This window comes from Microcoleus sp. S36a_B3, from assembly GCF_036700745.1.
Lineage (GTDB): Bacteria > Cyanobacteriota > Cyanobacteriia > Cyanobacteriales > Microcoleaceae > Microcoleus.
On sequence record NZ_JAUBPN010000021.1, the window covers coordinates 1 to 57,671 of the forward strand.

47 protein-coding genes and 1 tRNA gene (1 of these 48 running past the window's edge) are annotated in these 57,671 nt (G+C 45.0%); 17 read left to right on the forward strand and 31 right to left on the reverse strand.

Going from position 1 to position 57,671, the window contains the following annotated elements; translation table 11 throughout:
- Positions 1-230, forward strand: a 230-nt coding sequence (locus tag QUA01_RS20265) for a hypothetical protein (RefSeq protein ID WP_333133203.1), incomplete at its 5' end; no start/stop codon positions are given.
- Positions 231-401: 171 nt separating this feature from the next.
- On the opposite strand, the gene QUA01_RS20270 is transcribed toward QUA01_RS20265, so the two are convergent.
- Positions 402-474, reverse strand: a tRNA-Phe gene (locus tag QUA01_RS20270).
- 133 nt (positions 475-607) lie between these two features.
- Between QUA01_RS20270 and QUA01_RS20275 the strand changes: the two genes are divergently transcribed.
- The gene (locus tag QUA01_RS20275; RefSeq protein ID WP_333092374.1) at positions 608-3,265 is read left to right on the forward strand and encodes a phospholipid carrier-dependent glycosyltransferase; all 2,658 of its coding nucleotides are present in this window, start codon (positions 608-610) and stop codon (positions 3,263-3,265) included.
- A gap of 617 nt (positions 3,266-3,882) precedes the next feature.
- Positions 3,883-4,821 carry a cobalamin-binding protein gene (locus QUA01_RS20280; protein WP_333092373.1) on the forward strand — a complete coding sequence of 313 codons (939 nt, stop codon included), beginning with the start codon at positions 3,883-3,885 and terminating at the stop codon, positions 4,819-4,821.
- A 161-nt stretch (positions 4,822-4,982) separates the two neighbouring features.
- On the opposite strand, the gene QUA01_RS20285 is transcribed toward QUA01_RS20280, so the two are convergent.
- The 10 genes from QUA01_RS20285 to thrS form a co-directional block, all read right to left on the reverse strand.
- Positions 4,983-5,591 (reverse strand): fasciclin domain-containing protein, encoded by a 609-nt coding sequence (locus QUA01_RS20285; protein WP_333092372.1) that lies wholly within the window; start codon positions 5,589-5,591, stop codon positions 4,983-4,985.
- 167 nt (positions 5,592-5,758) lie between these two features.
- Entirely contained in the window at positions 5,759-6,541 is a 783-nt protein-coding gene (locus QUA01_RS20290; protein ID WP_333092371.1) for an MBL fold metallo-hydrolase, read from the reverse strand.
- 216 nt (positions 6,542-6,757) lie between these two features.
- Complete coding sequence (locus QUA01_RS20295; RefSeq protein ID WP_194065618.1) at positions 6,758-7,345, reverse strand: anthranilate synthase component II; 588 nt, start codon at positions 7,343-7,345, stop codon at positions 6,758-6,760.
- Positions 7,346-7,522: 177 nt separating this feature from the next.
- Positions 7,523-8,035 carry a diacylglycerol kinase family protein gene (locus tag QUA01_RS20300; protein ID WP_333092370.1) on the reverse strand — a complete coding sequence of 171 codons (513 nt, stop codon included), beginning with the start codon at positions 8,033-8,035 and terminating at the stop codon, positions 7,523-7,525.
- A gap of 161 nt (positions 8,036-8,196) precedes the next feature.
- A complete protein-coding gene (gene ybeY, locus QUA01_RS20305; RefSeq protein ID WP_333092380.1) occupies positions 8,197-8,733 on the reverse strand; it encodes an rRNA maturation RNase YbeY in 537 nt (178 codons plus the stop codon).
- 209 nt (positions 8,734-8,942) lie between these two features.
- A complete protein-coding gene (locus tag QUA01_RS20310; protein ID WP_194012213.1) occupies positions 8,943-9,164 on the reverse strand; it encodes a DUF3285 domain-containing protein in 222 nt (73 codons plus the stop codon).
- Positions 9,165-9,260: 96 nt separating this feature from the next.
- On the reverse strand, positions 9,261-10,055 hold the full coding sequence (locus tag QUA01_RS20315; RefSeq protein ID WP_333092369.1) for a DUF4058 family protein: 795 nt from the start codon (positions 10,053-10,055) through the stop codon (positions 9,261-9,263).
- A gap of 144 nt (positions 10,056-10,199) precedes the next feature.
- Positions 10,200-10,985, reverse strand: coding sequence for a DUF4058 family protein (locus tag QUA01_RS20320; protein WP_333092368.1), 786 nt, complete (start codon positions 10,983-10,985; stop codon positions 10,200-10,202).
- Between the two features lie 30 nt (positions 10,986-11,015).
- Entirely contained in the window at positions 11,016-11,804 is a 789-nt protein-coding gene (locus tag QUA01_RS20325) for a DUF4058 family protein (protein WP_333092367.1), read from the reverse strand.
- A gap of 109 nt (positions 11,805-11,913) precedes the next feature.
- Positions 11,914-13,743 (reverse strand): threonine--tRNA ligase, encoded by a 1,830-nt coding sequence (thrS, locus tag QUA01_RS20330; protein WP_333092366.1) that lies wholly within the window; start codon positions 13,741-13,743, stop codon positions 11,914-11,916.
- 556 nt (positions 13,744-14,299) lie between these two features.
- Here thrS and QUA01_RS20335 point away from each other — a divergent pair.
- From QUA01_RS20335 to QUA01_RS20345, 3 genes are all read left to right on the forward strand, one after another.
- Complete coding sequence (locus tag QUA01_RS20335; RefSeq protein ID WP_194065611.1) at positions 14,300-14,629, forward strand: DUF2605 domain-containing protein; 330 nt, start codon at positions 14,300-14,302, stop codon at positions 14,627-14,629.
- Positions 14,630-14,787: 158 nt separating this feature from the next.
- On the forward strand, positions 14,788-15,099 hold the full coding sequence (locus tag QUA01_RS20340; protein ID WP_194012206.1) for a DUF2973 domain-containing protein: 312 nt from the start codon (positions 14,788-14,790) through the stop codon (positions 15,097-15,099).
- Between the two features lie 184 nt (positions 15,100-15,283).
- Positions 15,284-17,278 (forward strand): DICT sensory domain-containing protein, encoded by a 1,995-nt coding sequence (locus QUA01_RS20345; RefSeq protein WP_333092364.1) that lies wholly within the window; start codon positions 15,284-15,286, stop codon positions 17,276-17,278.
- Positions 17,279-17,639: 361 nt separating this feature from the next.
- Here QUA01_RS20345 and QUA01_RS20350 read toward each other — a convergent pair whose 3' ends face one another.
- Complete coding sequence (locus QUA01_RS20350; RefSeq protein ID WP_333092363.1) at positions 17,640-23,522, reverse strand: protein kinase domain-containing protein; 5,883 nt, start codon at positions 23,520-23,522, stop codon at positions 17,640-17,642.
- A gap of 1,163 nt (positions 23,523-24,685) precedes the next feature.
- Positions 24,686-24,829 (reverse strand): hypothetical protein, encoded by a 144-nt coding sequence (locus QUA01_RS20355; RefSeq protein ID WP_333092362.1) that lies wholly within the window; start codon positions 24,827-24,829, stop codon positions 24,686-24,688.
- 256 nt (positions 24,830-25,085) lie between these two features.
- Here QUA01_RS20355 and QUA01_RS20360 point away from each other — a divergent pair, with 256 nt between their 5' ends.
- The 6 genes from QUA01_RS20360 (at position 25,086) to QUA01_RS20385 (ending at position 31,502) form a co-directional block, all read left to right on the forward strand.
- A complete protein-coding gene (locus tag QUA01_RS20360; protein WP_333092361.1) occupies positions 25,086-25,586 on the forward strand; it encodes a peptidoglycan-binding domain-containing protein in 501 nt (166 codons plus the stop codon).
- 299 nt (positions 25,587-25,885) lie between these two features.
- Positions 25,886-26,311: a photosystem I reaction center subunit II PsaD gene (locus QUA01_RS20365; protein ID WP_194012030.1), complete on the forward strand. Its 426-nt coding sequence runs from the start codon at positions 25,886-25,888 to the stop codon at positions 26,309-26,311.
- A gap of 377 nt (positions 26,312-26,688) precedes the next feature.
- Positions 26,689-27,552 carry a GNAT family N-acetyltransferase gene (locus QUA01_RS20370; protein ID WP_333092360.1) on the forward strand — a complete coding sequence of 288 codons (864 nt, stop codon included), beginning with the start codon at positions 26,689-26,691 and terminating at the stop codon, positions 27,550-27,552.
- 280 nt (positions 27,553-27,832) lie between these two features.
- Positions 27,833-29,380 carry an anthranilate synthase component I gene (gene trpE / locus QUA01_RS20375; protein ID WP_333092379.1) on the forward strand — a complete coding sequence of 516 codons (1,548 nt, stop codon included), beginning with the start codon at positions 27,833-27,835 and terminating at the stop codon, positions 29,378-29,380.
- Between the two features lie 257 nt (positions 29,381-29,637).
- Positions 29,638-30,522 (forward strand): PhzF family phenazine biosynthesis protein, encoded by an 885-nt coding sequence (locus tag QUA01_RS20380; protein WP_333092358.1) that lies wholly within the window; start codon positions 29,638-29,640, stop codon positions 30,520-30,522.
- A gap of 503 nt (positions 30,523-31,025) precedes the next feature.
- The gene (locus tag QUA01_RS20385) at positions 31,026-31,502 is read left to right on the forward strand and encodes a hypothetical protein (RefSeq protein WP_194065605.1); all 477 of its coding nucleotides are present in this window, start codon (positions 31,026-31,028) and stop codon (positions 31,500-31,502) included.
- 17 nt (positions 31,503-31,519) lie between these two features.
- Here the strand turns inward: QUA01_RS20385 and QUA01_RS20390 are convergent, their stop codons facing one another.
- The 5 genes from QUA01_RS20390 to petH all read right to left on the reverse strand — a co-directional run bounded on the left by QUA01_RS20390 (position 31,520) and on the right by petH (position 36,098).
- Positions 31,520-32,356: a hypothetical protein gene (locus QUA01_RS20390; protein ID WP_228049684.1), complete on the reverse strand. Its 837-nt coding sequence runs from the start codon at positions 32,354-32,356 to the stop codon at positions 31,520-31,522.
- Positions 32,357-32,442: 86 nt separating this feature from the next.
- The gene (locus tag QUA01_RS20395) at positions 32,443-33,759 is read right to left on the reverse strand and encodes a homoserine dehydrogenase (RefSeq protein WP_194065604.1); all 1,317 of its coding nucleotides are present in this window, start codon (positions 33,757-33,759) and stop codon (positions 32,443-32,445) included.
- A 136-nt stretch (positions 33,760-33,895) separates the two neighbouring features.
- Positions 33,896-34,324, reverse strand: a complete 429-nt coding sequence (locus QUA01_RS20400) for a Uma2 family endonuclease (RefSeq protein ID WP_333092355.1) — start codon at positions 34,322-34,324, stop codon at positions 33,896-33,898.
- Positions 34,294-34,626, reverse strand: coding sequence for a Uma2 family endonuclease (locus QUA01_RS20405; protein WP_333092354.1), 333 nt, complete (start codon positions 34,624-34,626; stop codon positions 34,294-34,296). Before QUA01_RS20405 ends, QUA01_RS20400 begins: the two co-directional genes overlap by 31 nt.
- Positions 34,627-34,892: 266 nt before the next feature.
- Positions 34,893-36,098 (reverse strand): ferredoxin--NADP reductase, encoded by a 1,206-nt coding sequence (gene petH / locus QUA01_RS20410; RefSeq protein WP_333092352.1) that lies wholly within the window; start codon positions 36,096-36,098, stop codon positions 34,893-34,895.
- Positions 36,099-37,014: 916 nt separating this feature from the next.
- On the opposite strand from petH, the gene QUA01_RS20415 reads away from it, so the two are divergent.
- Positions 37,015-38,019, forward strand: coding sequence for a phosphoribulokinase (locus tag QUA01_RS20415; protein WP_194065601.1), 1,005 nt, complete (start codon positions 37,015-37,017; stop codon positions 38,017-38,019).
- A gap of 92 nt (positions 38,020-38,111) precedes the next feature.
- Here QUA01_RS20415 and QUA01_RS20420 read toward each other — a convergent pair whose 3' ends face one another.
- The 4 genes from QUA01_RS20420 to QUA01_RS20435 form a co-directional block, all read right to left on the reverse strand.
- The gene (locus tag QUA01_RS20420) at positions 38,112-39,308 is read right to left on the reverse strand and encodes an McrC family protein (RefSeq protein WP_333092349.1); all 1,197 of its coding nucleotides are present in this window, start codon (positions 39,306-39,308) and stop codon (positions 38,112-38,114) included.
- A 7-nt stretch (positions 39,309-39,315) separates the two neighbouring features.
- Complete coding sequence (locus QUA01_RS20425) at positions 39,316-40,953, reverse strand: McrB family protein (RefSeq protein ID WP_333092347.1); 1,638 nt, start codon at positions 40,951-40,953, stop codon at positions 39,316-39,318.
- 198 nt (positions 40,954-41,151) lie between these two features.
- Positions 41,152-41,439, reverse strand: coding sequence for a type II toxin-antitoxin system VapC family toxin (locus QUA01_RS20430; RefSeq protein WP_333092346.1), 288 nt, complete (start codon positions 41,437-41,439; stop codon positions 41,152-41,154).
- A 112-nt stretch (positions 41,440-41,551) separates the two neighbouring features.
- Positions 41,552-41,779 carry a hypothetical protein gene (locus QUA01_RS20435; protein ID WP_194065598.1) on the reverse strand — a complete coding sequence of 76 codons (228 nt, stop codon included), beginning with the start codon at positions 41,777-41,779 and terminating at the stop codon, positions 41,552-41,554.
- A gap of 204 nt (positions 41,780-41,983) precedes the next feature.
- On the opposite strand from QUA01_RS20435, the gene QUA01_RS20440 reads away from it, so the two are divergent.
- Complete coding sequence (locus tag QUA01_RS20440; RefSeq protein WP_333092345.1) at positions 41,984-43,636, forward strand: FAD-dependent oxidoreductase; 1,653 nt, start codon at positions 41,984-41,986, stop codon at positions 43,634-43,636.
- A gap of 69 nt (positions 43,637-43,705) precedes the next feature.
- On the opposite strand, the gene QUA01_RS20445 is transcribed toward QUA01_RS20440, so the two are convergent.
- On the reverse strand, positions 43,706-44,080 hold the full coding sequence (locus QUA01_RS20445) for a type II toxin-antitoxin system RelE/ParE family toxin (RefSeq protein ID WP_333092344.1): 375 nt from the start codon (positions 44,078-44,080) through the stop codon (positions 43,706-43,708).
- Entirely contained in the window at positions 44,073-44,408 is a 336-nt protein-coding gene (locus tag QUA01_RS20450) for a hypothetical protein (RefSeq protein WP_228049682.1), read from the reverse strand. The genes QUA01_RS20445 and QUA01_RS20450 overlap by 8 nt, the downstream gene beginning before the upstream one ends.
- Before the next feature lie 160 nt (positions 44,409-44,568).
- Here QUA01_RS20450 and QUA01_RS20455 point away from each other — a divergent pair, with 160 nt between their 5' ends.
- Together QUA01_RS20455 and QUA01_RS20460 are read left to right on the forward strand one after the other, a co-directional pair.
- Positions 44,569-47,295, forward strand: coding sequence for a valine--tRNA ligase (locus QUA01_RS20455; protein WP_333092343.1), 2,727 nt, complete (start codon positions 44,569-44,571; stop codon positions 47,293-47,295).
- A gap of 312 nt (positions 47,296-47,607) precedes the next feature.
- Positions 47,608-48,078: a hypothetical protein gene (locus QUA01_RS20460; RefSeq protein WP_333092342.1), complete on the forward strand. Its 471-nt coding sequence runs from the start codon at positions 47,608-47,610 to the stop codon at positions 48,076-48,078.
- Between the two features lie 46 nt (positions 48,079-48,124).
- On the opposite strand, the gene crtB is transcribed toward QUA01_RS20460, so the two are convergent.
- The 7 genes from crtB to QUA01_RS20495 all read right to left on the reverse strand — a co-directional run bounded on the left by crtB (position 48,125) and on the right by QUA01_RS20495 (position 55,419).
- Positions 48,125-49,054: a 15-cis-phytoene synthase CrtB gene (crtB, locus tag QUA01_RS20465; protein ID WP_194065592.1), complete on the reverse strand. Its 930-nt coding sequence runs from the start codon at positions 49,052-49,054 to the stop codon at positions 48,125-48,127.
- Positions 49,055-49,262: 208 nt separating this feature from the next.
- On the reverse strand, positions 49,263-50,636 hold the full coding sequence (pds, locus tag QUA01_RS20470; RefSeq protein ID WP_333092341.1) for a 15-cis-phytoene desaturase: 1,374 nt from the start codon (positions 50,634-50,636) through the stop codon (positions 49,263-49,265).
- A 250-nt stretch (positions 50,637-50,886) separates the two neighbouring features.
- Complete coding sequence (locus tag QUA01_RS20475) at positions 50,887-52,095, reverse strand: hypothetical protein (protein ID WP_333092340.1); 1,209 nt, start codon at positions 52,093-52,095, stop codon at positions 50,887-50,889.
- 188 nt (positions 52,096-52,283) lie between these two features.
- A complete protein-coding gene (locus QUA01_RS20480) occupies positions 52,284-53,372 on the reverse strand; it encodes an SPFH domain-containing protein (RefSeq protein ID WP_333092339.1) in 1,089 nt (362 codons plus the stop codon).
- Positions 53,373-53,522: 150 nt separating this feature from the next.
- Positions 53,523-53,645, reverse strand: a complete 123-nt coding sequence (locus QUA01_RS20485) for a hypothetical protein (protein ID WP_333092337.1) — start codon at positions 53,643-53,645, stop codon at positions 53,523-53,525.
- 168 nt (positions 53,646-53,813) lie between these two features.
- The gene (locus QUA01_RS20490) at positions 53,814-53,990 is read right to left on the reverse strand and encodes a hypothetical protein (RefSeq protein WP_333092336.1); all 177 of its coding nucleotides are present in this window, start codon (positions 53,988-53,990) and stop codon (positions 53,814-53,816) included.
- A 178-nt stretch (positions 53,991-54,168) separates the two neighbouring features.
- Positions 54,169-55,419, reverse strand: coding sequence for an FAD-dependent oxidoreductase (locus QUA01_RS20495; RefSeq protein WP_333092335.1), 1,251 nt, complete (start codon positions 55,417-55,419; stop codon positions 54,169-54,171).
- A 271-nt stretch (positions 55,420-55,690) separates the two neighbouring features.
- Between QUA01_RS20495 and dnaK the strand changes: the two genes are divergently transcribed.
- A protein-coding gene (gene dnaK / locus QUA01_RS20500) for a molecular chaperone DnaK (RefSeq protein WP_333092333.1) crosses the window boundary here: on the forward strand, positions 55,691-57,671 show its 5' portion. The gene runs 140 nt beyond the window's last position; only the first 1,981 of its 2,121 coding nucleotides appear in the window; it begins with the start codon at positions 55,691-55,693; its stop codon lies beyond the right edge, outside the window.

Genomic DNA, 57,671 nt, shown 5'->3' on the forward strand with positions numbered 1-57,671 from the left:
GGTTATTGGTTATTGGTTATTGGTTATTGGTTATTGGTTATTGGTTATTGGTTATTGGTTATTGGTTATTGGTTATTTGTTATTGGTTCTTTGTTAACAGTCAACAGTTAACAGTCAACAGTCAACAGTCAACAGTCATTTGGTCATTTGGTCATTTGGAAAAAGGCAGGATGCAGGAGGAAGAAGCAAAAATAGATACAAAGCAGGCCTTTGAGCGATCGCCCTCATAGGTTTAGTTAGATGAATTTATTTAAAATAAAAAAATGCTTTTTACAAAGCCCCAGATGCTCCCTCTTTTTTTGGCTACACTGAAGACGAGCTCAGCGAAAAATGAGTGGAAACAACAAATCTAGGATTGAGTTAAAATCCTAGATACCGTAAATGTATGTTTTAGAAAGCTATGCCAGGAACGAGACTTGAACTCGTGACACGTGGATTTTCAGTCCACTGCTCTACCAACTGAGCTATCCCGGCTTGTTTTTTCGCGCTTTACTATCCTAGCAGACACATACACAATTTAGCAAGCACTTTTCTCAACTAATTTTTAGCTCGCCCGGAACCGCCCGCCTGTAAGCTAAAAGCTGCAACCTAAAATCCAAAAATCGCAATGGCACAGCAACATCGGGCTAGCGGGGGCAACAGTCTGCTTGTCTTGGGGACAATTTGGCTGTTGGGGGCAATTAGCGATCGCCTCTGGTTTGCCTTCGATCGCTCTGTACCCGCGTGGGATCAGGCAGAATACCTCACGAGCACGCTGAATTACTGGCAGGCGCTGCAGCATCCTCAGTGGTTTTCGGGGGATTGGTGGACAAACTTCTGGCTGCTTTCGACAAAAATTCCACCCTTAACGTACATCTTAACGGTACCGTTTTTTAATGTTTTCGGTGCTGGGGGCGATCGGGCAACCCTCGTTCATTTACTATTTAGTGCAATTCTCCTCGCCTCAGTCTACAGTCTGGGCGTCAAATTATTCAACAGACAAGTCGGTTTGTGGGCCGCTGCAATTTGCGTTTTGTTACCAGGACTTTATCGGTTCCGCTTGCAATTTTTGCTCGACTATCCCCTCGCTGCTGCGATTACTTTGGCTTTCTATTGTTTGACAATGTGGAAAGAAGAAGGTTCGGCAGCGGATTTTGTAGCGGATGTAGCGGATAGAAGAAATCAGGAAAAGGGTAAAAAGTTTTACCTGAGTCGATTATCTTTCTTTTGGACGATCGCCTTTGGTATTTCTCTAGGCTTATCAATATTAGTTAAACACACTACTGTATTATTTCTGTTTGCCCCGATTGTGTGGTTGGCTGCTGGTGCTGTGCGGCAAAAAGCTTGGGCAAGATTAGGTCAATTAGCTGGTGCTTTGTTGCTGTCGGTGGCAGTGTTTGGGCCGTGGGCAAAAACTAATTGGCTGTTAATTTTGACCGGGGGAAAACGGGCAACGCTGGATTCTGCGATCGCCGAAGGAGATCCAGCCCTCAATACGATCGACGCTTGGATTTACTACATTCAGCACTTACCCGAACAGCTTTCTTGGCCTTTGTTACTGATTCCCTTAGTTGGATTGATACTTTATTGGTTCCGCAGGCAAAATAGTTCGTCAATCTTTCACCTCAACTCCTGTCGGTGGCTGGCTGTTTTTTGGGTAGGAGCTTATTTAATTAATTCTTTAAATATCAACAAAGACGACAGATATGTGATACCTTATTTGCCAGTATTATCTATTTTTTTAGCCTACTGTTTAACACTGTGGCCTCCGCGTTGGGGGCGACAAATTGGCTGGGGAACAATTGGTTTAGCAACTTTGACGATGCTGCTGCATATGTGGCCGCTGGGCGGTGCTTTTGGACATAGCTTAGTTCAACTTGTTAGCCCCGGTAATTCTAGCTATCCTTACTTGGGGAAAGAGTGGCCGCACCAAGAGGTTATTGCAGAAATTATTGCTGCGGAACCTTATTTGCAATCTACTTTAGGTGTGTTGCCTTCCACGCCGGAAATTAATCAGCACAACTTGAATTATTACGGTGCTTTGGCGAATTTTCAGGTATACGGGCGGCAGGTGGGAACTAATTTAAAAGAAGTACCGCAAGATGTGCGATCGCTTTCTTGGTTTGTCACAAAAACAGGCCCGCAAGGTTCGATTCGAGAAAAAATTAAAAAAGCTCAAAATGCTGCGGTAGATACAATTGAAAAAGGTGAAGATTTTCAGTTAGAAAAAGCTTGGTTTTTGCCTGACAATACTAATCTAAATCTTTACCGCAAGCGACGGCAGCCTGTTGAAATACAGCCGTTGAATGAAGCGCGATCGCAAGTACAATTAGAGCAAGTTACTGTTACGGGAAAAGCGATTCCCGGAGTCGCACTGCCGGTTACTTATATTTGGTCTGGGCCTTGGCAGCAGTTGCAGTCTGGTTTAGTGTTGGTAACGTGGAAACATCGGCTAGCTAGTGATATCCTAGAGTCGGGACAAGCTTTAAGGATTTTACACGATCGCGCGATCGCCCAGGGAACTTTGCATCCGGGAATTCTGGAAGCAGATAAATTTGCTGTAGGGTTTCGAGTTGTCGATCGCACGGCGATGCTAACTCCTGCTAATATTGCACCGGGAAGTTACAACCTGCAAGCTACTTATCTGAACCGAAAAACCGGCGAAACTTATCCGCTCAAGGTGCCATCGGTAACAATTCAAATCGATGCCGAACCGATAAATATGCCTTCCCAAACCATTCCGGGGAACAAAAACGATCAAAAGTTGAAAATAGTCCAGACTCTTCCCGATAACGAGGATAAGCCGGAATTAGATTTAGTGACTCAATTGCGGGCGATGGCAGTTAATTTACCGAAAGGATTAACCAGTTTAGAACCCATATTCGAGCAGATTGGACGCATTAATCAGTACGATCCAACTCAAGATTATACAGTGCAAGCGGAACAAGCACTAGAATATAGGTTGAAGCAAGAACCTAACAATCTAGAATTCGCTTATGCTTTGGCATTTTCTCGGGTATTGCAGCAAAATGTCAAAAGTGCGATCGCAGCCTTAGAAAAAGTTACCAAACTCGATTCTCAAAACCCTTATGCTTATGCTTATCTCGCCTTCGTCCAGCTTTACGGATGGCATCCCCAAGCCGCTCAAAAAGCCTTAAAACCCGCTCTTGCCCTCAACCCCAACCTGCCAGAAATTAGAGTTTTAAACGGTTTAGCCGCTCTAATGCAAGGCAATCTCATCCAAGCGTGGCAAGATTTGCAATTCCTCAAACAGTTGAAAATTTAACAATTATTAGGAATACCCAAAATGTGGTTTTACGCGCTATTTATAGCAGCAAAGTGCGGTGTACTTCGCCCTACTAACTTCCTTCTTCCTTCTTGCTAATGACATCAAATCCGGTAGCATTGGGATGATATATAGCAATCCTAAATGATTGTTGTAGGGACACGGCAGTGCCGTCTCCCGGACACGGCACTGCCGTGTCCCTACAGATGGATTTTGGGGAAATCACATTTATGTTCGCCGCACGTGATAATGATTTAGGATTGCTATATAGCCTTTCAAGCGAAAGATGAGGTACTGTCGGGAATAGGGCATAGGGCATAGGGCATAGTGCATAGGGCATAGTGCATAGGGCATAGGGCATAGGGCATACCTCACTTTTTTGAGAAAGGCTATAGTGCGAGAGTCCCCGCTCGCGAAGTCGATAGCGAGCGGGGACTCTCGCACTATCAATGATTAAAAGATATAATTCCGACGCTATCGGAAACGATATGACCAATAACCAATAACTAACAACCAATAACTAATAACAAATAACCAATAACAATAACCAATAACCAATAACCAATAACCAATAACCAATAACCAATAACCAATAACCAATAACTAATAACTTCCTCATGAATCAACTAAGAATAGTCTCTCTAATTCCCAGTGCCACCGAAATTGTAGCAGCTTTAGGATTAACCGATGCCATTGTCGGCCGTTCTCACGAATGCGACTATCCCGCAGAAATCCAGAATTTACCTGTTTGCACTCAGCCTAAATTCAATCCCGAAGGAACTAGCAGCGAAATTCACAACCGCGTCACAGAATTGTTGCAAAATGCGCTCAGCGTCTATAAAGTAGAAATAGATACTTTAGAAAAATTGCAGCCAACTCACATCATTACTCAAGCTCAATGTGAAGTTTGTGCTTGTTCTCTGACAGAGGTTGAACAAGCAGTCAGCACGCTGGTAAATAGCCAGCCGGAAATTATTTCTTTGCAGCCAAATTTGCTAGCAGAAATCTGGACGGATATTGGGCGAGTTGCTACTGCTTTGGGTGTCGATGCTCAAAGTACGATCGCACTTTTGCAATCCCGCATCGATGCTATTATCTTAAAAACCGAAACATTAACCGTTAAACCCACAGTAGCCTGCATCGAATGGATTGAACCTTTGATGGCTGCGGGAAATTGGATTCCCGAATTAGTAGCAATGGCTGGAGGCGATTCGCTGTTTGGCATTGTCGGGGAACATTCCCCCTGGTTACAATGGGAATCCCTGGTTGAAGCTAATCCCGATGTGATTATTTTTATGCCTTGCGGCTTTGATTTAAATCGCACTTGCACCGAAGCAATGGCGATCGCTCAATACACAGAATGGCAAGATTTGCAAGCAGTCAAAACCGGGAAAGTTTACATAACTGACGGCAATGCTTACTTTAACCGGCCAGGGCCGAGATTAGTGGATTCTTTAGAAATTTTAGCAGAAATTATCCATCCCGAAATCTTCGATTTTAGCTATCGCGGTCAAGGTTGGCAGCCATTTTTGCCAGTACCTGCCGCTACTCATTAACACGCATAAACGGTTCGTAGTGCGGACTTTATTCCGCATTTTTATAGGGGACTAAATTCTGCACTACGAACCAATTTTAGATCGATATAAGATGGTATCGCGGGAGATTAATTGCCCGTTCCCTCAAATTCAGTTACATTAGGATACAAAAAATGCTAATCCTACATCCCATCGGGCGGCATCAAAACCTTGTCAATTACGTGAATAACGCCGTTGCTAGCTTTGATATCAGCTTTCACAACATTAGCGCCGCCGACAGTAACTTTGCCGGGAGCAACTACCACTTTCACAGGCATACCTTCAACAGTTTTAACCTCACCGGACTTCAGGCTAGTAGATAAAACCGCACCAGAAACAACGTGGTAAGTTAAAATCTTAGTAAGTTTGGCTTTGTTAGCTGGTTTCAGCAAATTTTCCAAAGTTCCTTTTGGCAAAGCAGCAAAAGCCGCGTCTGTGGGTGCAAAAACAGTGAAAGGGCCTTTTCCTTTGAGAGTTGTCACCAAACCTGCTGCTCCCAAAGCCTTTGTCAATGTCTTGAATTGAGCGTCACCAGATGCAATAGCGACAATATCCTTAGTGGCGGCCATTGGTGTCGGTGAAGCCATTGGTTTCATGTTTTCTGCAACTTGTTGAGTTGGAGTTGCATTCTTCACATTGGTGTTGGAGTTGATGTGAGCCCAAGCCGGGAAACCAATCAACGCGCTAGCGCCGATTACTCCTGCAAAACCTGTGAGTTGTTTCATCCAGCTAGGTACATTTTGATTTTTCATTACGCTTGTATTTCCTTATGACAATAAAACAGTGAACGTGAATTCTTATGTTAGCCAAATTTCCTCAAAAGATCAGGTTGGGAAAGGCTAAGGTAGAGATAAAATGAGCTGGAATTGTCGATCGCACCAAAACTTCCTTAATATAACGCAAACTTACGGAAAAAGCGTCAACCGCTAAATCGGTAACTCAAAACCTCAATCACCGAACCGGTTTGGGGCAAGTCAGCGGGTTTAATCGAAATCGTGTCATTATTCAATCGGCGCACCGGCGTACCATCCATCAGCGCCAAGAAGTCATCTAGTGGCACCAAATCGCACGCTGCTGCATCGGCGGCTTGGGTTTTGTAATGCGTGGGAATCACCATCTTTGGTTTGAGAATTTGCAAAGTTTGCTTGGCTTCCGCCGGAGTGTAAGATTTCGGCCCTCCGCCCACGGGAATCAGCACCAAATCCGGCCGCCCGATTAAGATTTGTTCTTCAATGCCGATCGCGCCAGCAACTCCACCCAAGTGTAAAATCTTAATACCGGCTTGCTGCCAGAGCCAAGCCACATTGATCCCAAATCGCCTTCCGCCCTCCCGGTCTTTTTCCGTGCGAATCCCTTGAATCCTCAGCCCGTTCGATCGATAAGCCCCAGGCTCGTACAAAAGGCCGGGATTGCCCGAAAATCCGTCCACCGCCCCTTCATCGAGCAATCTGCTGCTAATCAGAATCAAATCAGTGGGTACTTTGGGAGAACGATAGCCAGCCGTACAGCCCAGGGGGCGAAAAGGATTCACCAGCACCCTCGCACCGCCACCGGCGAACAAAAAGCAAGTGTGGCCCAACCACTGAACCGATAAAGAATCAGCAGTTTGAGCTTGATAGCTTTCCCATCCAGATGGTAAACCAGTTGCTATAGCGGCTAGCAAACCCGTCTGTGCGTAACGTATTAATTGTCGCCGTTTCATCTTGTGGTTGCGGTTGTCGGGTGTTGGTCGTCTGTTGTTATACCACAAAACACAGTGAGTCGATTTTCGATTTTCGATTTTAGGTTTTAGATTTATATTGTGTGCGATCGCCCTGACAGCACTACAATATGGATCGCACGCGCGAACCGCAGCGATTTCTTCCTGCTTCCTCCCATCCCTTACATCCGTTACAAAAGAAGCGGACGTACTTGCTTCTTACAGTCTTTCTAAGAAATTTCGCAATAACTGCTTTCCCGAAGCAGTCAAAATACTTTCCGGGTGAAACTGCACCCCTTCAATGTGCGGATATTCCCGATGGCGCACGCCCATAATCGTGCCATCTTCAACCCAAGCCGTAATTTCCAAAACCTCTGGGCAACTCTGCTTTTCAATTACCAAACTGTGATAGCGAGTTGCAACCATCGGCGATTCCACTCCCACAAAAACTCCTACTCCGGCGTGTTCTACCTGAGAAGTTTTGCCGTGCATCAACACTGGTGCAGAAACAATTTTGCCGCCGAATACTTGACCGATACTTTGATGTCCGAGACACACGCCCAAAATTGGCATAGTCGGCCCCAATTCTTTGATTAATTCTAGAGAAATTCCCGCATCTTCCGGCCGCCCCGGCCCCGGAGAAATCACTACGGCTGCTGGCTGCAATTGTCGAATTTCTGCTAAGGAGATTTGGTCGTTGCGATAGACTTGAACTTCGCTGGCCACGGGCAAATCGGCACCTAGTTCTCCTAGATACTGTACCAAATTGTAGGTAAAACTGTCGTAGTTATCGATGACTATAATCACGGGTTAAGTTTGATTTTAGGTTTTAGATTTTAGATCTTAGATTGAGTCGCTGCCTGAATGCAATAGTTTGAAGATTTTAGATAGATGCCGAAGATAAAAATAGCTGCAATATGTACGAATAAAACTAAAAACCTCAAATTGGTCATCTAAAACCTAAGATTTGCCTTACCCAATAAGTTACGGACGGACGATCGCAATTTGCACCACTTCCCACAACGGAGGAAGCAGAAGTGCACCAGCGACTATCGCCGCCGCCATTGCCGATACCAGAACTGCTCCGGCAGCGCAGTCTTTGGCAATTTTGGCTAGTTCGTGGTAAGATTGCCCGACCGTTAAGTCTACCACCGATTCGATCGCCGTATTCAAAAGTTCCATTGCTAAAACTATACCAATGGTGACGCCGATCACAGATATTTCTACAGGTTTCAGTTGCAGATATAGCCCTAGTCCGATCGCCAAAGTGCCTATAAAAGTGTGAATCCGAAAATTTCGCTGAGTTTCAAAAGCATAACTCAACCCGCCCCAAGCGTATCTAAAACTCGTAGCTAAGCTTGATGCAATTTTCCAGGACAGTTCTCGCTTGTATTTCAAGGCTTTTTTCGGTTCGTTGTCTGTCGCACTCGAAGAGTCTTGAGGCACGATCGCAATGTGTGCAATGTTTGATGAAATAGAGGGTCGCTCTAGTGTCATAAATAACCAACTTTAAGTTACAGAGATGAATGAAAGCTAGACTTTTCAAATTTACTTAATCAAGTCTAGTTAACTTTCCTAAGTTTTTACTAAAGTTTTGGTGTAATTTCAGAAAGTTATGTTGGGCTTGATGTGATTGGTTAAGTAACCATCAACTTCAGCTATGCTGTTTGGATCTCAATATCGATCGCCCGTAGCAGTGTTTCTTGTCTGTCTAGCATTTGAGTCAGACTCTCCTCATCCGGGTGATCCCAGCCCAAAAGGTGTAGAAAACCGTGGGCTGCGAGCCAAGCTAATTCGGTTTTCAGCGGATGTCCTTGCTGCTGGGCTTGTCGCTGAGCCGTATCGATCGAGATTACGATATCACCCAAGTATAAGGGTTCAGAGGACTGCATTTCCTCTAGCTGAGGACAGTCTACCTCTAAAGCTGCGAAAGCTAGTACATCCGTCGGTCGATCGAGCTGGCGGTACTGGGCGTTGAGGGCTTGGATATCGGCATCGGCAGTTAAACGCAGGCTGACTTCGTAGCCTGGGGCGGATGGCACATCCGCCTCTTGGTTTTCCAGCCAAACGCTAAACCAATTTTCCCAAGTTTCCGTTGAAATTTCCCCGCTGGCTGCACTTTCAGGGAGGTTGGAACCGTCGGCGGACGATCGGGCTAGCCCATAACAGTCTTCGACGTTCACCTCAATTAGCATTTTCAGCATTTTTTGTCAAGCAATTTATTCAATTTTTGGGCAATTTCACATTGGGCAGGCTAATCGACTTTTTGCTTTTAGCTGGCAGATTACAGGAATCTGTAGAAGATTGCAACGGGTCGATCGCGCGATCGGACAAAAGGGCCCGCTATGGAACCCGCACAGGCGCGTGAGTGTGTGTATCGACGAGGTTTCCAGCGCCCGGTGTTCTAAGAGTTGAAATAGCGATCGAGAAAAGCCAAACCGACGAGTACGCCCAAAAGTCCGGCCGCCGTCAAAGCAAAATGAAACAAAGAAGTCGCGCGCTTGCGAACCATATTCCGCATCGCCAGCTTGACATAACTCGGTGGAGGTGCATTGTTTGTCGGCGCTGTCGGAGTTTCGGCGGCGAGCTCTTCGGAGGCGGGAGTTGTGGAGGGAGGTTGACTCATAACGGTTAGTTTAGAAGGTTAACAGAGGGGCTGCTGAAGACAGACTCGCCACGATGGTAACAAAAATGTAACGTTTTGTGTAGGATTTTTTAGGTCTCAGACGGCAGGAGGCTGGTTTCCCGCAACGCCAGAATCAGCCCAAACAGCATCGGCTTCCGACAGCGGGGGCATTAACTGGGCCGTATAATCGAGAGTAATGTCATAGGCGGCGCGATCGTACACTGTATTCAACAACGCCTGCAAATCTACAATTGGTTCCACATCGCCTTCGCGCAAAGGCAAGGGAAAACAAGGAATCGCATCCTGTAGATTAAAAACGTATAAATCCGCCCTACGTCTTTGATTGCTCCGACTCACCAAAATCCGATAATGAGCTGCAATATCATTGTCCAAAACCGGGAGAGGTTCCCAACCCCGCAACAAATCAATCTCCACAAAATTAGTGCGACTTCCGAATATCTTATCCCGCTTTTCCTCATACATTTCGCGCCCTTTTCCCGGACGTTTATTAGCAGGTGAAAGAACTTCAATCACCGTCACAACTTCCTTAGTTGCCATATCTATCACCTCCAAATACCCTTCTCTCACCTCCTCAGACATCGCCAATCTTATTTTCAAAGGTTCAGTAGTTCGTGTAGCGACAGCCACATTCGATGTAGTTGGATTTGGAGAAACGGGATTGCACAGGATAGAAACATCTGCAGGCATTCCGACTAACAGAGATTGTTCTCCCTTGAGTTCATAAATGCGCTTTTCAATCGCCACTCGATATTTGGGTACAAGTTGCGGAACCAATGACTCCTGAATCATACCAATCAGCAAGTGATGTACTTCTGGCCAAAAATCAGGCCTTTCTAAATAAGGATTCATCCCCGGAAATGGATTAGGCATTGATTTAACTTTTGTTGATTTAACTACTTAGGACTTGTGAAGGGGTAGCCTGAAACCGGGTTTTTGCTCAGAAGACACGTTACAGCCCGCAAAAACCGCAAAAAACCCGGTTTATGAAGATTTTGATGCGTCCAGCCACTGTTATCATCCCCTCAATTCCCTCTCCCGCAACAAAGCATCCGCCCAAGCAGCATCGGCTTCCGACAGTGCGGGAAGGGCTGTGGCGGTGTAATCTATTCTAAAATCATAGGCGGCGCGATCGTAAACCCCATTTAATAACGCTTGTAAATCTACAATTGGTTCCACATCGCCTCCGCGCAAAGGCAAAGGAAAAGCCGGAATTGCATCCGGTAGATTAAACAAATACAAATCAGCCGCGGGGCGACAATCTCCCCGACTCACCAAAATCCGATAACTTCCCTCAATATCATTCCCAAAAACAGGCAAAGGTTGGTAACTTCGCAGCAAGTCAATTTCCACTAAGTGCGATCGACTTCCGAACACCTTATACCGTTTTTCCTCATACATCTCCCGCCCTTTGCCGCGCTTGTTAGTCGGCGAAAGCACTTCTATTACTGTAACTACTTTCTTAGTTTCCTGTTCTATTACCTGCAAATAACTTTCTCTAACTTCCACCGTTGTAGGCACTCTCACTCTCACAGCCGTCACAGGCGGCGACATGACAGCAACATTTCCAGTGCTAGAAGTTGCTGGAATTGGCGATCGCTGCACGGCCACATCGGGAATACCGACCAATAAAGCATCTTCCCCGCTGATTTGATAAATTCTTTGTTCAATGTCCACTAAATACTTAGGCAGCAGTTGCGGAGTCAAAAAATCTGCGATCGCCACTATCAACCGATTGTGAACCGCCCGCCAAAAGTCAGGACTTTCTAAATAGGGATTCATCCCCGGAAATGGATTAGGCATAGTAATATATTGTTGAAATTTTCCACTACATTAACCTCTCAATCCAGTCTCCCGCAACAAACCATCAGCCCAAGCAGCATCGGCTTCCGACAGCGCAGGAACGGGTTCGGCGGTATAATCGATTTCAAAATCATATCCCGCGCGATCGTATACTTGATTAATCAGCGCCTGTAAATCCAAAACAGGCTCTACATCTTCTGGACGTAAAGGCAAGGGAAATGCAGGAATTGGATTGGGAAGGTTGAATAAGTATAAATCTGCGATCGGACGTTGATTGCTGCGACTGACTAAAACACGACAGTCGCTTTCATTGGAATCTCCCAAAACTGGCAAAGGTTCCCCACCTCGCAACAAGTCTATTTCGACTAAATGCGTACTGCTATCAAATATTTTCTTGCGCTTACTGCCATACTTTTCTCGACCTTCCCCTCGGCGTTTATTTGCAGGTGAAAGCACTTCAATAACGGTAACAACTTCCTTTGTTGCCATGTCGATTACTTCTAAATATCCTTCCCGAAATTCTTCCGACACTGGGATTCTAACTTTTAGAGGTTCCACAGTTCGGGAAGCGACAGCAACATGAGATGATACTGGATTTGTTCGATAGCGTTTCTGTTGGATAGAGACATCAGGAATCCCTACCAATAGAGAAGTTTCACCTGGAATTTCATAAATTCGCTTTTCAATAGCGACGCGGTATTTTGGGTGTAATTGCGGAGTTAGTGACTCTTTAATCGCACTAATCAGCAAGTGATGAACTTCTGGCCAAAAGTCAGGATGTTCTAAATAGGGATTCATCCCCGGAAAAGGATTAGGCATAATCGTACCTCCCGTTGATTACTATCATTTTAGCAAACAGATTAGAAAAACGCAGACAATATCAAACTATCATCTGCGTTAATCCGCCTTCATCTGCGGTTAAAAAAAACTAAAAATCGCCGTAACTGCTAATAGCCCTCTGCAACCTCCCAATAACTTCATCAACCGAAATCGCCCCCAACTCCCCAGAAGCACGAGTCCGAATATTCAAACTATTCGACTCAACCTCCTTCGCACCCACAACACTCATCACCGGAATTTTATCCTTCTCAGCATTGCGAATCAACTTGCCCAAACGCTCGCTATTCTCATCAGCTTCAGCCCGAATATTCAGCGCCCGCATCTTCGCCGCAACTTCCTTAGCAAACGGCAAAAACTCCGCGCTCACAGGCAACAAACGCACCTGAACCGGCGCTAACCACAGCGGAAAATCCCCCGCGTACTGTTCGATCAAAATTCCGATCAAGCGCTCCAAAGAACCGAAAGGAGCGCGGTGAATCATCACCGGACGCTGGCGAGTGCCGTCTTCAGAAACGTATTGCAAATCAAAACGTTCTGGCAAATTGTAATCTACCTGAACAGTTCCTAATTGCCATTCTCTATCCAAGACATCTTGGAAAATGAAATCGAGTTTCGGCCCGTAAAAAGCAGCCTCCCCAATTCCCTCAAAATAATTCATTCCCAAAGTTTCCACCGCGCGGCGGATTGCACCTTGCGCCTTTTCCCAAGCTTCATCGGAACCGATGTATTTCTCTAAATTTTCTGGATCGCGGAAACTCAAACGCGCCTTAAAGTTTTTCAGTTGCAGACTCTTGAATACTGACAGAATCAAATCCACCACGCTCAAGAATTCAGCATCCAACTGTTCCGGCGTTACAAATAAGTGGGAATCATCCACAGTAAAGCCGCGTACCCTGGTTAAACCGCCCAATTCTCCCGATTGTTCGTAGCGGTAAACTGTGCCGAATTCGGCTAAGCGCATCGGCAATTCGCGATAGGAACGCAGTTCGCTTTTGTAAATTTGAATGTGAAAAGGGCAGTTCATAGGTTTCATGACAAAACCCTGTTCGTTGGCTGCCGCTTCTGCATCTTCAGCCATCAGCGGAAACATATCTTCTTTGTATTTCTGCCAATGTCCAGAAATTTTGAACAAATCGACTCTGGCGATGTGCGGTGTCACAACTTGCAAGTAGCCGCGCTTGATTTGTTCTTGTTTCAAGTAATCTTCTAGAATACTTCTCAAAATAGTGCCTTTGGGTGTCCACAAAGGCAAACCGGGCCCTACTGCATCGGCAAAAATAAATAAGCCTAATTCTTTGCCTAATTTGCGGTGATCTCGTCTTAGGGCTTCTTCTTTGCGGTGCTTGTAGGCTTCTAGCTGTTCGGGTGTTTCCCAAGCTGTGCCGTAAATGCGCTGCAACTGAGCTTTGGTTTCGTCGCCGCGCCAGTATGCTCCGGCGAGACTTTCTAGCTCGATCGCCCTTCCGTTGATTTCACTGGTATTATCCAAATGGGGCCCAGCGCACAAATCCCACCATTCGTCACCCAAATGGTAAAGAGTAATCGGTTCGATCAAACCTGCCAAAATTTCTAATTTGTAAGGTTCATTAATCTCCTTAATTCTGCGTTGGGCTTCCTCGCGGCTGACTTCTTCCCGAGTTACAGGCAATTTGCGGTTGATGATTTTGATCATTTCTTTTTTAATTGCCTTGAGATCCTTTTCGGTAAAAGGTTCCGGGCTGTCAAAATCGTAATAGAAACCGTTTTCAATCCAAGGGCCGATTGTTACTTGAGCCTTGGGAAATAACTTCTGTACCGCCATCGCCATAACGTGAGATGTGGTGTGGCGAATTTTTTTTAGTTGCTCCGACTCGCTGGTGCGGGGCAACTGAATTTTAACGGACTCTTCTGGAGCGTTCATGGATTCTGAGCTAGACATCGGCTGAATTTAGCAATTAATGAGAGTTGCAGTTGCTTCTATCTTACTCAGAATGGGACTGCAACCGCTGACTTCCGGCTGGGGGACATTCCTGGAAATTACGGCAACTGCCCGTCAGGGTTGCAGCGTTTGTTCGGGGAGGCTGCCCGATTGAAACCGGGTTTTTTAATTTGGGTGCGGGCTGTAACGAAAGTATTGCGCGAAAAAACTTGGTTTTTAACAACTCGTGCGGCCAACTAATATGGTTTCCGGTTGCATCGGAATAATAAAATCGAATCAACACTCAACAGTCAACAGCCAACAGTCAACACTCAACAGTCAACAGTCAACACTCAACAGTCAACAGCCAACACTCAACAGTCATGAGGAGTGCAACCAGAATTGATATAATTTGCCACAATTGGGGGATTTTGACTCAAAAATCGCCGCTCGTATGGTTAAGTTTATTCACGCCCACCTGCTAGTTTTTTTAAATCCTTGAATTATTGTTAATAATATGTTACAGATTGTAAAGCACGTTTAAGGTTAGAATAAGTAGATAACCCAATTTTTATTCATGCTTAATTCCAATTTGCCGGAATCAGAGTTGCTCAAATCCCTACTGGAACCGCTGTTAGAGGATTTTAAATACTGGTTCGAGCGATCGACCACTCTCTTAGAAACTGAGGAAATTCCCTTTCTGAGCGGCGAGGATCAATCCGACTTGCTGGCGCGAGTCAAACAGGCTCAGCAAGAAGTAGGCGCCGCTAGAGCTCTATTTCAAGCAACCGGAGGTCAAGTTGCAATTGAAACCGCAGCACTGATGCCGTGGCACAGACTGCTCGCCGAATGCTGGCAAGTATCGGCTCGCTTTCGTTCGTCGCAGTCAGCTCCCCGTGAAAAATAAGGAAGCGAGTTCAAGTTAAACTTGTTGTTAAATCCCAAACAAGAGGAAATGTCGCGGCCGATTTGAAAAGTTCCAACAGATTTCCAGTTAATAAGTTATTACTTGCTGAAACACGTTTGTAAACTGCTGTGCGGCTGTTTAGCCGGGAGGAAAATATCATGTTACACCTGCTTTATATTTTAGCTTTCACTGTTCTGGCCTTTCTGGCAGTCGGTAACTTAATCCGCAGTCTTGTCACGGTAGGTATGGAGTCCCAGCGCCCCCAACAATTCAGGGCAAATCATGGCTCCGCATCCTATCCTCGCTCTCAAGCTGTACCCCATCCAGAACTGTTAGACGAATACGGAAACGTTGTCAACGAGCCGCTGTTAGTGATGCGTTCGCTGACTGTCCAAGATGCCCGCGAACAATTAGATGCTCTCTACAAATCATCTCCCGGCGGCAGCGACGAAGGGGGCGAACGACGCTAATTTAATCGCAGTCGCAGCATTTATACTCAGAGTCGCTGGTACTGAAAAAAATAATTGGCCGTTAGTTTCTCGCTAACGGCCAATTTGTAGCGACTTTTGAGAGATACTGGAAAAATATCGATCTCAACTTACGGTCGATCCCTTTCCAGTTTTGTCAACGGCAAAAATGCACGTTTAAAGCTAGATGATCGTCCCTATTTCGCTACTGGCAGAACTTCTGCAAGCTTTGCCCCCACTGCGGGCACAAATTTATTTCAAATCTTCCATGACAGCGCTGTCTCACGCGATGGAAGACTTGGTTTTGACTGGCTCCGACGACGAACCGCTAGTGATTGCTAGTTTTCAGCGAGAACGCTTCTACCTGCAGGAAGCTCACCGCTATCGGCGAATTGCCGCTCTATCTTCTCAGGTATACGTGCTAGCAGCACCGGAAACTGAGTTTAAAAATTCCTCGGAACATTACGAAACTGTGGCGTTTGCACCGGAGGACACATTAAGTCAAGAGTGGCACTTAGTAGTGCTGGGACAACACTACTCAACTTGTCTGATTTGTCAAGAAAAAATTGTGCCGATCGAGAATCAGGACGATCGCGGCCCGCTGTTGATGGATCAAGGTCGCAGATTTGAGGGAGTTTGGACGTTCGACAGGGAGGTAAGCTGCAAAGCTGCCGAATTGTTGCTCGATCGCATTGTCAAATATCGCCCGGAATTGGCCGAAAAGATCGATCGAGCGCGTACAACTTACAAGCTGGGAAAAAACACCAAAAAAAACAGGAAATCCGCGACTTCCCAAGCCACCAAACCCGAAAAAAGCGCGCCAAAAAACTCAAGAGTTCCCAATCCCAAATTGAGCGACGCTTTTACCAAACGCTTAGTAACCTATTTGCAATCAGGCCAGCACAAACTGCTGAAAGCATACAGCGCGATCGCCGCCCAGGAACGCAAAGAACGCCTCATAAACTTAATTACAACGGCAATGCGGCAGTCTCTCAACCCGCAAGAAATCGTCGAAGTCGCAGTGCAAGAACTGGGAACAGCTTTGTCAGCCAGCCGCTGTTTGATTTATCGCTGCAAAGCCGCAGATGTGTCGGTCAAAATCGATCGCGAGTTTTTGCGCCTGGGTGCTAGTTCTCTATTAAATCAGACTTGGCCGCTACAGGAAAATCCAATATGGAGCGACGCAGTAGCGCGGCAAGAGCGAGTTTACATCCAAGACACAGCAGAACACCCGCTGATTCTCAATACAAAATATTTGGGCAAAATTGTCAAAAATTGGCAGATAGTCTCTTGGTTGATGGTGCCGGTGCTTTATCATGGGCGGGTTTTGGGCATGGTGGAAATGCACCAGTGCCGATCGACTTCGCCTTGGGAAGAAGACGAAATTGCTTTAGTAGAGGCGATCGCCACCCAGCTCGGAGCAGCCTTAATTCAAGCAGAAACCTACGCTAATTTAGAAGAACTCAACCAACAATTAGAAGCATTAGACCGCACTCGCAGCAATCTCATAGCCATCACCGGACACGAACTCCGCACTCCGTTATCAACGATTCAAGTATGTCTGGAAAGTTTGAACTCCGAGCCAGATATGCCCCAAGAATTGCGAACAATCATGTTAGAAACAGCCCTCGGAGATGCCGATCGAATGCGTAAACTTGTCCAAGATTTTTTAACTCTTTCTAACCTAGAAAGCGGACAAGTTAAATGGAATGTAGAATCGCTGACGCTGCAAGAATGTGTGGACTTGGCCCTCAGCAGCGTGCGATCGCGCGGCGGACTCGATCGACAGTTACCGGAAATTATCACCGAAGTATCCGCAGAATTGCCATTAGTGCTAGCAGACGGCGAATGGTTAGTGGAGGTGCTGTCCAAACTCCTAGACAACGCTTGCAAATTCACCACACCGCAGGGAAGCGTCACCATCAGAGCCAAATGCAACGGTTCTGCGATGGTGGAAGTGCTGGTCGCCGATACGGGGCGGGGAATCGAGGCGAATAGCTTGAAAGTAGTGTTCGATCGATTTTATCAAGAAGAAGGAGCATTGCGGCGCAGCGCCGGCGGTACCGGTTTGGGATTGGCAATTTGCAAGCAGATTGTCGCCGGCTGGGGCGGTAAAATTTGGGCAGATTCCCCAGGAAAAGACCGAGGAAGCGAATTTCACTTTACTATTCCAATTGTTTAGAATCAATTGACAAATTAAACCATAATAAAAACGGTTTAATCCTTCAAAATGCGAGTTCTCTGATTGATGCGAACTCGCATTCCGAACAATCAAACCGTTTTTGTAATGCGTAATTCAACGAAAATGACTAATGATATCAATTCCGGTTGCACTCATACATGATGTTAACAGTTAACAGTTAACTGTTGACTGTTAACAGTTAACTGTTGACTGTTAACTGTTAACCGTGAATTTACTATTCCGATGAATAGAGGATTTGATATGACTAATGACCAATGACTAATGACCAATGACTAATGACCAATGACTACTGACTACTGACTACTGACTACTGACTAATGACCAATGACCAATGACTCCCCTACATCGGAATACCAATCGCAAACTCTGTCCCCGATTCTAGCGAAGACAAACATTCCAAAGTTCCCCCATGTTTTTCAGTCACTATCTGATAGCAAATAGACAGTCCCAATCCCGTACCTTTACCTTCTACTTTCGTTGTAAAAAACGGCGTAAACAATTTTTTTCTTACAGCTTCCGGCATTCCCAGCCCGTTGTCAGCAATCCGAATCACAATCTTGTCAATTATTTCCGGTTCTTTCTCGTAAACTACCGCCGTAGAAATTAGAATTGTATTCGGATTTTCTTCAATTTCAGCGTAAGTTTTTCCCGCGTTAGCTTCTTCAAAAGCATCGATCGCATTAGCAATCAAATTCATAAATACTTGATTGAGTTGTCCGGGATGGCATTCTAATTTTGGTAAATCACCGTAATGTTTAATAACTTTAATAGCCGGCCTGTTATTTTTCGCCTTGAGCCGGTGAGACAAAATCATTAAAGTAGTTTCCAGGCCTTCGTGGATATCAACTGCTCTTTTGTGCAGAGTGTCGGTGCGGGAATAGTTGCGTAGAGATTGCATAATGTCGCGGATGCGATCGATTCCCATCTTCATTGACTCCGCAGTTTTGGGCAAATCAGCTAATAAATACTCTAGCTCTATCGATTCAATTTCCTGTTCAATTTCTGTTCCCGGTTCGGGAAATTTTTCTTGATAAAGATTCACCAAATTAATTAAATCAGCAATATATTCTTGGACGTAGTGCAAGTTCCCAGAAATAAAGCCAATAGGATTGTTCACTTCGTGAGCAACTCCAGCAACCAGTTGTCCGAGTTGCGAGATTTTTTCAGTTTGAACTAATTGCGCCTGAGTCTTTTGCAGTTCCATCAATATGTTTTCTAAATTTTCAGCTTTCTCTCTCAGTTGAGTTTCTGATGTTTGCAAAGCTTGTTCCGCTTGCTTGCGGTGACTGATATCGCGACCAATTGACAAAGCATGGGGTTTCCCTTTGTATTCAAAAAACTTGGCTCTTATCTCAAGATCGAATTCTGTACCGTCTTTTCGCAGCACCACAGTTTGACAATAAAATTCTTGGCGCGAGATGATGGTTGCGATAAACTCATCGAACAGATGTACGTAATTTGGGTGCTGGACATCGAGGGGACTCAAGCTCAAAAATTCCTCCCCAGAATAACCGTACATTTCGCAGACTACCGGGTTGACTGCCACAAATTTTCCGGTTTCCAAATCTACTAAGGTAAGTCCGTCTGCTACGCTCTCAAAAATAGTGCGGTACTCTTCTTCTTTTTGGGCGAGTTCGACTTGGGATTGTTGTAAATTTTCTAGGGATTCAGCTAATTGGCGGGATTGATTTTGTTCGCTAGCGTACAAGCGCGCATTTGCAATGGCAATTGCTGCTTGTGCGGTCAACATTTCCAAAAGTTTTAACCCTTCTTGGGTGAAGGCTCCGGGCACGAAGTTATTTTCTAAATAAACTATACCGATCGACTTTCCTTGATAGACTATTGGTGCGCACAAAACCGACTTTGGTTGATAATGTTGAATGTAGGTATCAAAGTGGTAAAGTGTTTCTTTAGCTGCATCGATTAGCACCAGCGGTTCCTGAGTTCTAGCGACGTAATTAATGAGGGAAATAGGAACTTGGCAGTTGTTTTGGATTTGGTGCAATTCTTCAAATATTGCATAATCGGGCCGATCGCTATCCGACACTTCAACAAACAAGTACCCGTCTCGTTCTAAAAGAATGCAGCCGGTTTGGGCTCCCGCATTTTCTAAAATAATATGCAGCAGTTTTTTTAATAATTTTTCTAAGACAATTTCGCTAGAAATAGCCTGGGAGGCTTTAATTACTGTTTTTAAGTCAAAAATGTTGACATCAGCGGCTGTATTTGCAGTTCTAGTTATCGTTGTCGGAGCATCGCTGATTTTGTTAAACCAATCGAGATAAAATTTTTCTAGTCGATCGACTTTGGCAGTTGCACCCCACTCTAGATAGCAAAAGCGAGCGTCATTGAGATATATTTTAGCGAGATTGTAACGATTTTCTGCTAGATAAAATCGGGAAGCTAATTCATTGGCGAGGGCAGCATTTTGGACGAAGCCATGTTTGAGCGCGGAGGCGATCGCCCGATCGTAATATTGTGCTGCTGTGTAGCTGTCTCCTGACAACCTCGCGATTTCTGCCTGAATTAATGAATATTTGTGCAGGTAATTTGCAGGGGAATGCTCTGCAAAATCTCGAAATTGGTCTCGACTAATATTGAGCTGTTTTCGGTAGAGCTTGGACTCGATATCGTTGGCTGTTGTGCAAGCAGCAGCTAGGGCGATCGCGTGATGGAAGCAAAAAACGGGATTGACAAAATGTCCTGCGCCGCCTTTCAAAAATTCTGCACCTGCGAGGGCATATTCTAATGCCCGATCGACCTCGCCAAACCAATTAGCTAGGGTGAGCTTGTAAAGATAAATTACAAAAGCAGTGGTAAGATCGGCAGAGGAATTCGCGAATGCTAAAAGCTGCTGTTCGTCGATGAAGGTTTCCGGTTCTAGGGCGGTTGCTGCTGGGGTGGTGAGTTGGGCGATCGCATTTTTGGTCAGCAAGTGATAAGCTAACATATTGCGATCGATCTTTGAGAGCACGGGAATAAATTTATCAGCAATTTCCGTAGATTTAGTCAAAGATTCGTTGCCAAAAAAGCCGATCCAAAGATAATTAATCGAAGCGTATCCCGACCATTGATAAGCACCTGTTTCTAAACCGCTACTGAAAGCTTTTAGTATAAAAGGCTTGCACTCATCAAGATATTTCATGTAATGTAAAGTTAAAGCCCCCCACATATGGAAAATACCAGCACCTAACTCTTTATTATCCCAGCGTTCGTAGAGGTTGAGCGATAGTTTTCCGGCGCTGCTACCAGCCTTGATTTCGCGATATTTGTTGACCAAAGTAAAGGCGTACAAAGTGTAAGCAAAGGCGGAAAATTGAGAATTGCCGTACAGTATGCTCGTTTGCACAAACTTCATCGCGCAGAGATATTGAGCGTTGGGACTGGTAAAATAGGCGATCGGGAAAAGTTCTTTCAAAATCCGGTGAGCTGCCAGTTTGAGCGGATCGGTAAGTTCTGGTAAATATGCCAATCGATCGATCGAGCCGCCAATCATCCTCTTCGTCTCGACTAATTCACTGGCTAGAAAATCATCATCCGGGTACGGCTCAATCTCAATCCCCAAAGAATTTAAGGATTCAATCGCTAACTGATAAGCAGCAGATAAATCATTCTTCATCCGCAGACAAATTATTTTTAATTCTGCGATCGAACACCGTTCTAACAAAGTCTGAGATTGGGGTAAAATCCTGTCAAAAATAGCTAAAGCTGCATCATTTTTGCCATTCAAATATTCCGCTTTACCCCGTTCTAAATGTAGCCTCAAACTCAAGGGATAATTATCTTGCCAACTTGACACCGGCAAACAGTCGCACCCAGCTTGAAAAAAAGTAAGTGCATCTTCAAAAGCCGAAGCAGCTTTGGCAGTTTTCCCTGCTTGTAAATTTAATGCTGCTAATTCATAAAGTTCTTCAACATCGACAATCAACCCGCGAGCCAAGTTCAAATGATTGACAATATAAAAAATCTGTTCTTGGCGTTGGGCTTCATTGCTTAAGGTTAACAACAAACGTCCCAGCTTCCAGTGCACAGATTGTTTTTGCGAGTCAGGAATCATCACGTAAGCGGCTTGTTGAACCCGATCGTGTAAAAATTTATAGCGCGCTTTGTCGGCTATTTCTCCCAAATTATTTAATTCCTGCTGCTCAAATACTTGCGGTAATCGGTAGCCACAACCTAGAGGCAAAATCAACCCTACTTCCAACGCTTCCCACAAATCTTGTGCTGTTTGAGTCAAAGATTTTTCGCTCAATACTGACAATATATCTAAACTAAATTCGTTGTCTGTACAAGCTGCCAACTGTAAAAGTTTCTGAGTTGGTTCTGACAAATATTGAATTTTCTTCACCATTAAATTAACCACGTTCTCCGAAATGTGTTGCTGTTTAAGTTCTTCGATGTTCCACTCCCATTCGCCATAGGTTGGGTTAAACACTAGCAGTTTTTCATGATATAATGAATTCAATAATTGCTTTACAAAAAATGGGTTGCCGTTAGTTTTTTCTAAAAGTAATTTGGCAAAATCTGCCGCTTGTTTGCACTCGCATTTTAAAGTTTCCGAAATTAATCGGTTTACATCATAAATTGCTAAGGGTTGCAGCCGAATATTGGTCGTCGGAATTCCTGTTTCCATAATTGCCTCATTTGCCAGCACAAACGGATGCGTCGGGCTTACTTCATTATCTCGATAAGCAAGAATTAGCAGAAAGTAAGGGTTTTTTGCAAAGCTATTTTTTTGGTATAAATTGATTGTTCCAGCATCCATCCACTGACAGTCATCGAAAAATATTACTAAGGGATGTTCCGCAGTGGCAATTGCTTGAAATAACTGCTGAATCACTCGGTAGAAGCGGTTTTTAGATTCAACTAAACCAAGTTTTGGTGCGTCTGGTTGCTCGCCCAAAATCAGTTGTAATTCCGGGACGGCATCGATCGCAACTCTGGCATTTTTTTGCAAAGCGTTGAGTAAATCTTTTCGCCATTCTGCTAGCTGATTTGGGGGTTCCATCAAAATTTGCTTAACTAAGTTACGCATAGCTTGAGTGAGACAAGCATAGGGAATATTTCGCTTGAATTGGTCAAATTTACCAGAGGTGAAGTAGGCACGCTGCCGCGTTAAATTGGGGATAATTTCATGGACTAATGCAGATTTGCCGATGCCGGAGTAGCCGCTTACTAGGACAATTTCACTGCTGCCGTTGCTGACGCGACTGTACACTTGTAATAGTTGTGCTATTTGCGTTTCTCGTCCGTAGAGTTTCTTAGGGATTGACAACTGACTGAGAGTATCGACTTGTCCGGGAATAAAGTTAACAATTGTCCCTGACTTCTCGATTTGATTTTGGCAGCGTTCTAAATCTGCTAACAATCCTGTAGCTGTTTGATACCTGTCTTCAGCATTTTTTGCCATAAGTTTTGCCACAATTTGGGTCAAAACAGGGGGAATTTGTGGGTTGAATTGTTGTATGGGAAGGGGTTGTTTGGCAATGTGACAGTGTACGATTTCTAATGGGTCGCTGCTGGTAAATGGTAATTGTCCTGTCAGCAGTTCGTAAAAGGTGACACCGAGAGAGTAGAAATCGCTGCGGTAGTCTAGAGGGCGGTTCATCCGCCCTGTTTGTTCTGGCGACATATAGGCCAGAGTTCCTTCTAGGCGATCGGGATTTTTTAAGTTTGTTTGTTCTTTTCTTAACCGCGAAGCGATGCTAAAATCAGCAATTTTTATTTGCTTAGTGTGGGGATTTATGATAATGTTATCAGGTTTAATATCTTTGTGAATGACTTGATTTTCATGCAGAAATATCAAAGCTTTGGTGATGGGCACGACTGTGTTAAAAAAATCGACAAGGGATAATTGGTAATTGGTGGCACTCGCTGGTGGACTATTTGTTTGCCCTGCGGCACATTTTAGCCGATCGCCTAGGGTGTTTATCCATTGTTTGAGGGAGATTCCTCCAATATCTTCTAATACTAATACTAAGTGATTTTGATGCGTTTCGAGTCTATAAATTTTGATAATATACTGAGAATCGAGATGTTTGGCGATATTATATTCGTGTTTGAACCTGGCAATCTGTTCGAGGGTAGGATAGTCAATTTTTAAAATCTTGAGAATAACTAACTGTTTTTCGTCTGTCGATACTGCTCGGTAAATAACTGTGTTAGTTCCTTGGTGAATGAGTTCTTGTAAGTTGTAACCCGAAATTTCCGAAGCTGGCAGCATAGTCGATCCTTCCCAGTTTATAATTCAGTTCTTATTCTAGAATTTGACATCTCGATCCAAGATGAAAAGCGGGCGATCGCCTGGCCGCAAACAAGCAGGTTTGAAAGATATATCGATCGCCAAATTTAAAAATTACTTACGTATTTACAGGTGTTTTTTATGTTCCCGGACGTAAAACAAACCGATTTCTACGAAAAATAGTCGATAATTCCGAGAGATGCTTGACGCAGAAACCGGGTTTTTGGCCCCGCGTGCGTCTGGGATTGTTTAAATAGACTTCTCCAAGAATGGTTGTAAATCAGGCTCTTCGAGGCTGTTCTTTAAATGCTGTTCTGGAGATTTCTAATAAATCGAGCGATCGGGAAATTGCCGCTTTTGATTTTTCATTTTTGTTGTGTAAGTGTTGCAGGCTTTACATTAAATCTTACAACATCGCGCCGATCGCTGTAAATTAAGTTTATTAAAAATTAATAATAAAAGCCATAGGGTAAATAAATAGATTGTGATTGCGAGGAAAAGGAAAGCAATCGCAGAAAGATTGTATTTTTACAGGAGTCGAGCCGGACTGCTTTACCTGCATAAAAAATCAGATTGATAGATGGTTGCAATCTGGAGAATTTACTGAGATGTAAACTGTCGTTTTTTAGTGACGGCTGCGGAAATTACTTATATCAAAACTCTTTTTGTAGCAATACTTCGGACAGTTTTAGGCAGGATCGAGTATCTGAAACCCATGCTGGCTATAGTGCGGACTATTTTTTCAAAGTTTAAGTTTAGCCTTAAGTTTGAAAAAAAGATTAAAAATGCGAAGGCTTGCACTGTAAAGCTTACAGAAACTTTAAAAAACTGTCCGAAGTATTGTTTGTAGGGTGTGGCGGCAAAGATTGAGCAGATTTGCTTAAAAACTGCGTTTCTCAGTTTTAGGTGCGTAGGTGTCGATCGACTAACTCGATCGCCCGATGCAGCTTAACATAAAAAAGTTTTCAGCGCCGAACCAGCCTCCTCCTCTAGCCTTCTCACCCTCAACCCTCACCCTATGAAATACACCTTTCAGGTGATGCGGCAGGCGCGGTGTTTATGTTTAGGATCGAAAGTATAGAAGCAGATTCAGGACGCGCTGGCTTTGTTAAACCCGGTGTTTAGGCAAAATTTCGGGTGTGGCGCTAGCGATGCTGGCGAGAATAAAGTTGGAAGGCGCACCAATCTTGATATCGCGTTTGTTCGATTAACCGCAATAAAATGCGATCGCGCGTGGGGACTTGCGGGCGTACTACAAACCATTTTTGTTGTGGTAATCGACCAGACATGATGTGATATCAATTCCGGTTGCACTCCTACATGATGTTAACGGTTAACGGTTAGCGGTTAACGGTTAACAGTCAACAGTGAATTTACTCTGCCGATGAAAAGAGGATTTGATATGAGACACTAAAAGTCGATCGAATCTGTTGAGACACTGCCATCGCCAGTGTTGATTCGCCAAAACTTGAGGATGCAAATGTTTCGCCCGGAAAAACTTTTTTACACAAAAAATACTCAAAGCTAGAGGTTACAAAATCGATTATGTCACTTAAAACTCGCATGAATTCTACCGAAGCTATCGCCAACCACCCGCAACTGCAATTAGGTTCTCAAGGTAAAGCCGTGTTGGAACTAGAACAACTGCTAACCAAGCTGCGCGTTTACCGGCAGCCTGCAAAAGGAATTTTTGACAAAGCAGTGGAATTTGCTGTGAAACTATTTCAGTTTCGGGTTTTCTTGCCGCCGGACGGTATTGTCGGGCCGCTTACTTGGCAGGCCCTTGATACTCAATCTCCGGTTAATATGCCGGTACTCAGATTCGGCAGTTCTGGGGAAGCAGTCGCTACTGTTCAGGAAGTTTTGAGGCTTTCCCAGCACTACAGTGGTGAAATTGACGGCCAATTTTATACTTTGACAGAGAACGCTGTTCGCGCATTTCAAAAAAGCTTTGGGATTGAGGCCGACGGGGTTGTCAACCGAGAAACTTGGACTGCTTTGAGTCAAATTCCGCGCGGTTATGACCCTCAATGGTTCTTGACTTAGGCTTGGTGCAGTAAATGGTGCGATCGCCCGTAGAGAGGAAATTGGGGGAATATGCGATGCTGCGGGTGCGCTAGAAACACCCGAAGCATTGCGTTTTTATTGAGCTATTATTTGGGGAATTTGTATTTGATAATTCTGTTTTCTAAGTTGGGAAAAAATTACAAATTATCAATTATTAAATACTAATTAGCAATTATCAGAAAAGATCGATCGCCCAAAAACTGTTAACTTTCCTTACAATTTTGAGAACAGCGCGCAGTCTGAATGATAGGATGCCGTAAAATCCTTTGGATATATCTATGGCAGAAGAACTGACTGGACAACCCCCAATCTTCGGCGGCAGCACCGGCGGCTTGCTGACCAAGGCGCTAGTTGAAGAGAAGTATGCTATCACTTGGACTAGCCCCAAGGAGCAGGTGTTTGAAATGCCTACAGGTGGCGCTGCGATTATGCGTCAAGGCGACAACTTGCTGTATCTGCCCCGGAAGGAGCAGTGCATCGCTTTGGGCGGCCAGCAACTGCGGGCGAAATTCAAAATCTCGAACTACAAAATCTACCGCGTATTTCCCGACGGTTCTAATGAGTACCTGCATCCCAAGGATGGCGTGTTCCCCGAGAAGGTGAACGAAGGTCGTCCCTACGTCGGTAAGATTGACCGCAATATCGGCAGCAACCCTAATCCGATTAAGGTGAAGTTCACCGGTAAGAAAACCTACGAAGTTTAGGTTTTGAGCCAATCGCTGAGCTTGAAAAGGTAATAAGGCCCCAAAAGCTCAGTTAAGACCGATCGCCCGCAGGCCCCCCAAACAAAAAGGAGAAGAGTATTCTCTTTCCTCCCCATTTTTTTTGGTAATTGAGGGCGATAGAGACTGGAGAGTCTCAGTTTTGCTTTGTAGTGCTGTCCTCGATCGCTTGGTTCTACAAGCAAGCGGGGACAGCATTATAATAAAAAAAAGGCTTTTTCCCAATGCAGGAGATGCTCCCATCGAGACTCCGATCGAAGCAATATTTTTTAATAACTTTAGGGTTGATCTGACAGCAACGGGCCGCGCCCAACTGCTGCTAACTTCAAATATAATTAAAACTTAATCATTAATTAAAAATGAATGTCGCAATCAGGCGAGCAACACCAAGTGATATAGATGTTTGCGCTGGCATTAATTATGAAGCTTTTAAAGATATTTCCGATCGCCATTTCTTCCCTCACACAGATTTTATGACGCAGGAGTTGTCAACTGAGATTATTAGCCTTTTTATCGAAAGTCCGGTTTTTTTTTGCATCGTAGCTGAGAGTGATGGTGCGGTTGTCGGCTGCGGTTTTATGGACGAACGCAACCCGATTCGCGGTATTGGGCCCGTCAGTGTCGATCGCGCTTTTCAACGCCGCGGCGCGGGACGAGAAATCATGAAAGCCTTGCTGGATCGAGGAAAAGACGCAGAGGGCATCCGTTTGGTGCAAGAATCTTTCAACATGGCTGCGCTGTCGCTGTACGCTTCTCTGGGTTTTGAGGTGAAAGAACCTTTCGTGCTAATAGAGGGGAAGTTTCGCAGCCAACCGCAATATGGGTTTGAGGTGCGGCCGCTGACTGCTGAGGATGTGGGCGAATGTCAGGCTTTGTGCGAAAAAGTATGCGGGTGCGATCGAACTTCCGAGATAGAATACGCCCTGAATCACTTTTCCCCCTTCGTTGCTTGCCAGCAAGGTCGGATTGTGGCTTATACTTGTGCGGTATCAGCTTTGGGCCACAGCGTCGCCCACACCGAGGCAGATATGCAGGCTTTGCTCTTGGGGGCTGCTGCGTACAGTTCCGAAGATGTGCTGGCTTTCCACTTGCCACTGAGATATGCAAGTTTGTTTCGCTGGTGCTTGAAAGAAGGACTACACGCCGTCAAACCGATGGCGGTGATGGCAGTTGGCGAGTACCAGCCGCCGCAGGGATGTTGGTTTCCGTCTTTTGTTTATTGATTGTAAGTAAATCCACTTAATTAAACATACAATATGTATAGATCAAAAGGTTAGTGTGTATTTCTTCTTTCTTCTTCTTCTTCTTCCTTCTTCCATCTTCCTGATGACGTTGTACGGAAAGCAGTTGCCAGTTGTCAGTAGTTATTTGTCAGTTGTCAGTTGCCAGTTGTTACCAATAACAAATAACAAATAACAAATAACAAATAACAAATAACTACTGACTAATGACTAATGACTAATGACTAATGACTTCTTCCATTTTCCTTCTTCCTTTTACTTTATGATGTTTCCCGACTTCTCACAATTTTCAGAACTGGCTAAACAAGGCAATTTTGTGCCCGTGTATCAAGAATGGGTTGCTGATTTGGATACGCCAGTGTCTGCGTGGTATCGGGTTTGTGCCGGTCAACCCTACAGTTTTCTGCTGGAGTCGGTGGAAGGTGGGGAGAAAATCGGGCGTTATAGTTTCTTAGGGTGCGATCCGCTGTGGATTTTGGAGGCTAGGGGATCTCGCACAACTCAAGTTTACCGCGACGGTTCCCAAAAAGTATTTGCCGGCGATCCGTTTGCAGCATTAAACGAGTGTTTGCAGCCCTACAAACCAGTAAAATTGCCACAATTACCACCGGGAATTGGCGGGTTATTCGGTTTTTGGGGTTACGAGTTAATTAAGTGGATAGAACCGCGAGTTCCCGTGCATCCGGCTGCAGAAAACGATTTGCCGGATGGGTTGTGGATGCAGGTTGATAATTTGCTGATTTTTGACCAAGTGAAGCGGAAAATTTGGGCCGTAGCCTATGCGGATTTGCGGGAGGTTGGCGTTGATTTGGCTGATGCTTACGGCAAAGCGTGCGATCGCGTTTCTCACTTAGTAAATAAGCTGCAATCCCCGCTTTCCCAGCAATCTACTCTCATAGAATGGACTCCGCCGAGGGACGATCAAGATGTCGGTTCTACAAATGAAAATACAGAATTAGCTTACACCAGCAATATCACCCGCAACAAGTATTGTGAAAATGTCTTAAAAGCCAAGGATTATATCAAAGCCGGAGATATTTTTCAGGTGGTAATTTCCCAGCGGCTGGAAGCAGAATATAGCGGCGATCCTTTTGCACTTTACCGCTCTTTGCGATTGATTAATCCTTCTCCGTACATGGCTTATTTTAATTTCAGAGATTGGCAGATTATCGGTTCTAGTCCTGAGATTATGGTGAAGGCAGAAAATACTGCCGACGGCAAAAAGATTGCAACTTTGCGGCCGATTGCCGGCACGCGCCGCCGGGGCAAAACTCCCGAACAAGATGACGCTTTGGCTGCCCAATTGCTGCAAGATCCGAAGGAAATTGCGGAACACGTCATGTTAGTTGATTTGGGTAGAAATGATTTAGGCAGAGTGTGCCGCAGCGGTACTGTAAAAGTTGATGAATTAATGGGAATTGAGCGTTATTCTCACGTGATGCACATTGTGAGCAATGTAATAGGAGAATTGGCTGAGGATAAGACAGCTTGGGATTTGTTGAAAGCTGGTTTTCCTGCGGGTACGGTTAGCGGTGCTCCGAAGATTCGCGCGATGGAAATTGTGCACGAGTTAGAAGGTTGCCGTCGCGGCCCCTATTCTGGGGTTTACGGGTATTATGATTTTGAAGGACAGTTGAATAGTGCGATCGCAATTCGGACTATGGTTGTTCGTTCTTTAGATGGAAATAAGCATTCAGTTTCTGTGCAAGCCGGTGCTGGTTTGGTGGCAGATTCTAACCCGGATCTGGAGTATGAAGAAACTCTGAATAAAGCCAGGGGAATGTTGCAGGCAATTCGCTGTTTGAAATAGCAAGTTATAAGGACTAAAGCATTGGTGTCAACAATCGCCTAAAACTCTTTTTAACTCTCGTTTAGACGCGAGGCCTGATCCCCCTCGCATCCCCCTTAAGAAGGGGGACTTTGAGCACACTCCGGTTCCCCCCTTAAGAAGGGGGGCTAGGGGGGATCGAGACTCGGCTATCAACGAGAGATACAAATGCTTTTAGTCTTAAGCTGACACCAATAGATATAAAGTCCTGACTACAAATACTATCAAAAGAGGGAACTATGAATTTTTATATAGTTGATGTGTTTGCCGAGTCAAAATATGCTGGCAATCAGCTAGCTGTATTTTGCGGCGCTGGAGTTGCCGAGCTCTCAGAGGCCGAAATGCTGCTGATAGCGAGGGAAATCAATTATTCCGAAACCACGTTTATTCGATCGCCCGATCGGCGAAATAACGGCTACGACGTGCGGATATTCACGCCCAAGAAGGAATTGCCCTTTGCCGGCCATCCGACGTTGGGCACTGCGTTTGTGTTGCAGCAAGAGATAATTGGCGAAAAGGTCGATCGAGTAATTCTCAATCTAGCCGTCGGTCAAATTCCTGTCACCTTTAATTATCATAATCAATCGGCAGATATTTTATGGATGCGACAAAACCCGCCAACATTCGGTCAAGTTTTATCAGCCGAAACTCTCGCCAGCATCCTGAATTTAGAAATCGATGACATTGATGCAAAATTCCCGCTTCAAGAAGTTTCCACCGGAGTGCCGTTTATCATAGTACCGTTAAAAAACCTCGCAGCGCTCAAAAAAGCTCTAGTCAACCCAGACAAATATTTTGAACTGATTAATCACACAGAAGCCAAAGAAATTTTAATTTTCTGCCCGGAAACCTACAGCGACATTAATGATTTAAGCGTCCGAGTTTTCGCCCCTTCCCTAGGAATTCCCGAAGACCCGGCGACGGGCAGTGCCAATGGCTGTTTGGCTGGATATTTGGTAGAATATGGTTATTGCGGGGAAGCCAAGATTGATGTGAGAGTAGAACAAGGTTATGAGATTGGCAGACCTTCGCTGCTGCTATTGAAAGCTCAAAAAAATCAGGAAGAAATAGAGGTTTTGGTTGGTGGTAAGGTGGTGATGGTGGCGAAAGGAGAATTTATTTAGATTTATTAATGCGAAATTCTTAACTCCAGGTGAACGCAGATATAGCCTAGTCTCAGAAATATGACATACTCTCCGGCATAGGGCATTCCTCACCACGCGATCGAACCGCTATCTACCAATTTTAAAAGTTATACAACAGTATTTGTAGGGTGCGTCGCCATAGATCGTCCCCCAAAAAAATCGAAAATCTCCAAGCGACGCACCTCCTCAACAATATTTGAGCAAACAACTCTCTGTTTCACTCTGCCCAAAAGTTATATTTGAGCAAGATTTTTTTAAATTGGTATTATTCAACAGCAGAGACTTTTATTTACCCGGGGTGAACTTGTCAGCACTCAAATAGTTGGGCTTAATTTTAGTATGCCCGTCAATGAATTGCTAGCCTAAAAAAATGAGTTCAATTTAATTATTTTTCATCAAAATTGCTGAATATGAGGTAGCTCACATTCAGTGCGGCGTGTTATTGTTATAGTGAAAAAGTCATCCATACCAAATCCTTTCCCATGCTGCAAACATTTTCGCGGATTTTAAATGTATCCCCCGAGGATTCTGAAGCCATGCTTTCGCTTCCCTTAACTACCTTGCTGGAATCACCGGAGTTAAATCAAGTTTTGGGGAGTCTCGATACTGCTTTGCTAAAAGAAACTTTACCCACTGCTGGAGCTGTTTTAGCCAAAAAGCTGCCGCCTTTTTACGACTGGTTGCAAACAGAACTAGGAATTCAAAATGTCCCGGACAGTCCCGATCATACTACTAAATGGGTAGTGGATTTTTTGAAGAATCAAGAAAGTTTAACTCGTTTAGTTGAATTGCACAAATCGATTCCCAGCAAAGCATTAGAAAGATCGATCCCTCGCTTAGTTAGCGCTTTTGATGAGGTTGAACCCATCGCCGTTAAGGAAGAGTGGGAAAAAGCGATCGCAGCCCTTTGTCTGGTACTCGCCGTCGCAGCGCGGGAAAATCAGCCCTCTGCTACCTGAAGCAATTTGGTCTGAGTTTAAACAAAGCGACTTTTTCGGAAAATTTGCAATTGAGCCCGATCGATCTGAACGACTACCGGCTTTTTCTTGTTGAGGACGATCGCATTATGCCGATTTAACAACAGCCACTGGGCAAATATTGCCATCAGGACTCGTCTTTTGCGAAACTTACGTTCAAAATGAGCCCTTCGGACGATCGCCTCTTCTAGCTTGTAACAACAGTTTTCCCCTTTCTGGGAAATCACAAAAATTGTTCCCGGTATGTAATCGCCTTCATTTGCCCAGAAAGCATACCTTTCGCCTAAAGTAAAGTAGTGAAAAACATTGTTAGCGGTGGAAGTTTGAGCTAACTTTTCCGAAACGCCCACAGAATTAAAACTTACAGTACATCGCAGATAATTCGGGTATTTTGCTGCAATTTGCTGAGCAACTTTGCCGCCCAAACTTTCTCCGATGACATCCGGCGGATTTCCGCTGTGAAATTGCTGTTTTATCCAATCAATAGCACCCGCAGTTTTCGCCGCTTTTAACTGGCGTTCTAGTTTTGCCATAAATACATCGGGCGTATCTTCCAAAACGCGCTCGAAAGGATACCAAGAACCGTAGCCGCGAATCACGAGCACGGGCGGATTGTTCCCAGAAACGGGAAGGCGACTTTCAGCATAAAAACCAGTACCAGAGTCTTCAAAGACTTTTTCTATGATATAATTTCCATCCACAACTTGCCCTAGCTGGTGCCGAACGTAAATTGACGGATTGCTGGGTTTGAAAGTATCGTGTAGTTGGGGTTTGGCAAACTTTTCGTAGATAGCATCTAGCAAGTGCCTTCCTGTAGGGCGATCGACAAAATCCAATTGTATTGATCCGTACTAAACTAAAAACAATCTAAAAAAGGTTAATAGTCAGGACTTTAGTCCTGACTATTAACCTTGTGGAATTCTTACAAAACTCGCAAGGTACTCGCAATACTATCGACAGCTTCCATCGCCCGAATTTCAGCAAGCGCTTGCTGAAAATTACCTTCCTTCACATCGTGAGTCACCACCACAATTTCTGCTAAATTGCCGTGAATTCCAGTTTGCACAATGGACTCCAAACTAACTTTGTGGTTGCCAAAACAAGTCCCTAGTTTACCAATTACCCCCGGAGAGTCGCGCGTCAGAAAACGGGCGTAAAACCGAGTCACAAGTTCCTGCATTTCAGCAATTTTGCAGTAGTGTTGATGAGTGCAACTCAGCAAAGGATGGGGAATCGGAACAGTTTCGGTTTTCAGGATTGCCGCCACATTCAAAATATCCGATACCACCGCGCTAGCTGTGGGCCCCGCGCCCGCACCGCGCCCGTACAGCATCAATTGCCCGATCGCATCTCCCTCGATTAAAATTGCATTATAAACACCGTTGACACTCGCCAGCGGATGAGTCTTCGCCACCAAAGTAGGATGCACTCGAATCGAGAGGAGTTCCGCTTCTTCATCCCCATTTTGCTTGGAACTTTGGGATTTTTCCTCAGCAATAGCCAACAACTTAATCACAAATCCTAGCTTATCGGCATAGTCAATATCCGCCGCACTAACTTGTCTGATACCTTCGCAGTGAACATCGGCTAATTTGATGCGTCCGCCAAAAGCTAGCGAGGCTAAAATAGCAATTTTATCAGCCGCATCTAATCCATCTACATCCGCTGTAGGGTCAGCTTCAGCATAACCTAATTGCTGAGCGTCCGCGAGCACTTCGGCAAAGTCTGCACCTTCACTCTGCATCCGCGTCAGGATGTAATTAGTTGTGCCGTTAACGATGCCTGTGACAGTTTTGATGCGGTTTGCACCTAAAGATTGTTTGAGGGTTTGAATGACTGGAATTCCGCCGCCTACAGCAGCTTCTAACATTACATAAACGCCTTTTTCGTTAGCCGCGTCGAAGATTTCACTACCGTAGCGGGCGATAACTGCTTTGTTGGCGGTGACTACGTGCTTCCCGTTGGCGATCGCTTGCAGAATGAGCGATCGCGCCGGTTCCAATCCCCCAATCAGTTCTACTACAATATCAACTTTCGGGTCAGTTGCGATCGCCTCTAGGTCAGTTGTCAGCACATTTTCTGGCAATTGTAAAGACCGAGTTCGAGAAATATCGCGCACTCCCACCCGATAGATTTCCAATTCCTGCAACAGCGGATGGCGATCGTCTCGGGAGAGCAAAATCTCTGCAGTTCCCGCGCCAACTGTACCCAAACCTAGCAAACCAATTTTGAAAGCCACGACTTTGACCCGTTGAAACTCACTTAATCTACAATCATTGTATGACAACCGGGCATTCACAGAATAGCGAGAGCCCCGACTTATTAAATAAGCTGGGGATCTGCATGACTAATGAATCCAGAATTTACACAGCAATTTAAAGCTCCGCATCCATATCTGCTCCCATTTCTCGCAGCCTCTGCGCCAATCTTTGGGCACGCTGCCTTTCTAAATTAACTTGCTGTTCTAGCTGTTGATTCTGCTGTTCTAGCTGTTGTCGCCGTACAGATTCTTCTAGAATTAAATCTTCGACTAGCGGCGGACACAGCACTTCATCCACTGATAAAATAAATTCAGCGAACTGTACGGACTGAACAAGCTGTCCCGGCAAAAATTCCTGGTGAGAATAACTGCTTTCATTTTCGGGGCGGCTGCATACTCGTATTTTCGGTCGATTGGGGTCTACAATCCAATATTCGGGGATATCAATTAAATCGTATTCTGCCCGCTTGCGGATGTAGTCGTCCCGCCAATTTTGACTGGTAACTTCAATAACTAACAGCGGTTTTTCTTCAAAGTCCAGCACTGTGGAACCAGGTTGCGCGCAGACTTCCACAAACTCCGAGTGCAAATTACCACATCAGCAATGCGGGAAGAGTCTTCTTCAGTTCGGACTGCAGTAGTCACAATTGCAACTAGCGGTAGGTTGTGTGCTGCAAAGAAGCGCCGGAACTGGTAAACCAAAAACTCGCAAATTTTGATATGTATTGCTGTGGGTGTTGGCATTTCGATGAGATGTCCCCGATATAATTCATAACAAACACCTGATTCTCCCTGATAGTTCAGATATTCTTCAAAGGTCAGTTTTTTGGTAGAAGTTATAACCATGTCAGTTATCTCCCTTTTTCGGTGAGCTTACTGTCTATTTTACACTTGTATTGGGTGAATCTGCCCCTGAATAGACTTGGATTGCATTCATTTACTTTCCTATCTTGAAATTATCTGCGTTAATCTGTGTTTATCTGCTTTGCATCTGCGGTTGAAGGATCCATCGAAGATTTATGCAATCTTGTTTAATGCTGAAAACTGTTTCACAAAAAAATGTAGGGCGAGCCAAAGCCCGCCCTACTATTCAAATTAAATCAGGTAACACATTAATATGTTTCAACGTGCCAGCGATGCTGTTTTTTCAACTGTTTTTGATAGCTTGTCCAGTCAACGTCGTGCTTGCTAGATGCAGCAGACATTCCCTCATCAATTCCGCCTTCCATTCCCTTCAAACCACAGATGTAAGTGTGAGTTTTCGGCTTTTGAACCAATTCCCACAATTCGTCTGCGTTCTCTTTAATCCGGCTTTGAATGTACATCTTGCCGCCGTCAGCAGTTTTTTGCTCGCGGCTGATGGCATAAGTCAAGCGGAAATTATCGGGGAACTCGCGCTGCAATTCTTCCAACTCTTCCTTATAAAGAATGTTGGGAGTGTAAGCAACTCCAAAGAACAGCCAAGCTAAACCTTTGAATTTGTAATCGGGATTGTTTTCTTTGAACATCCGCCACAAATAAGCGCGGAAAGGAGCAATACCCGTACCGGTAGCCATCATAATTACGGTGGCATCTTCGTCTTCTGGCAAGAGCATTTCCTTGCCTACCGGGCCGGTGATTTTGACATTATCTCCAGGTTGCAAACCGGTGAGAAAAGTCGAACAAACACCGAACACTTGTTCGCCAGTTTCTGGGCTTTTGTACTCTAGGCGGCGGACGCACAGAGAGACTGTTTTGTCGTCTACATCGTCTCCGTGACGGGTGGAGGCGATCGAGTAAAGCCGAATTTTGTGAGGTTTGCCGTTTTTATCCGTCCCATCAGGAATAATCCCGATACTTTGACCTTCGAGATAGTGTAACTTGCCTCCAGAAATGTCAAATTTGACGTGGCGGACTGTGCCTTCGCCGCCTTCTCTGACCAATTCTTCTGTAGAAATGCACTTACCAATATAGGGATTGGCCGGCTTGTAGAGGTTAACGGGAACCTGAACTTTTTCCTTGGCTTGAGTCATGGGCTTAGCTTTTTCTCCAGATTTCTGACTCTGTAGCCCTGCTTCTGGTGCAACTTTGCTATGAGTTTCGGGAACGCCGTTTAATGGGCGGATGCTGACGATTTTGCCACCCATGCGAGCAATTCTCCGCATTTCCTGATTCATGCGATCGTAGGGAACGGAGATAAACACGCTACCGCTACGGCGAATCGGGTGATTTGTTTGGTCAGTTGCTTTGCTCTGACGCATACCCTCCACTTCGTATACAAAGATGCGGCTGCCTGATTCTGAGTTGGCCGCTACACCAGATATGCTTGGGCTGTACATTTGTTGCTTGTCCTTCACGATACAGAGTTATAAAGAAAGAGAATGTGACGTTAGACTCAATTTACTTTTTTCTTAAGGCCATCTGAACTAATTGGCCGCGCCAATCTTTGGGCTTCGCCGTTGCGGGCGGGCGTGTCCCTTTTTGGTCGATCGCGCCTCCAGTTCCCCATCAGCCGAACATCACGCCGGCTATAGAGTCCGGCTGCGTTCAGGTGTTGACCTATAGCTATTGTTGTCTGCGTACTGCCAATATTTTACCCGATCGCGGGATCTGCCCCGATCGCTCCTTCTGATTTAGGGATTCGACAGAGGCCGATCCCGCGATCGGGAGAGGATTTCACTTATCAAAGGGAATACGGCATGGAAATATAAAACTTATAATAATGAAGTAAAACTTAAAGCACGATTTGATTAAATCACGTTGAGCTTGTAGTGGGCGGACGCATTCTGGTAAGATTAATCACTAAAGTTAGCATTAATAGCCAAAAAATTGGGGTACGATCCCATCCTATAAGGCAGGCGAGCAGGCAAGCCCGATCGGACGGGAATCGTGATGGAACTATATATTGTTGATTCGCCAGATGTAAAAATCCCGTCTCAACTCCATAGTCCAAAAAATCTCAAATAGGTTGAGGCATCAACCTAGAGGCGAGGCAAGATCGGACAAGCTGTGCTTGCCAGAAGCTGTTTGAATCCACAATCCCCATGCCTGCCAGGGATCTGGAGTATGTCAATTGCCTTCAAGATTGCTTGGGTCTTCCCTCGCAGGCAGTCAACTGACTCCTGTATGCTGGTGAGTGCTCGATCCGATCGGGGTAGCAACAAAATCGCACAAAGCCGGCACGCTACCTGTGGCCTTAAATTTTGTGGAATCTAGACTTGAGTTAGTAAACAGTGATTTTTTTAGAGGGAAACTATGACAAGTAAGCCGGATCGCGTGGTTTTAATTGGCGTAGCCGGAGACTCCGGGTGCGGAAAATCTACTTTTTTGCGCCGATTGACAGATTTGTTCGGGGAAGATTTCGTGACTGTAATCTGCCTCGATGACTATCATTGTCTCGATCGCAAGCAGCGCAAGGAAACAGGGATTACCGCCCTAGACCCCAGAGCTAACAATTTTGACCTGATGGCCGAGCAAATGAAGGCGCTCAAAGAAGGTAAGGCGATCGACAAACCGATTTACAACCACGAAACCGGTCTGCTCGATCCTGCTGAGCGGATAGAGCCGAATCACATCATCGTGATTGAGGGGCTGCACCCCCTTTACGACGAGCGAGTGAGAAATCTCATCGACTTCAGCGTCTACCTCGACATCAGCGACGAAGTTAAAATTGCTTGGAAAATCCAGCGCGACATGGCGGAACGGGGCCACCGTTACGAAGACGTGCTGTTTGCGATCAACGCTCGCAAACCAGATTTCACCGCCTACATCGACCCCCAAAAGCAATATGCTGATGTGGTAATTCAAGTATTGCCGACCAACTTGATCAAAGATGACAAAGAACGGAAGGTTCTGCGCGTCCAAATGATCCAACGCGAAGGCATCGCCAATTTTGAACCTGCGTATTTGTTTGACGAAGGTTCAACAATTAACTGGGTTCCTTGCGGTCGCAAACTGACTTGTTCCTATCCCGGAATTAAGATGTACTACGGCCCAGACGCTTTCTACGGCCAGGAAGTCTCGATTTTGGAAGTAGACGGTCAGTTCGAGAATCTCGAAGAAGTTATTTACATCGAAAGCCATTTGAGCAAGACTTCTGCGAAGTACGAAGGCGAGTTAACTCACCTGTTGCTTCAGCACCGCGAATATCCTGGTTCCAACAATGGAACTGGTTTATTCCAAGTGTTAGTGGGATTGAAGATGCGGGCGACTTACGAGAAGTTGACTGCGAAGGAATCGAAAGTGGCTGTTAGTGTTTAGAACCCTGATATGAAAGGTTTGAGAGGTGCAATTGCGCCTCTTTTTTTTGTAAGAAAATGAACTGCTCCAGCGCCAGAGGGCGCAGAGAATAGTTAGAAGAGGATTTTTTGAGGTAGAGAGGTTAAGAAGGTTTTTCCGGCTTCATTGAGGTCGCCATCTAGGGAAAAAGTTAAACTGCGAACTCGGATATCACCAATTTTATTGTTTAGTGGCTGTTTGAGGTCTTGCGGGTAAATGAGAATTGCATTTTTACAGTTTACTGCATTTGCGTAGGCAACTATTTGATGACGGTCACTACTGGCTACTTGATCTGGATTTTTGTATTTGGTATCGAGGACATACAGGATTTCATTTGTTTCAATATCGCGTAGAATTAAGTCAATTTTATCGCAATAATTTTGGTCATGTGTTACCGTTTGTTTTTTCTTGACAAAGAAGCCTGTTGGTGTATTTGCTTTGAGCCATTCAGCGACAAATTGTTCGTATAATTTAGCCATGTCTATGAGAAAAGGGAGCATTTCGCGATCGCCCTTTTCGTGACTGGGCCCTGTGTTATCTAAAAAGAATCGACATAAGGCGTGTAAAAGTTGATAATCTTGATTCAAACGGTGATAATTTCTATCAATACAAGCTTCTGATTTAAAAGGTTTTAATGTGACAAATCCTTGGAGTGCGTGGAAGGCTTTTCGCACAGTGGATGAAACAGTTTCACCGCACACACCGCTGCGCCCAATCATGAAAAGTGTCCAAGCGAGTATTTGATTATCTTCGATATCGCCTGTTTGTTCGTGATAGTGGCATTTTAGTTTAACATCCCAAGGTTTTTGCAGGGCTGACCGCAAATCGACGCGGCCGCGAATATAAGCGAGTCTTTCTGTTTTGGATAAGTAATCGCGATACAATCCTTTGCGACAGCGTTCTAGAATTTTTTGGGCAAAAATGTTAGCTAATCTCTCGTAAATTTGTTTTAAAGATTGGCACTGAATCGATCCTTGGGGAAATTTTATCTTAAGGTTGTAGGCATATTCAAGCATTCCGAATAAGTTATTTATGGGAACCTTTGGGCGGATGGCGATGTGAAAGTCGGGAGTGATGGGAATGTTACCAACTCTGCCTTTAGATTTTAGTTCCCATTTATCTTTTGTTTTACGGTTGGGAAATTCTATGTCGATTTCCTTGCCATAATTCTGGTATATTTTATCTCCTACTGATTCGGGGATTAAGTCTCGATCTAAAATTCGTAATTCATATTCTTTCAGTTCGATAGTTTGGCGTGATTCTCGTTTCATAAGATTATTACTTGCTCAATTTATCTTTGATTTTGTCCCAGAGAAATTCATTCATTTTTGCCTGGTTATCAAAGAAGTATTCTTCAAGGTAGGGCTCGATTTCCATTTGCCAAATATCTTGGATATCTTCAGCTAAGGTTTTTGTCAAAAAGAAGGAGATGCCTAGTTGATAGTGTTTGTTGTTAATTGCCCGATTGACATCTTTTAGAATGCTAGTTAATTTATCAACTGGGAAACCTGTTTCCTCTCTCTGGTGATACTGTCGCAGCACTTCATAGTTTGGATAGATGGGAATGAATGCGAAGCGGCGGCGGAGTGCGTTATCGACTAAGGCAATAGAGCGGTCTGCGGTGTTCATTGTGCCGATAATGCGGACATTTGTAGGGATTTTAAAGGGTGTACCGCTGGCTAGTGTAATAAAGCGTCCTGTGTCTTGTCGGTCATCTAGGAGATACATTAATTCGCCAAAGACTTGAGATAAATTTGCGCGATTAATTTCATCAATAATGAGCACGCAAGTTTCTTCACGGGCTTCGGCTTTTTCGCAAAAATCTAGGAATCTGCCGGGAACTATTGAGTAGGTTAATTGTCCGTTTTGAGTTATTGGGCGGAGGCCTTCGATAAAGTCTTCGTAGGTGTAGGCGGGGTGAAATTGGATAATGTCTGAGAAACCGTCACCGCCGCCGATTAAGTGTTTGGCTAGTTTTTCGGCTATGAAGGTTTTGCCAGTTCCGGGCGGGCCTTGGATGATGGCTTGTTTCTTACGGTTAATGGTGGATATCCATCGGTTGACTTCAGATGTTTGAAAACCCGTAATTTCAGAAATTTCTTCTAGATTATACACTAGATTAAATTCTTTTTCATATACTGTAAAATATTGATTTATAAGCAGAGGGGAATCATTATCGTCCACATTGCAACATAAAAATAAGGGAAATACCTTTTTAAAGGTTTGTACTATTAGTTGAATTAACTTTTTAGCAGAATATCCTAATACTTCTTTTTTTTTAAGCGATCTAGCAACCTGAATATTAGTAATGTTATATTCTTCAAATTCGTCTCTTTGTTGCATAATACTATTTAATAATTCATAAATACATTGTGGAGATTTCATTATGATCGTAGGATCTTCATCCACAGGGAAAGTAGAACGAATTATTTCCTTAGTTAAATAGCAATGATATTGATTGGGAAGGTTATAACGTTTGAGGCTATCGATTGCCAAGGGCTTATCTATATAATAATTGGTTTGATAATTATCTATAATACCATCAATTTCGTTAAATTTTGTACAAAAACCAAAAGTTAAGTCTTGGTTGTCAAATCTTAGCATTAAGTAAGCATTGTCTCCATAATTGATATCTTCAAAACTAAAAAATATACTGTAAGCTATTGATTGTAAACCTTTTGTTTCAACGATCGAGCCAAATTGCTCCCACTTGATATTTATATATTTTTTGATAAAATCAGGCAACTGCTCTTCCACCTGACTGAAAATATACTTCAATGGCTCTTCTACATATTTTAAGAAATCTCTTTTGTGTGCCATGTAAAAATCTGAGCTTGGGTTTTCACAAAATTCGGTCAATAAGTTAAATGTGTCTGTTGAAAAAGGACATTCAGGATGTACAAAAACTTTTTCCATTTTTTCTGTATGTTTAAGGTGACTCAATTGTTGTTCTTAACTTATTGTAGCCGATCGCCATTCCCGACACCAGACATCAGAAATGCGATCGCACTTCCCATCCTTACCCACATCAATAGCCATCCCAAACCAGTAACACAGGCAAAACCGCTAACAACAGTTCCCGGAAAATTTAAACTTGCGCCGAGTGACTCAGATTTACCAAATTGTGTCTATACTAGATAATTGAATCCGGCGATCGCGACTAATAACGGGTACATTAAGATACAAAGCAGTAGCAGCAATAATGCGATCGGGCAAATCGGGAATTTGCGATCGGTCAACTTGCCTTAAAGTCAAAGCTATATTGCGATCGAAAGGAATTTCAACCAATAAGGCATCATCGCTCTCAACTTCTCTCAAGAATAGATCGAAAGTAGCTGAATTAATCCGCCCTCTCTCGCTCAGATACACAATTTCTGCTAATGTAATTGATGAAAAAGCCACCTAATTTCCCTCGGCAGCTATGTCTTCTATTGTCGTTCTAGCAGTCACCGAAAGTCGCGAATCGGCAAAAATATACCAAATAACAGCATGAGTATCCCTACAGCACGCAGCATTAGAAATCCTCCCTTGGGAAATTCGCCCATTCTTCCCTGCGAACTTCATCTATATCAGCCGCAGAGGGTGCAATTCCCAAGTCAGCACATAAACCCCACAATGATTTGCGGGGAGTCGGCCCAACAACTAATTCTCGTTCTATTTCAGGAACTATCCACTTAATCAACCGTAACTTTTCGGCTAGAGACAACTGCTTGACAAGATTTAAAACCGCCTCAAAAGTCATGTTTTTTATATTTCAATTTGCGATCGATGTAATTGTAGCATTTTGGCCCGGACAGCATCGCCGGGTTTGGGTTGAGAAGATTCGTTTACCACGGTTCCCGGAAAATTTAAACTTGTGTCGAAACTATCTAAACGTGCTATATTCAACTCCGTAAACCCTGAACAGCACTTTCAGGTAATGCAAATTCATCAACCAGTCAACTAAATGCCTCCTACTTTCAAGAAATTAGCTGCCATTGCCATCTTTTTTGTAGCCGTAAAAGTTTTAGTTGACTCCCCCTATTTCAAAGAAGCAAAAAGCTCGATCGCCCACCGAAACGAAGCAAGTGCCACATTAGACCCCCCAAACCTGCGACAAACAGCCGCAAACAAGCCCCCAGCAGCGCATCCAACATCAGTCGATCGCAACTTTGATATCGTAGTGTACGGCGATGAAGTACCGGGGATATGTGCGGCGATATGGGCTAAGAAAACTTTAGGTGAAAAAGGCAAAGTTGCTGTGGTGCGATCGAACTACGCAACCGATCCCTTGGGCGGCGTACTCACCCGCGGCGGTTTAGGTTACGTGGATTTAGATAAAATCCCCGATTGGTATCGCCAACCCTACGCCCAGTGCTTCCGGGAATTCTTAGACAAAGCCAATGTTCCCGAATCTTGCTTAGAACCAAAACAGGCCGACAAAGCACTCAAAGAGATGCTTGCGGAAGCCGGAGTTAAAGTTATTTCCAACTCAACTCTTACTCCTCACGTAGTCAATAATAAAATTGAATATGCCGAAGTCAAAAACACTAAAGTCAAAATTAAAGCTAATTCTTTTATTGATGTAACTCAAGACGCAGAACTTGCTAGAAAAGCAGGCTTATCTTATTACACAGGATATGAATCGCAAAATATCAAATCCCAAAATGAAACCTTAGCAGTATCTGTAGTCCCCACAATTACCGGGCTAACGATCGCCGATTTACGCAAAATAGAAGATAACATTCTCTACAACACTCCTTTAGTAGAAAAGATTAAAACCAGCATTAGTAAATATAAAGATCCTGCAAGTACACAATTCTGGATGAGGAACTTTGAAAGTACAATTTATCAGGCCTATACAGACGGATATAATATCAGAAGTGTAGCCATCGGAGCCGCCTATCACGTAGATAGAAATCTCCCCTTCACTCAAGAAAAAGGATTCTTCTTTGACAAGGCAAATATTTGCGTTTATAAAAATAATTCGATGTCGTGGAACGGGTTTCTGTTTAAATACAAAGTTGACGAGTTGATGAAGATGGAAGCTAACGGCAGAAAACCGACTCCTGAAATGGTTAAAGAAATGTCACGCATCCAAGAATGGCTGCAAAAAAAGTCGGGTAAAGATGTGAGACTATTTATCCCGGATGAGATTTATATCAGACAAACTTTGAATGTGCGCGATGTGGTAGCGCCGCTGACGGGGAAGGAGATTATCAAAGGAGGAACATTACCCGAAAAGTCGATCGGCAGTTTTTCCTACGATTTCGACTTGCGGGGCGGAGTCAAGAATTTGGATTCGAGAATTCCGCCGCTGCCGGTGTATAATTTCGGGATAGAGAGCGCTTTGGCGAGTAAAGTGAATAATTTGGCTATTGTAGGGCGATCTTCGGGCTATGTCGGTATGGCGGTATCAGTCGGGCGAATTGCGACAGTGAATATTTATCAAGGACAAGGCGTGGGCGTGGCGGCCGGTTTGGCTAGCAAGTTCGGCGTGCCGCTGAATACGATTACTTCGAGTAAAACCAGAGAAACTTTGGAGACTTTAACGGGGAAAACGACCTATTTGTCGGGGAGAGATACGAGTTATGGCGTGGATTACAAGGAAGTAAAGTAATCGAGGTATAGCAGTCACCAGTTGAAGATATCGAAACCTCATCTTCTACGGCGCAAGATTCCCCAACTCTTAAATATCCTCTCGCTCTTCGCTCTGCTGCTGCTCGTATTCTGTAATAATGTTCTGAATATCCTCTGCTGCAATATCGACTTGTTCGGATTTGGTGTAAAGGGTCAGCAAAATGATTCCCGTTGCTGTTTGGACGTAGTAAATTAAACGGTAGCCACCACTTTTACCTTTTTGAGTGTCGCTATTTCGGACTCTTAACTTGAAGACGGCATAACCCACTCCAGCAATTCGATCTCCTGGCAGCTCTCCCCGTGTGAGTTGTTCGATAACGGGTTGAATATCATTGCGTATGCTGCGGTATTTTTTGGCAAGAGTGCGTAAATTGCGATTGAAGGTTGGTGAAACTATAACTTGAATTAAGGGCAAGTCAGTCATTTTCAATTCCTTCCCACATTTGAGCAACCGAAATGGTTTGCCCAGTCATGGCTTCGTGCCAAGCTTGCCGAAAATCTTGTAGAAGCGCTGCTTTAGATTGACCCTCCCCGTGAATTTCTGAGGGTTCTGAAATACTAAAAGAATTAGCAGCAGGCATCTCTTGGACTTCTACTGAGAAAACCTCTGACCGATTATTTTGCGAAATGATGACTCCCTGACGTTGCTTTTGGCTTAGAAACTCTATAAAACTCGCAACCAATGCCAGATGTTCTGGAGAGAGTCGATCGAGCCATAGATCAATTTGATGTCGAAGTGGTGCTACATTCATAATGCCATCATACCTATTAATTTTACCTTCATTTTAACGTAAACCCGCCCCGCCTTGAATATCGCTCTTCCCTCTGCTTTCTCTGGCACTGATGCGGTTTAAAACTCTTCTCCTCCCTTCTGTGGCACAATCATAAATAAGATAAAACCCTCAAGCCACCATGACCGCAAACCTACCACCCCAATACGACCCCAAAGCCACCGAAACCAAGTGGCAAAAATACTGGGAAGACAATCAAACCTTCAAAGCTGACCCCGAAGCCGGCGGCGAACCTTACTGCGTCGTCATTCCGCCACCCAACGTCACCGGCAGCCTCCACATGGGACACGCTTTTGAGGAGACGCTGATTGATGTCCTCGTCCGCTATCACCGCATGACTGGACGCAATACCCTGTGGTTGCCGGGAACGGATCATGCTAGCATCGCAGTTCAAACTATTCTCGAAAAACAACTCAAAGCAGAAGGCAAAACTCGCCACGATTTAGGACGAGAAAAATTCTTAGAACGGGCTTGGGAATGGAAAGCTGAGTCTGGCAATACTATTACTAATCAACTGCGTAGTTTGGGCGTGTCTGTCGATTGGTCGCGAGAACGCTTTACGATGGATGAAGGCTTATCCGCTGCGGTTTTAGAAGCCTTTGTTCGCCTCTACGATGAGGGGCTGATTTATCGCGGCAATTACTTGGTGAATTGGTGTCCGGCGAGTCAGTCTGCTGTGTCGGATTTGGAAGTTGACCAGCAGGAAGTTGAGGGGCATTTGTGGCATTTCCGCTATCCTTTGACGGACGGTTCCGGTTATTTGGAGGTGGCGACGACTCGGCCGGAGACGATGTTGGGCGATACTGGGGTGGCTGTGAATCCACAGGACGATCGCTATAAGCATCTTATCGGTAAAACTGTCACTTTGCCCATTCTCGATCGCGAAATTCCAATTTTTGCCGATGAATTAGTTGACCCAACTTTCGGAACTGGCTGTGTCAAAGTGACTCCCGCCCACGATCCGAATGACTTCGAGATGGGCAAGCGCCACAATTTGCCGTTTATTAACATTATGAATAAGGACGGCACTTTAAATGAAAATGCCGGAGAGTTCCAAGGACAAGACCGATTTGTTGCCCGCAAAAATGTGGTGAAGCGGTTACAAACTGACGGGTTTTTAGTTAAAATAGAAGATTACAAGCACACAGTTCCCTATAGCGAACGCGGCAAAGTTCCAGTCGAACCGTTGCTATCTACTCAATGGTTTGTCAAGATCGATCCTCTTTCTCAACGCGCTTTAGAAGCATTAGATCAAAGTAACTCACCTGTCTTTGTTCCTGACAGATGGACAAAGGTTTATCGTGATTGGTTGGTGAAGCTAAAAGATTGGTGTATCTCCAGACAATTGTGGTGGGGACACCAAATCCCGGCTTGGTATGCTGTTAGCGAAACTCACGGCGAAATTACCGACACAACGCCGTTTGTGGTGGCTAAAACTGAAGCTGAAGCTAGGGAAAAAGCTGCGGCTAAATTTGGGCAAGATGTTGAGTTGGTCAGAGATCCAGATGTATTGGATACTTGGTTTTCGTCTGGATTGTGGCCTTTTTCTACTTTGGGATGGCCGGAAAAAACTCAGGATTTCGATTTTTACTATCCCACAACTACTCTGGTGACTGGTTTTGATATCATCTTTTTCTGGGTTGCTAGAATGACGATGATGGCCGGACATTTTACTGAAAAGATGCCTTTTGATACTGTTTACATTCACGGTTTGGTGTTGGATGAAAAAGGTCAAAAAATGTCTAAGAGTAAAAATAACGGTATTGACCCGCTGCTGTTAATTGGTAAGTACGGGACTGATGCTTTGCGCTACACTTTGGTTAAGGAAGTGGTAGGGGCCGGTCAAAATATTCGCATGGAGTACGATCGCAAAACTGATGAATCGAAATCAGTCGAGGCTTCCCGGAATTTCACAAATAAGCTGTGGAATGCGGCCCGGTTTGTGATGATGAATCTGGAAGGACAGACTCCGCAGCAGTTGGGAAGTCCGGCTGTAGAAGGCGGTAGTTTGGAATTGTGCGATCGCTGGATTCTTTCTCGCTATCATCAAGTTGTGCAACAAAGCCGCAATTCTTTGGAAACTTACGGCTTGGGAGAAGCGGCTAAGAATCTTTACGAGTTTATTTGGGGCGATTTTTGCGACTGGTATATTGAGTTAGTTAAGTCTCGCTTGCAGCAGGATGCTGAACCAAATTCTAAGAAAGTCGCGCAGCAAACTTTTGCTTTTGTGTTGGAAGGAATTCTGAAATTGCTGCATCCTTTTATGCCGCACATTACTGAGGAAATTTGGCACACTCTGACTCAAACAGGTGATAGTGAATGTTTGGCTTTGCAAGCTTATCCTGAAGCAGATATCTCGCTAATTGATGCTGATTTGGAACAGCAGTTTGAGTTGTTGTTCGGGACAATTCGCACTATTCGTAATTTGCGGGCAGATTCTGATATCAAACCCAGTGTGAAGGTGACGGCGATTTTGCAAAGCGAAAGCGAGAAGGAACGCCAAATTCTCTCGGATGGAAGCGTTTACATCAAAGATTTGGCTAAGGTGGAAAATCTGACTGTTACTGCTAGTTTGGATGGAGATTTGGGACAGACAATTGCTGGGGTTGTCGGTACTGTACAAGTATTGATTCCTCTGGCTGGGGTGGTGGATTTGGTGGCTTTGCGCGGTAAATTAGAGAAGAAGTTGAGCAAGGTGGAAGCTGAAATTAAGCATACTGCGGCGCGTTTGACTAATCAGAAGTTTGTGGATAAGGCTACTCCTGATGTGGTTCAGGGGGCGCGGGATGCTTTGGCTGAAGCCGAAAAACAGGCGGAAATTTTGCGCGATCGGCTAAAGTTGTTTTAATAGTTAACGGTTGATTGTTGACAGTTGAAAGTTGACAGCTAAGTTGAGGCGCATCTAAATTCTACAGTCAAGGTAGTATCAGTCTTCTATCTGAGTCCCCATCCTCTCGATCCCCCCTAACCCCCCCTAAAAAAGGGGGGGACAAGAGCGCTCAAAGTCAACCCCTACTCCCCTTCTTAAGGGGGATTTAGCGGGATCGAGTCTCGGCCACAAGCGAGATATATAAATAACAAATAACAAATAACCAATAACAAACAACAAACAACAAATAACCAATAACAAATAACCAATAACAAATAACCAATAACCCCTATGCTATATTTAGCCCAAGTACAAAAAAAGGATATTTTAGGTGAAATAAGTCTGCAATTACTGGTCTGTCAAAATGCTGATGAGACTTGGGCTATTCTTCCCGAACAAACTGTCTTGATAGTGCCGCCAAATTGTAATCAAAATGTGTTAAATGAAGGAATGCTAGTATTAGCAGATATTGGCGAAAATCGCCACATTTTGCAGGTTCAAACAGCTACAAACTGGGTGCTAGAATTAGTTGAAAAGTATTTAACCACAGGCTTTACTCCCGATTTTTGGCAGCAAGAAGCCCAGAAAGCAGAAGAGTGCCGCCAATCTCTCACTTTGCAAAGTCAAGAATTGTCTCGCAGATCGATCGAACTTGAAGCCCGCCGCGAACAAATTCAAAATTTAGAAGCCAAACTCCAGCAGGAAAAAGAATTGCTGGAAAGCAAAAATCAGCCCTCCGAAGAGAATTTTGATGCGCCATAACAAAGTCCGCCGGCGCGGACTGATATCGAAGCAATATTGCCGGAGGCTAAAGCACTTTTGACTTTATCCAAGCGGCGGGGAGACACAGCAATTTCTGAGAATTGCTGACATAAGCCCGCTTCTGGAAAACATCGTACTGATTCCGTTCGATCGCATTTAAGATTCTGCTGTACAACATCGTAGCAGCCCACACTGTCCAGCGGATATCGGGACTCAAAACTTTGATTCCGGGCTCGGCGCTGGCGTATAATTTGCGAGCTCGCTGGATTTGAAACTTCATCAACTCCCGCCAGCGGTTGTCAATCACACCGTTGAATAAATCTTCTTCGGTGTAGTTAAACAGCGCTAAGTCTTCTAAGGGCAGGTAAATGCGGCCGCGACGGGCGTCTTCTCCGACATCGCGCAGAATGTTAGTTAACTGCTTGGCTATACCGAGGGCGATTGCTTCTTCCTTGGGAATTTTATTTCCCCAGTGCCAATTCCAGTTGGCAGCCCGGTTCGATTCGTCTACACCCATTACAGACATCGACATCAGCCCGACAGTACCCGCTACTCGATAACAGTAAAGATTGAGCTCTTCAAAAGTTTCGTAGCGGCTGCGGTACAAGTCCATTTGCTGGCCCGCAATCATCTCTCTAAACGGCTGAATGTCGATCGGGAAACGAGACAAGGTATCCACCAAAGCCACGTCGTAATCGTCGTGGGGATGGCCGGCAAACAATGATTCTAGGCGTTTTTCCCACAGATTTAGAGTTTCAGGGGTTGTGGCCTCAGAACCTGGCCCGTCTACGAGTTCGTCGGTGCGGCGGCACCAAACGTAAATCGCCCAGATAGCCCGACGCTTGGCTTCGGGCATGAGTTGAGTGCCTAAATAAAAATTTTTGGCATAACTCGCTGTGACTTGGCGGCACAATTCGTAGGATTCTTCCAAAGAAGCCAGAGTTCTCATGCACTGGAGTTTTGACAGTTGCAGCATCCGAGAATAAGAAATTTAAAGATTAGAACTGACATTCCCCCGTTGAGACAACGGGAGATTCTTTTACGTCTTTAGGAATGACGCATCCGAACCGAGAAACCTGGTTTTTGAACCGAGATTGAGGGTTTTCAGCAAATATTTTGGCTAAAAACCCGGTTTCACGTCGCCCGCGCGCAAATCCCAGTATTTATGAAAAATTCTTAATTTTTCATTTGTTATTGGCCGTTGAAATAGCCTGCGCTGTCAGCTTACCAGAAAGCACAGCACCTTCCATACTCGCAAGATAACGCTGCATTGTATAATCCCCCGTTAGATAGAAATTGCTAATGGGAGTGGTTTGGGTGGGACGGCACTCTTGACGGCCGGGAGTGGCTTTGTAGACGGAACGTGGGGTTTTGACTACGTGATATTTGAGCAGTTTGGCGGGTTCTGGGATTTGGTCGGGAAAGAGTTTTTCTAACTCGACCATTGTGGCTGCGACGATATCTTCGTCAGATTTGCCTATCCAGTCTTTGGCCGGTGCGAGTACCAGTTCCAGCATGGATTTGTCTGGGTTGGCATATTCGCGGCAGGTGTTGCTCATGTCGGCGTAGACGCTCAGCAAGGGCGATCGCGAGAACAGCAAGTGGTCGATATCTGTTAACTTGCGATCGAACCACAAGTGTACATTAATCACCGGTACACCCTCCAAACCTTCGAGCTTTTTGAAATAACCCATTTCGGCCCAAGGTTTCGGCATCATCAACTTCAGCGGGTCAACCGGCATCGCCGAAACGTAAATATCAGCCGTCAGAACTTCTGACTCTGCCCCCTTGACACCCCGAATCTGGAAACCGCGCACCGTGTTGTCATCATTGAGCAAAAATTCCCCGATGGGTGCATTCAGCCGGACTTCGCCACCGCGCTCAGTTATGTAGTCTACCATCGGCTGACACAACCTCTCCGTAGGGGAACCGTCTAAAAAAGCCATTTTCGAGCCTTTTGTCTCTTGCAAGAAGCGGTTGAGGGCTGTCAGCAGAATGGTTGCAGATATTTCGTGGGGGTCGATAAAATTCAGCGCCTTGGACATGGCGATGAATACTTCTTTTTCGACTCTGGGGGGGACGTTTTGCTTTTTGAGCCACTCGGAAAAGGAGTATTTGTCCATTTCTTCAACGTATTTCTGGCCCTGAAGTATCGCCGGAACCAAACCGATGCCGAAACTGATTTTTTCGGCCCAGGTGAGCATATCGTTGTTTCTGAGGATGGCCACAAGGCCGTTGAAGGGAGCCGGAATATTCGGAAAGTCAAAGCGCGAATAGGTTCCGGGTGTTTCCGGCTGATTGAAAATCATCGAGTGCTCTTTCCATTGCAGCCGGTCTTCGATGTCTAGTTCTTTGAATAGTTGGAGCATATTTGGGTATGCACCGAAAAATATGTGGAGGCCGGTTTCGTACCAGTCGCCGTCTGCATCTTTCCAAGCGGCTACTTTGCCGCCGAGTACGTCCCGACTTTCTAGGAGGATGGGGGTGTGACCCGCATCGGTGAGATATTTTGCACAGGATAACCCTGCTAGGCCGGCTCCGGCGATCGCAACTCGCATTTAATACTACTGCCCTCTGTTCGCTTCGCCTTAATTATACGTTACAAGTCGTTACATTTTCTAGGTCGCGCCACCACAACTCAGAAACCTGGTTTTTCCGACAATCTTGGGCTTTCATCGAAAAAATTGCCAAAAAACCCGGTTTCTAGGCCGCGCCACTACAACTCAAAAACCTGGTTTTTCCGACAATCTTGGGCTTTCATCGAAAAAATTGCCAAAAAACCCGGTTTCTAGGCCGCGCCACCACAACTCAAAAACCTGGTTTTTCCGACAATCTTGCGCGATCGCCCACAAAGGAAGTTGGTTGGTATTCGTCGGGATCGGGTAGGCCGGGAATAGGGAGATATCTCCAATTACCACTAAACAATAGGTACATCGCACCCGCAAACACGATACCGCTAACAACAGCACCAGCAATTTTCCAAACACTGTAGGGACGTTCGCCTTGAACTTCGGCGGTGCGAGCATTAACTATTACTTGATATTGCTTGTTTTGATAGCGATAGGCGCACATCCACACTGGTAGCAAAATATGCTTAAAAGTGATAGCATTGTAATCTGTAGAAACGCTGTGAACCCGCTGCTCGTCACCGCCGATCTGTCTACAAACATCCCAATGAATAGTACCCGCCATGACATTTTTAGCAGATTCAAATCCTTGAGGGAGAGAAACTTGCGATCGCTGTGCTTCAAACCCAGCTAAATAAGAAGAATTGTAAGGGCGCAATGACTCCTTGAGATGCCAAGGTTCCAGTGCATCCAGACGCGGGCGATCGACTGAAGTTGTCGCCGGAATCAAAATATCATCAAAAGTGCGATCGACTCTGCCAGAAGCAGGCCACCACCTGGTATGTTGGACTTCACGAGTTTTAGTTTCAGTTTCACCGTTAGCATTAGTTTCTGTATAACTCTCAGTCACGTAGTAATGCTCTCCGCGATCGCCCTTATAGTAACTCACCGTATAACAGTCGTAAGTCCAAAACGGCAAATAAACCCCTTGAATTTTCTCCGGTTGCGCCATAGATTTCAAAGCAGAAGGAGCAAACCAGCGCTTGCTGAGCCACTTCTGAATGCTTTCTCTGGCTTGTTTATCAGTAACTTCAAAGGGTATAATTCCCTCTGGTTGCACCCTAGGGCTGGCTTTTACAGGTTGCGTCACAATTGGAGAAGCACAAAACGGGCATCTACCCGCTACTTTCGGCGGTTCAAAAGTAATACTTGCTCCGCAATTATTGCATTTTACTTCCAGGGCTGTTGTGGATAAAGTTGTCAGCGCCGTGCGATCGTTTTTTAGATATTGTTCGTAGGAATTCTCCTTTACTTCTTCCGCAGTTTGGGGAATGGCGTCTTCCCAGCCGCAGTAAGCACATTTTAGCTTTCCTGCTTGGGGGTTGAACTCTAAATAAGCCCCGCAGCTAGGACAGGGAAAACGTTTAACACCAGGTTCAGAAGTATTCATAATAGTTTATTGGTGATATATAGCATTTCTCAGAAAGATGAGGTGTCACTGGGTATATGGCAAACAGGTCATTGGCAAAACAGGTCATTGGGCATACCTCACGACGCTTGAGAACCGCTATAACTGGTAATTGGCAATCGGTAATCGGGAAAACCTACCAATTGCCAATTAACTAAAGATCCAAAATTTTAGGCTGCTGCGGTTGGGGGCGGGGGCGGTACTGTTGCCAACAAAGAGGCTAATTCCGGCACTTGCGATGCTAATTTCCAGCCGTCCAAACCTGCCCTCCAAACTATTACCTGATGTGTCAAACCATTTTGCAGAAGTTGATGCAATTCAAAGGGCCCTAATTGTTGACCGTTGGGGGCAATGTACCACTGAGTTTGTGTTATTGGCGGCGGTGGCGGCGGTGTTTGCGATGCTGGTGACTGCATCATATTTGTCATTTGCTGACCCATTGCCATTCCCATGCCTAATTCTAATGCTTGATTGCCGCCGCTGGGGTTATTTGCTGATGCTTCTATAGCGTTAGCAGCTTGATATTGGGTATATTGCTGCATATTTCCCAGAAGTCCGATCGAGGCTCGTTTGTCGAGTGCTGCTTCCACTTCAGGCGGCATCGAGATATTTTCAATTAATATCTGAGTTAATTCTAACCCGAACTGCTGGATATTTGGCTGTAGGGCAATGCATATTTGTTCGCCCATTTGCGTGTAGTTGGCTGCAAAGTCTAGCAAGGGAACGCGGGAATTGCCAACCCAATTGGCAAAGGAGCTGACTATTGTATTGCGGAGTTGTTCGCTAATTTCATCTACTTGAAATAGTCCGTCTGTGCTGATTAATTGCTTTAAAAGTTGTTCGGGATGGGAAACTTTAATGTTGTATGTGCCAAAAGCCCGCATTCGCACTGGGCCGAGTTCTGGATCGCGGATAATTACAGGGTTAGCGGTTCCCCATTTCAGGTTGGTAAATATCTTGGTGTTAAAAAAGTAAACTTCTGCTTTGAAGGGAGAGTTGAAACCGTAGGGCCAACCTTTTAAAGTGCTGAGAATGGGTAAGTTGCGGGTGTACAGTTCGTGCATTCCAGGATCGAAGACATCGGCAACTTTGCCTTCGCTGACAAAGACTGCTATTTGTCCTGGTCGTACAGTTAGTTTAGCACCTTGTTTGATTTCGTTTTGGTGGCGCTCGAATCGATAGGCAATGGTATCGTTGGTGTTGTCTAACCATTGGATGATATCGATAAATTCGCCGCGAATTTTGTCAAAGAGTCCCATATATTTGTTTTGAGCTTTTGTTAAATTTTAACTTCAATAGGAGCGATCGATGTTCCCGATCGCCATTGTAAAGTTTTTAGGTGCGATCGGCGCGCTCTGATGGGGGCGATCGCCCTTCACTCCCTCAATCCCTCTCAGCAATGGTTTCCCTCACAATTCGGGTTCAATGAAAATTACAATAACTTCCAAATCAGTATCTTTGATACCAACGGGGATTTGCAAATGCAGCATCCCGTCTGCACCGACGCGCGATCGCGCTTTAATACTTTGCATAACTGAGAGTTCCTTCAGTTTGTACGGAAATTTAATCTTCTAATCACCTCAATAGACTGGCATTGCATAAATGACCGGATCTATCGGTCAACCGCAGATGTCAAGCAGATAAATACAAATAAACGCAGATGTATTTCAAGATTTTTTCCGAATTAATGCAATACAAGTCTAATCTTCATCCCGCTTATTTTTAACTGTTTCACAATCTAACCAACAGGTGCGATCGCGATTTCCACCAGCAGCTTTTAACTCATTTAATGCTTGTTTGGCAATTTGCAAATCTTCTAAAGTCTCTAACCATTCGATGAGTGCTTGCCAAGTTTCGATATAGCGGTTCTCAAGCATGGTGAGGTATGCCTGCGGAGGCCTATGCCCTATGCCGGATAGTACCTCAGATGAGAGCTTGAAAGGCTATATCTAAGACACTAAGTTGTTTCTCTTTTAGATATCAAAACTCAACTGACTGCAATACTTCTAATCCGGCCATTCAGGCTACCTCTATATTTAAGATTGGTGTATCTCATTACTCTTGCACGCGAACCCGAGTGGCGCCAAAAGCAATTAATTGCGCTGCTATATTGCGGACAATTGGCAACTGCAACAAAGCTGGAGGTGTAAACTGTCGATCGCTATCCAAGGCTCCCTTAATAATTTGGTCTTGCATCAAGGACTGAAATCCTTGAATGATGCGCGTCGGCCATTCTCGCTGTCGCTGCACCTCTGCTAAATCCCACAGGTGCAAGTGATGGTTTTTCAGGGGTGTGCTCAGTACATTGGCCGCGACGACAGCATCTTGAATCGCATAGTTAATTCCCACGCCACCTATGGGCGACATGACATGGGCCGCATCCCCAATTAAGAGCAAGCCGGGACGATACCAGCGGGGAAGGCGGCTCGATTCTACTGACAGAAATGAAACTTGCGACCAATCTTTGATTTGCTGGACTCTATCTGCAAATTCTGGTGCTAATTTAGCCACTGACTTTTGCCAATTTTCTATGCCTAAATCGCGTAATTTCTGATAACTGCCTTTGAGAATTACATAACCTAGTTGCCAGTAATCCAAGCGGTCAATAACCACTAATAAATGACCTCCTGCAGCTCGCCCTCCCACACCGGAATCTTTGACATCGTGGGGACTGCGCGGCAAACGGAACCACAGAACATCCATCGGCGGGGAAGTTTTAATCGGTTCAAAACCTGCTAATTGGCGCAGGCGGGAAAAGCGACCGTCGGCTGCAACTGTCAGGGGCGATCGCACTGCATGATATCCCCCATGTCCCCGATATCGAATTCCGCACACTATTTCATTTTCTATAATTATTTCTTGTACGTTAGCTCCCATTACTAGCTGAAAATTGGGGTAGCGCTGCGCTTCGGCGGTGATGAATTCGAGAAACTTGACTTGGGGAAGAATTGTAATGTAAGGGTACTTGGTTTTGAGACTGCTCAAATCTACGAGGGCGGCAGTATTTTCACCTGCTTGGATGGTGAGGCGACGCATTTTGGTATGGGGCAGTTCCAGTAATTTGTCGGCTATTCCCAATTGATCCATAATTTCCATTACTGACGGATGCAGGGTATCGCCGCGAAATTCTCGATCGAAATCTTTGTGTTTTTCTAGCAGGATCACCGGAATGTTTTGCCGCGCTAAAAGCAGTGCTAAAACAGCGCCAGCGGGCCCGCCTCCTACTATGCAGCAGCTTGTTTCCTGCGAGTCAATGACAGAATGAGTTGTAGTGAATTCTGAATTCTCAACCGAGTTGACAGCCATATTTTTCGGCTCCCGCTTGATGAATAAGTTTGCTAATTACTTACATTGTATGGCTTTGCTAGAGAATGGGAGTTATATCCTGTGCGATCGTTTGTAGTGCGGATTTCAGTCCGCCGGCTGTTACGGACTCAAGTCCCTACTACGAACCATTTCAGCCACGAGTGAGAGAACCGCCCGCAGCCCCGTGGCTCGACAAGGTACAATAAATGCGATCGTACTTAACGCTTATATTTAAAAAGCTACACACAACGCCACAGGAGACAACGGACGTATGGGAAAAGTAGTTGGCATTGACCTCGGAACGACAAACTCAGTAGTAGCCGTCATGGAAGGCGGCAAACCGGTTGTGATTGCCAACGCAGAAGGGATGCGGACAACTCCTTCGGTGGTTGGTTTCACAAAAGAAGGAGAACGCCTTGTCGGACAGATGGCCAGACGCCAAACTGTTCTCAACCCGCAAAACACCTTTTACGCTGTCAAACGGTACATCGGACGCAAATATACCGAACTGACTCCAGAAGCAAAGCGCGTCCCTTACACAACTCGCCGCGACGACAACGGAAACATCAAAATCAAATGCCCTCGCCTGAAAAAAGATTTTGCCCCAGAGGAAATTGCGGCGATGGTGTTGCGGAAGTTGGCCGACGAAGCCAGCCGCTATCTCGGACAAGAAGTCACGGGGGCTGTAATCACTGTTCCCGCTTATTTCAACGACTCCCAGCGACAGGCGACGCGGGATGCTGGCAGAATTGCCGGACTTGATGTGAAGCGGATTTTAAATGAACCGACGGCGGCTTCTTTGGCCTACGGTTTGGAAAGAAGAGAAAGTCAAACAATCTTAGTTTTTGATTTGGGCGGCGGTACTTTTGATGTATCTATCTTAGACGTGGGAGACGGAGTATTTGAAGTCAAAGCAACTAGCGGCGATACTCAATTGGGCGGCAATGATTTTGACCAGAAAATTGTTGATTGGTTGGCCGAACAATTTTTAGAAAAAGAAGGCGTGGATTTGCGAAAAAACCGCCAAGCTTTGCAGCGGTTGATCGAAGCGGCGGAAAAAGCTAAGATTGAGCTTTCGGGAGTCGGGATTACCGAGATTAATTTGCCGTTTATCGATGCGAATGAAGATGGGCCTTTGCATTTGGAAACGCGACTGACTCGCGGTCAATTTGAAGGGCTGTGCAGCGATTTGGTGCAGCGGATGCGCCGTCCGGTGAAACAAGCTTTGGCTGATGCAAATTTGAATCCTTCTCGGATTGATGAAATTGTGTTGGTCGGCGGTTCGACTCGGATTCCTTTGGTGCAGGAAATTGTTCGCAGTTTGATCGATCGCGAACCGAATCAAAATGTGAATCCCGATGAGGTTGTGGCGGTGGGTGCGGCAATTCAGGCGGGAATTTTGGCGGGGGATGTCCGCGATGTGCTGCTGTTGGACGTAACGCCGCTTTCTCTGGGTTTGGAAACTATCGGCGGGGTGATGAAAAAACTGATTCCTCGGAATACTACTATTCCTGTTAGGCGATCGGACGTTTTTTCCACTGCCGAAAACAACCAAACTGTGGTAGAAGTTCACATCATCCAAGGGGAACGGGAATTAGGTAGAGATAATAAGTCTTTGGGACGGTTCAAACTAAGTGGAATTCCGCCGGCACCGCGAGGGATTCCGCAGGTACAAGTAGCTTTTGATATTGATGCTAACGGGATGCTGTTGGTGACTGCTTTGGACAAAACTACCGGCAGGGAACAAAGCATTACTGTGCAAGGTGCTTCGACGCTTTCTCAGCAGGAAGTGAATCAAATGATTCGCGATGCGGAACAGTTTGCTCAAGCTGATAAGTTGCAGCGGGAAAAAGTCGAAAAACGCAATCGCGCTGAGGCTTTGGCTTATCAAGCTGAGCGGCAGTTGCGAGAGGTGGCGCTCGATCGCGGAATGCAGTTTGCTCAAAGAAGCCGCCAGCGAATTGAAACGTTAATTCGGGAGTTGCGAGACAGTTTGGAACGCAACGACGAACGGGGAGTTGACCAAGTTGGTTCGGATTTGCAAGATGCTCTTTACGATTTGAACCGCGAAGTTGCAGCGTTTGCGATGGATGACGATGATGATGATTTCTTTGAGTCTGTGAAGCGCACTTTTACGGGCGACGGTACTAAGCGCCGCAGCGATGACAGCAGCTATTATACCAATGCTAAGCCGTACAGGCGATCGACTGTCGATCCAATTCCCGATCGCCCCTACGATCGCGATCGCTCCT

Bases quoted from the DNA above. Each gene is read 5' to 3' on its own strand.
- QUA01_RS20315 (WP_333092369.1), bottom strand. From the start codon at position 10,055: ATGCCTAATCCATTTCCGGGGATGAATCCTTATTTAGAAAGGCCTGAT.
- QUA01_RS20335 (WP_194065611.1), top strand. From the start codon at position 14,300: ATGCTTAATTCCAATTTGCCGGAATCAGAGTTGCTCAAATCCCTACTG.
- QUA01_RS20275 (WP_333092374.1), top strand. From the start codon at position 608: ATGGCACAGCAACATCGGGCTAGCGGGGGCAACAGTCTGCTTGTCTTG.
- QUA01_RS20290 (WP_333092371.1), bottom strand. From the start codon at position 6,541: ATGAAACGGCGACAATTAATACGTTACGCACAGACGGGTTTGCTAGCC.
- QUA01_RS20385 (WP_194065605.1), top strand. From the start codon at position 31,026: ATGCTGCAAACATTTTCGCGGATTTTAAATGTATCCCCCGAGGATTCT.
- QUA01_RS20370 (WP_333092360.1), top strand. From the start codon at position 26,689: ATGAATGTCGCAATCAGGCGAGCAACACCAAGTGATATAGATGTTTGC.
- QUA01_RS20345 (WP_333092364.1), top strand. From the start codon at position 15,284: ATGATCGTCCCTATTTCGCTACTGGCAGAACTTCTGCAAGCTTTGCCC.
- QUA01_RS20280 (WP_333092373.1), top strand. From the start codon at position 3,883: ATGAATCAACTAAGAATAGTCTCTCTAATTCCCAGTGCCACCGAAATT.
- QUA01_RS20285 (WP_333092372.1), bottom strand. From the start codon at position 5,591: ATGAAAAATCAAAATGTACCTAGCTGGATGAAACAACTCACAGGTTTT.
- QUA01_RS20455 (WP_333092343.1), top strand. From the start codon at position 44,569: ATGACCGCAAACCTACCACCCCAATACGACCCCAAAGCCACCGAAACC.
- QUA01_RS20425 (WP_333092347.1), bottom strand. From the start codon at position 40,953: ATGGAAAAAGTTTTTGTACATCCTGAATGTCCTTTTTCAACAGACACA.
- QUA01_RS20380 (WP_333092358.1), top strand. From the start codon at position 29,638: ATGAATTTTTATATAGTTGATGTGTTTGCCGAGTCAAAATATGCTGGC.
- QUA01_RS20310 (WP_194012213.1), bottom strand. From the start codon at position 9,164: ATGAGTCAACCTCCCTCCACAACTCCCGCCTCCGAAGAGCTCGCCGCC.
- ybeY (WP_333092380.1), bottom strand. From the start codon at position 8,733: ATGCTAATTGAGGTGAACGTCGAAGACTGTTATGGGCTAGCCCGATCG.
- trpE (WP_333092379.1), top strand. From the start codon at position 27,833: ATGATGTTTCCCGACTTCTCACAATTTTCAGAACTGGCTAAACAAGGC.
- QUA01_RS20435 (WP_194065598.1), bottom strand. From the start codon at position 41,779: ATGACTTTTGAGGCGGTTTTAAATCTTGTCAAGCAGTTGTCTCTAGCC.
- QUA01_RS20445 (WP_333092344.1), bottom strand. From the start codon at position 44,080: ATGACTGACTTGCCCTTAATTCAAGTTATAGTTTCACCAACCTTCAAT.
- QUA01_RS20405 (WP_333092354.1), bottom strand. From the start codon at position 34,626: ATGGTTATAACTTCTACCAAAAAACTGACCTTTGAAGAATATCTGAAC.
- crtB (WP_194065592.1), bottom strand. From the start codon at position 49,054: ATGCTGCAACTGTCAAAACTCCAGTGCATGAGAACTCTGGCTTCTTTG.
- QUA01_RS20365 (WP_194012030.1), top strand. From the start codon at position 25,886: ATGGCAGAAGAACTGACTGGACAACCCCCAATCTTCGGCGGCAGCACC.
- pds (WP_333092341.1), bottom strand. From the start codon at position 50,636: ATGCGAGTTGCGATCGCCGGAGCCGGCCTAGCAGGGTTATCCTGTGCA.
- QUA01_RS20480 (WP_333092339.1), bottom strand. From the start codon at position 53,372: ATGGGACTCTTTGACAAAATTCGCGGCGAATTTATCGATATCATCCAA.
- QUA01_RS20440 (WP_333092345.1), top strand. From the start codon at position 41,984: ATGCCTCCTACTTTCAAGAAATTAGCTGCCATTGCCATCTTTTTTGTA.
- QUA01_RS20415 (WP_194065601.1), top strand. From the start codon at position 37,015: ATGACAAGTAAGCCGGATCGCGTGGTTTTAATTGGCGTAGCCGGAGAC.
- thrS (WP_333092366.1), bottom strand. From the start codon at position 13,743: ATGTCTAGCTCAGAATCCATGAACGCTCCAGAAGAGTCCGTTAAAATT.
- QUA01_RS20450 (WP_228049682.1), bottom strand. From the start codon at position 44,408: ATGAATGTAGCACCACTTCGACATCAAATTGATCTATGGCTCGATCGA.
- QUA01_RS20420 (WP_333092349.1), bottom strand. From the start codon at position 39,308: ATGAAACGAGAATCACGCCAAACTATCGAACTGAAAGAATATGAATTA.
- QUA01_RS20490 (WP_333092336.1), bottom strand. From the start codon at position 53,990: ATGCTTGAGAACCGCTATATCGAAACTTGGCAAGCACTCATCGAATGG.
- QUA01_RS20485 (WP_333092337.1), bottom strand. From the start codon at position 53,645: ATGCAAAGTATTAAAGCGCGATCGCGCGTCGGTGCAGACGGGATGCTG.
- QUA01_RS20340 (WP_194012206.1), top strand. From the start codon at position 14,788: ATGTTACACCTGCTTTATATTTTAGCTTTCACTGTTCTGGCCTTTCTG.
- QUA01_RS20495 (WP_333092335.1), bottom strand. From the start codon at position 55,419: ATGGCTGTCAACTCGGTTGAGAATTCAGAATTCACTACAACTCATTCT.
- QUA01_RS20475 (WP_333092340.1), bottom strand. From the start codon at position 52,095: ATGAATACTTCTGAACCTGGTGTTAAACGTTTTCCCTGTCCTAGCTGC.
- QUA01_RS20355 (WP_333092362.1), bottom strand. From the start codon at position 24,829: ATGTCTGGTCGATTACCACAACAAAAATGGTTTGTAGTACGCCCGCAA.
- petH (WP_333092352.1), bottom strand. From the start codon at position 36,098: ATGTACAGCCCAAGCATATCTGGTGTAGCGGCCAACTCAGAATCAGGC.
- QUA01_RS20360 (WP_333092361.1), top strand. From the start codon at position 25,086: ATGTCACTTAAAACTCGCATGAATTCTACCGAAGCTATCGCCAACCAC.
- QUA01_RS20300 (WP_333092370.1), bottom strand. From the start codon at position 8,035: ATGACACTAGAGCGACCCTCTATTTCATCAAACATTGCACACATTGCG.
- QUA01_RS20325 (WP_333092367.1), bottom strand. From the start codon at position 11,804: ATGCCTAATCCTTTTCCGGGGATGAATCCCTATTTAGAACATCCTGAC.
- QUA01_RS20460 (WP_333092342.1), top strand. From the start codon at position 47,608: ATGCTATATTTAGCCCAAGTACAAAAAAAGGATATTTTAGGTGAAATA.
- QUA01_RS20320 (WP_333092368.1), bottom strand. From the start codon at position 10,985: ATGCCTAATCCATTTCCGGGGATGAATCCCTATTTAGAAAGTCCTGAC.
- QUA01_RS20350 (WP_333092363.1), bottom strand. From the start codon at position 23,522: ATGCTGCCAGCTTCGGAAATTTCGGGTTACAACTTACAAGAACTCATT.